Origin of the sequence: Filobacillus milosensis, assembly GCF_004402015.1 — a bacterium.
GTDB lineage: Bacteria > Bacillota > Bacilli > Bacillales > Alkalibacillaceae > Filobacillus > Filobacillus milosensis.
Genome location: NZ_SOPW01000019.1, coordinates 1 through 57,671 on the forward strand (window position 1 = coordinate 1; position 57,671 = coordinate 57,671).

The window sequence follows — 57,671 nt, forward strand, 5'->3', positions numbered from 1 at the left end:
CATAGGAACGAATGAATTGAATTAGTTGGAACGCCGTATGCGGTGAAAGTCGCACGTACGGTGTGAACGAGGGGAAAAGGGGGCGATAACTTCAAACCCTTACCTATTCGTATGAAGAAGGGACATAAAAATTAAATATTATATTTGGTTCGGTTCTTTATGGACTGAACCATTTTTTTATACAAAAAGCACCGAATTTTGCGGTGCAATTTAATAAACATTTTTACTTGTAATTTACTATGCAAAATAGAGTTTTCCGATAGGTAACGGAACCCGTTATTAAATGCCTATTCTTTTTTGTTTTTCCATGGGAAATGTCTTTTTGAATTAATAAATAGCACTAAGTAACATGGAAATCAATTATAAAATTATGAAGAAGAAGTGTACTTAAACTCCCTCGGCAGATTCGTTCTTCTTTCAAATGTTCACTTAATCGCAGACTTTCAATCCGCTTGTCAAAACATTTTTGGGGAATAGTGTGGTTTTATTATCACTTAAACTTATTTAAGGCATATTTAATTAGCGGTGATTCTATTTCATAGATAATAAAACATATAAATAGAATATTTGAATATTTTAATTATTTATTTTATTTAGACAATAGGGTTTAAATTTGGGGTTATTTGTTATATAATGTTTAAAATGGTATAAAAAGGAAGTGAATTGAACCTTCTAGATAGGAGCTACTAAGTTTTACGCTTAAAGAAAAGGAGAGGTATGGTATGAAGAAAAACTTTATTCTTTTTTGTTTGATTACTATTTTAGTTGCATTTATGTTGAGTGCCTGTAATAATTCTGAATCTGAAAATACTAAAAATGAAAAAGTGGGTAATATCAATTCTTTTTTGGAAGTTCTACCATTTTCGGAATCGATAGAAAAGGCGGATTTAATTGCTAACATAACTGTGATTGAAAAGATTGGTGAAAGAAATGAGCCCTCACCAAAAACAACTTTTAAAGTAAGTATTAATGACGTTATTAAAGGCGATGATAGTTTACTTAATAATTATATACGAATTGATCAACAAGGTAATAGTAAATTTTCTTTTAATAATAACGCTTTGTTCAAAAAAGGTGAAAACTATATTTTATTACTTAGAGAAACTGTAGGCACTGATAAGAGTGATTATTGGATTCAAGGCGAGGAAGCTGGCATGTATAAAGAGATAAATAATAATATTGTAGTCAAATTAGCTTATAACTATAATGCATTAAACTCCATAAAGGCCACCGAACTATCAAATAAAGCGCTAGAAAAAACAGAAGACTTTAGACCTTCTCAAATTCTAGATAAGAGACTACTAATGAAAGAAATTAAAAGTAAAGTCAATGCTGGACCGAAAGGAGAATAATATGAAAACAGTAATGAAATATTTTGTTCCTTTTTTACTATTAGTTACAATGATACTATTTACATTTAATATATCTTCGTTTGCTCACGGGAGTAAGTATTGCAACGGCGGAAGTGAAACGATGGGGTGGAAAGTATATTGTAGTAACTATACCGATGGTCATGCAGGCACAAGTTCTATTACTTATAAATACTCTACTGATTTGGAAGATAAATATAAAAATTATTCTCAAACAGCGGCTGGTAGATGGAATATGACAGGTGTAGTTGATATATCATATTCAAGCTCTTCTCCAAATATTATAAAGCAATATAATGACCCAAATACTAGTTCTGTAGCTAGTGTATATACATCCTCAACTAACAATAATCACAAAGAAGTATGGACTATGTATTATAATGAATATCATATGAATAATTATGAATTTACTGAAAGAAACGGCATTGCTACTCATGAAATGGGTCATACTATAGGACTTGTTGATTTGGAGAATTATATGAATATAGATAAAATAATGTTCGGTAGTGACGGCGTACAAGTAAAGTATCCTCAATTTGAAGATATAGAAGGTGCAAAAGAAGCAGTGAAATAATAAATTATGATAAAGTTGATTAGTTTATAATCTTTACATTAGTAAATCTTTGAAAGTTTAGTGATTAACACAATTCAGTAGCATTTGAGTGATACAGTAAAAGTAATCCTATCGTCTCTTAGAGATGATAGGATTCTTGTATTTAAAATAGTGGGAGATTATCTATTGAAGATTAGATAAACGAATTCAAACCTACATTTCTTGGAAATATTTTTATGCTCCATGATCAATGTTTTCATAAGATAAAAAATTAAATTCTATATTAATGTGCCCACCATTCATATGAAAGTGAATTCCATCGTTAGCCTTAACACAAGATAATACAGTAATTGAGAAAGAGTAAGTTAGTTGAAGTTTTGAATAACATTTTAATAGCTTAATGTTGTGTCCAGCTTTAGGCTATGAACCAAAAGACTAAAAAACCTAATACATCAATTTGCTCAAAAATATGGAGGAATTTAACAATAAATGTCGAATGGTGTATAGTGTGGGTGAAATCACTAGGAAGATGGGTATGTTTCATGGATTTGTCCTTAAAAGTACTGCACCTTCATTTGGCAAATACCTATAATATCGATTATGGGAACATAAGGAGGTTTATAATTGAAACAAGATGAAAAAGGTAAAATAATAAATAAATTCCAAAAACTAACCCCAATTAAGAATGCTAAATTAAAAATGTATGATGATGCACTAAATTTTGTATTTGAAAATAATGATATTAAAAATGTAGCAATATCTGGTCCATATAGTGCGGGAAAAAGCAGTATAATCGAGTCTTACAAGCTTAAATCTACTGATAAACGATATTTACATATTTCACTTGCACATTTTCCTGAAACACAATCGGAAAACTCATCAATTGAAGAAACTACCCAAATATATTCAAATAACTCTTCAAAGGATAACGCTATCTTAGAAGGGAAAATACTAAACCAGTTAATTCATCAGATTAAACAAAATAAAATTCCTCAGACTAAATTTAAAGTTAAACAAAAAATTAAACCAAAGAAGATTGCTTTTAGCTCTATAATTTTTACCATATTTCTAATGCTTGTTTATTATATATACTCTTTTAATAGATGGTCTTCATTTGTTCCTACGTTAAAAGAAACATGGCTAAAAAACACATTAATGTGGACGACAAGTAATATTACATTACTATTTAGTGGATTAGTTTGTTTTTTAATCGTTGGATTAGCAACACATTTTTTAATCATACTTCAAAAAAACAAAAATATTTTAAAAAGACTCAAATTACAAGGAAATGAGATTGAGATATTTGAAGAAAAGGATGATTCTTTTTTTGACAAATATCTTAATGAAGTATTATATCTTTTTGAACATTCTAACGCAGATGTAATTGTTTTCGAAGATATCGATAGATTTAATGCGAATGAAATATTTGAGAAGTTAAGGGAAATAAATACACTTGTTAATAATAAAAAATTTGAAGGTAATAAACCTCCCATTAGATTCTTTTATCTATTAAGGGATGATATTTTCACTTCAAAAGATCGCACAAAGTTTTTTGATTTCATTCTTCCAATTATTCCAGTTATTGATGGGTCTAATTCATACGACCAGCTAATTGATCATTTTAAAGAAGGTGGAATATTCGACTGATTCGATGAAAAATTCCTTAGCGAACTTTCATTATATATTGATGACATGAGAATTTTAAAAAACATTTATAACGAATTTATTATTTACCATGATCGTATCTTGTCTAAGGAGAATGAATCACAAACAGAGCAGCAAAACAAAGTACAATCAGATTCAGCATTACTAAATTTAGACATTAATAAACTCTTGGGTATTGTCGTCTATAAAAATATATTTCCAAAAGATTTTAGTGATTTGCACCTAAGAAAGGGCTTTATGTTTACCTTATTTAATACAAAATCTTCACTCATCGAGCAAGAAGTAAAAAGGTTAAATCTTAAAATTGGTGAAATAGAAGAAATGATTCTTTCATCAGAAGATGAAATGCTTGAATCTATAAATGAACTGGATGCTATATATTTTAAATTTCATCCACAAATAACTTCCGTGGGGAACAAGTCTATTTCCGAATTTAATAACCAAACACAATTGATCAAAGAAATGAAGGATAATCCTACAAATATAAATGTACGTGTTAATAATGGATATAATGTATCGACTTTAAATATAACATCTGAATTGGAGAAGTTAGAACAAAATCCAGAATATATTAAGCGTAAGCGTGCTATTGAAAGAAAAAGTAGCAATCAAATTGAAAAACTAAAGTCTACATTGCAAGAGTTAATAAAACAAAAGAGCACTTTACAAAATAGAAAATTAAAGGAATTTATTAGCAAAGATAATATAAATAACATTTTTAGCATTTCTTATACGAATGAAATTGGTGATGAAAATCAGTTTAATGAAATTAAAGGAAGTAATTATTTTCCTTTGATTAAATACTTGGTGCGGTACGGTTACATCGATGAGAGCTATTCAGATTATATGACATATTTCTACGAAAATAGCCTAAATCGAGTCGATAAGAATTTTTTATTAAGTGTTACAGATCAAATACCAAAAGACTATTCATACTCACTCAATGATCCTGATAAGGTAATTTCTAGATTGAGGCTTAGTCATTTTTATCATGCTGAAATCCTTAATTTTGATTTATTGAACCACTTATTAATAACAAAATCTATTAATGCTAAGTATCTAAGTAGTTTCCTTGAGCAGTTAAAGGAAACAAAAAATTTTCAATTTATTGGTGGATTTTTAGATCTTGGCAAAGATAAAGAATTGAAGTTATTTATCGAAGAGATAAATAAAATGTGGCCGACCATTTTTCAAAGTATTATAGATGAGAGTGATTTTAGTCATAATCAAAAAAAACAATACTCTGTTTATAGTTTGTATTATTCTTCAGATGTAGTTATAGAACATCTAAATAAGAGGAATAATCTAACAAATTTTATATCCAATAGCCATGATTTCCTTGATATTGAATCACCAGATATTGAAAAGTTGATTGCTGGTTTTTCTTTACTAGGAGTTAAATTTGAGTGGATTAATTATGCAGAATCAAACATTAGATTATTTCAAGAAGTATATCATAACAATTTGTACAAACTGACATTTAACAACATTTGTTTAATGCTAGAAAAAGCTTATGGATTGGTTAAAAGCGAAGATTTTAAAAATAAAAATTTTACATTGGTTATTTCTGAGCAGGACGAACCATTAGCTCAATATGTCAATAGCAATTTTAATCATTATATTAAAGAAATTTTGGAGAATTGTAATGAGCGTATTACAGACGAAGAATCTGTCGCATTGTCAATAATTAATCATACTGAGGTTGATACAAAAGATAAAAGTGCTTATATTCGCTATTTAGATACAGTCATACAACATATCGATAGTGTCAAAGATATTGATATTTGGGCCTTACTATTACAAGAACAGGTAGTTGAATATTCTGAGAACAATATTTTAAATTATTTTTTCCATCACGAATTAGATTCGTATTTGATTGACTTTGTAAACGAATCTGATTGTCAATTAGAGTTTGAATCGAAATCTATCGACAATACATTTGGAGAAAACTCCGCATCTAAGTTCTTTAAAGCATTAGTGAATAATAATGAACTAACAAATGAAAGATACGAATCGATACTAAAAACTTTTGACCGACATTATAATGCGTTTTCTAATACTGAGATTGAAGAAGACAAAATGCAAATCCTCATAAAAATTAATACATTGCGTATGACAGAGGAAAACCTTATTTTTATGAGAGAGAGCTACAGAAGTCTGTTATTGTTTTTCATTAAACATAATATTCGTCAATACACGGAAGATGTGATTAACGAAGAGAACTTTGAAATGGATGAAGTACTCTCTTTATTGGATAAAAATGTAGAGGATAAATATAAAATCAGTCTGCTTAAATTCTCATCCGATGTAATCACATTAAAGGAGAAGGATTACTCTGACTCAGTTAAATTACACATTTTAGAAAATAATCTTAATGGAGAAGATATTCCACTTTTGCTAGATAACTACCCTCATGAAAGAAATAAAACTATTGTGGATGCTATAAAAACCATCTCAATCCAAAGTATTGAAGATATTATAACTGAACAATATTCAGTACCTTTTGAATTACTCGTAGAACTGTTTTTGGAAGGACAACTCGAAATGAAAACTAAAAAGGAACTGTTTGCACAGCATTTACCGAACATGAGCAAAAAACAAGTAGTAAAATCACTTAGAACCCTTCAAATGGAAGATTTTCTGAGCTTATTTGAAAGAAAAAGACCTACATTCGAAATAAACGATGTTAACGAGACCATTTTAGATAATTTCAAAGAAAGGAAATGGATAACAACTTTTTATACTGATGAAAATAACACAGAGCTTTTTCGTGCAATAGGTCGTGATAGGTCAGATATTTTAGCATCAATATAATTGTACAGGAATTCAGATGATGCTTGCTCATGGGTATTTTGGATATTCAAAAAGCGTTGCTTCTTGGATATCCTTTTCTATAAAGAAAACTACTTAATTCTAAAAAATATCTATAGGACTTCTTTTAAATTGTATGGTTTTTACTTGTGATTGTCTTAGTATGTTATATAAAAGCAGGTAGTAGTAAATATGGAGGATATTTTTAGAAAAAGTTATTCTTAATATAAAGATGGAATTAATTTTGTGGAGGGGGAATCATATTGAGTTCTGGTTTTAGTTTAGTTACATTTGTTACTACAGTTCTTGCTGGTGTATGTGTATTCATCATAGGACAATTTATATTAAAATTTATATTTGATCCAATTTCTCAATTAAAGCTTGAAATAGCTGATATCGCTCATAAAATGGTTTTCTATGCTAATAGATATTCTAATCCAGTAGTAATTAGTAAAGAAAACATCGAAAATGAAGAAATGAAAGCGGATATGATAGAAGTAAGTATGGAATTGAGAACAAGCGCTAGTAGGTTATCATCTAAAGTACAAGCCGTACCTTTTTATAACTTTTTTGCTTTTTTTAGAATTGTACCAAAACTGTATGATTTAAATAAAGTACAAAGTAATATTATTGGACTATCAAATTCCTTATGGATTGGAAAAGATCATGACTATAAGATCTACGAAAAAATCGAGGAGAGAAGAAATGAAATTAAACATTATTTAAAGATTAGACTTTAAAAATTACTAAACATTAAGTTAAATAAATGAATTGTTCTTATAATACCCATTATGTTGTTTTAATTTTATCTCCATAATTCTGTTGCTATTACTTAGTATAGTGGTTTTTTGAAGTTATTAAACCCTCTCCTATTCTAAAAAAGATAGAGCGGGTATTTTTTGAACTTAATTATTTATTTCATAACCTATAACGAAATTTTTGGATAATATATTTTTGGAGGATTTTTACAAATAATGTCGAAGTATGCAATAGAGCATTATTTTACTATTACATCAATACGACTGATGATGGTCAAATTGAAATAATAAATACTTTATAATTAAAAAACGGTAAATACAGATCTTTCGCTAACAATAATATAGATGCAGTTAGAAGGAGGCTTTATCATTTTGGTAGACTTGAAATACCCTTTAGCAACAGATAATACTCATAATATTGTTCTAGCAAATGAAGCTACACCACGTCAAGACTATTATTGTATTGGTTGTGGCAGTGTTATGAGGAGAAGAAAAGGAAAAAAAAGAGCTCATTTCTTTCATAAATCTGATGAATCAAATTGTTCCTCGGAATCAGCACTACATATAGGATTTAAGAAGCTATTATATAACCGAATTGATGAGTCACTAACGGGATCGAAAGAGTTAATTATACATTGGAATTGTGATATTTGTGGAGAGTTACATCAACGCAACGTATTAAATAAAACAAAGCGAGTAGAAATAGAGAAGTCATTCGGCCCGTGTAGACCGGATATTTCATTACTAGACGAGAATGATAAATTAATTATTGCAATTGAAATTATAGTTACTCATGAACCGGAAGAAAGTACGTTAAACTATTACATTGAAAATAAAGTAGCGCTTATAAGATTTAAGCTTACAGACGTTTCCGATTTTGACATTCTTCAAAATGAAGTTTTAAAACCAACTTCTGTAGATGTTTGTTTGAGCCCAAAATGTAATCGTTGTGGCGACCATGCTATTAAGTCTTATCTCTACATTATTCAAGGAGAATGTTGGCGATGTGAGAGCAAGATGAATATCTCTTCCATTGTTGATAATTTTGAAAGAATATACACTCCAGATGAATATTCAAAGGAACAAATCGCACTTTAATTGAGAAATTGGATCAAATATAAATTTTAATATAAATTGTCCTATGATGAATACACTTACACCAGCAAGAACTGTAGTAACAAATGTTACTAAACTAAAACCAGAACTCAATATGATTCCCCCTTTACACAATAATTCCCTCTATAAATTAAGATTAATTTTTTCTAAAAAAATTAATAGATTCAAATAGCTGATATCGCTCATAAAATTGTTTTTTATACTGATAGATATCTTAACCCAGTAGTTTATACTAAAGAGAACATCGAAAATGAAGAAGTAAAAACTGATTTAATTGAAGTAAGCAAGGAATTAAGAACCAGTGCAGTTTATATCAATAGAAAACTTATCCGATAAATATTTTAGACCTTGGATTGGTGCTCGTGAGTTAGTAAATGGTTTTCAGCGTTTTTGCTTGTATTTAGCGAATTGTCCACCAAAAGAATTGCGAAAAATGCCCAATGTCATGAAACGAGTAGAAGCTGTGAGGGAAATAAGACTGGAAAGTAAAAAAGCAGCTACACGTAAATGGGCTGACTTTCCAACTCGATTAACCGAGGGTAGAACAACGGATAGTGACATCTTAATAATCCCAAGGGTAACATCAGAAAACCGCAAGTTTATACCAATCGGGTATTATGAATATCCAACTATTTGCAGTGATTCAGCCTACCAGATTGAAGATGCTGATGAGTACATATTCGGAATATTAAAATCTACCATGCACATGGCTTGAGTGAGTACGGTAGCTGGTCGATTATAGGGAGACTATCGTTACTCGAACACATTGGTGTATAACAACTTTGTTTTTCCGAATCCATCGGAAAAACAAAAGCAGGCTATTGAAAAGATGGCGCAAAAAATTCTTGATATACGAACAAGTTATCCTGAGAGCTCACTTGCCGATCTCTATGATCCTATTGCTACTCCTTCAGATTTATTAAAAGCTCATCAGGATTAGATAGAGCAGTGGAAAAAGCCTATGGAAAAACGTTTAAAACTGATAATGATCGAGTGGCCTTTTTATTCGAAAAATACAAAGAAGCAACCATTGATATACCATAAAAGTGAGGTTTTACTTTATCCGTTTAATCCCGTGTATTAACCCTTTTATTCACCTTAGGCTTTATCATTTCAGTATTACTATCATTAAGTGATTATAGTGTGATGTAATAATTTAAAAAAATAGACAAACTTGGTTGTTTAAGGTTAGTTTTCGATGTTGTGCTATTTGGTGAGAGAGGAGTTGATTGGTGTTTGGATAAAACTTAAAATTTAATTTATAACTACTATATGGTGTTACAGACGATTGAGGACATTATTTATTTAATAATTGAACAAAAAGATGCTAGTAATACCTATTAGATTAATAAAAGAAATTTATTATACTTTGTTTAAAGGCTCTCATAGTTATCATTATGTTTATAAAAAAGTGTCTAATCAAAAAGAAACACCGTTATTCTTGCTTATAACAATAACGGTGTTTCTTTTTTATAAACTATTCCTTATCCTCATGATCTTGGTTATCATCATTCATCAAGCTCTCTTGATATTCAGTATATTGTGGAGTCATTTTTAAGTACCTTAGAGTTGTAGCAAGTCTTTTATGCCTTAATTGTCGCTGGATCATCTTTAAATTAAAGCCACTTTCAAGTAAAATCATAGCCGTTGTGTATCGAAGGGTATGGGGTGTTACATTCTTTTGTATATTTGATGATAAGGCAATTTGTTTGATTAATTTGGTGAATTTATTTATGTTGTATGGTTTCATTGTTTCTGAATCAAAAAACAGCACTTTATTTTCTCCGGATGCCCATTCTTGCCAAAATGGATGTAACACATATTGCTTCAATTCTTTAGTAAGTAAACGTGTCATATGAACACTCGCAAATTCGCCCTTAGAATCTTCAATTACAATTAATTTTTTTTCAAAATCAACTTGAGATATTTTAAGTTTCCTTAAATCACTATTCCTTAAACCAGTAGTTAAAAGAAGTAAAATCATAACATAATACATTTTGTGAAACTTATCCATTTGTAATGCTGCATCTAAAAGCTTGCGTGACTCGTTAATTGATATCGATCGGTCTTTAAGTTTACGTTCATAATATGGATTTCTGTAATACTTCAATGGATTATGTTTAATCATATCCATTGTTTCTAAAAAGTTAAAATAATTTCTTATAGCAGTAATCGTGTCATATAGCTTTTGCGTGTTCGCACCATTATCAATTAGATAATCAATGAATTCATCAATAAATGTTTTATCAATAGGGGCGTACTCATTAATTTGGCTATCATAGAAAAAGCGATCAAAATCTAATTCGCCTTTAAAGCCACAATATTGTAAAAACTTATCAAATTTTTTTAATCCTGTTGTGTATTTCTTTATGGATGCCTCTGAGACATCACAATTTTCTTTCCAAAAATTATATTCTTCTGTTCTCAACAGAATATTATTTGACATGACTTCAATACCTCCTTTTTATTTATTGACAGTGTTTTGTAACTTTATAAATTCTTTGTTTGCAAATGGATGGTTTTCAATTGCACTTTTTAGCTGATGATCAAGTAAATCTAAATATTTTTCTGTTGAACTTAGGGAAGCGTGATTCAATAATCGAGAAATAGTATAGATATCTACCCCAGATTCCAACGCATACACCGCAAAAGAGTGCCTTATGGAATGTGGACCAAAGTGATTGGAACCTCGTTTTTTGGAGCGTTTTTCTTTCTTAATATATTCTGGAATGGATTTTGCTTTAAGTACTAAATTTTTCACTACAATTTGAACGGCTCTTGCTGATAAGGGAGAAACTCCTCCATCTTTTGAGAAAACATATAAGTTATTGTATTCTTCTTTAGGCATATCGAATTGAGCATATTCATATGTGAAATCAAGATATTCTTTTAAAATCATTAGCGCTAATTTATTAATTTTTGCTATTATTTCTTCATCTTCATCATAGCCTTTGGCAATAATTCGAAGGGATTGTTTTTTGAAATTAATATCACCTATTTTCAAATGGATAAGCGACGAAATTCGAATTCCGCTACCAAATAACACCCATAAAATGGCATGGTTCCTCATCCCATTTGGTCCAAGCTTTGATAATGCGATTAATTCTGCTAGTTGAATTTTGCTAAAGGCTTTTGGTGCTGATGACTTTTTAAAACTTACTTTTAAGGCTCTTTTTAAATGAGCTTTTTTTTCTTCATAATACTCCGGGTAGACTGTCTGCAAAAAGCTTCGAAGAAAGGCACATTTTCGAGCTTTTGTATAAGAATTGTTAAATTGACCTACATATTCTTTTAAATAACGTGGTGCAAAAACGTCAAGTATCGAGATAGTAGATATCGATTTCTTTTTGAGGCGAGTCTTAGCATTCTCCAAAAAGTGATTCAAGTCCGATTGGTAAGTTTTTTGAGAAGTCTCTTTTAGCATAAAAAAAGTATCACTCTTCAAATAAATGGTCTTTCCATCTGCTAACGATAACTCATTTTTTGGATTTTCTTCTTTTTTTTCGGATAAGGTGATTTTTTGTTCAATAATCGATTGAACGTTATCCAATCCATATTCAAATATTAGCGATTCGATTCCTTCTGAGATTTTCTTAGTTTTAGATTCTCTTTCTATAGTCACATGAATCCTTCCTCTCTAATTAAAAATTTAAATCGAGTTTATTAACTTCATCGATCAACCTTTCTTCTGAACGGTGAAAGTAGTAGCTTAATGTTTCTAAGTTCTCAACATCTGCAAGTTCTTTTAAAGCTTGAGGTGAACAATTGTTTTCCGTTAGATAGGTAATAAATATATGTCGAAAAATATGAACGTTATTTGGAAAAGTCCACCCTGCTAATTTTGCATAAACCATGTAATGTTCGCGAATTTTTTTCTTAAAACTTTCTGGTTTCTCACTAAAGACAAAGGTGTAATCCTTCCTCATTTCAAAAAGTTGTTTTAATTTTGTACGCAGAATAGAAGGAATATAGATGACACACGATTTATTGCCTTTTCGTTTTAAAGATATGGTGTTTCTTTCTAGGTTGACATTTTCCCATTGAAGGTTAGCCATTTCACTAACACGAAGCCCATTGTTATAAAGAAATCCAAATGCTAAGCCATCTGTTAGTGGGTCTTCGGCATATAACTCAACAGTATTAAAAAATTGCATTAATTCTTCTTTGTTAGGAAGGTCTCGATAATGATATTTTTTTTGTTTAATGGCTCCGATTTGTTGAGTAATATCCTGTAAAACCTGTTTATTTTGATACAAATGTTGAAAGAAATCCTTAATAACATATAGGTCATCACTAGCCTTATTTAATGAGCGATTGCCATGCTTTACTTGAATTAACAAATAGCGCTTGTAATCTTGTAAGTGTTCTCTCTTAATTTTATAAATTGGAACGTCGTTCATATTGTAAGATTTAAATTCTTCCAAAATGGTTGTTAACCAAATGAAGAACCGTTTCAAAATACCCTGATAGGATCTTTCGGTTTGAGGTAAGATTCTATTTCTAAGTAAATATTTTATATATCTTTTGTAAGTTGGATGTTGAAAGTCTTGTACAGTCCTTTTTTTTCTTTCCCATAAGACGACGTTATCTTCTTTATAAAATGGATCAATAGCCAACTTATGAAACTGAAGCAATACATCTTTTACATAATTCGGTTGAGTGGAGTTACTAATGATGTAAGTATATAAACTTAAATCTTTAAAATCCTCTTTTGTCGCCTCCTCATTTTGATATTTCAGGTGATGATAATTACTTAGTTCGGTCATGACTTCAACTATCTTAAGGAAAGAGTAAGGGGCTAAATGTTTTTTACATTCAATGAATCTTAAGATTGGTAATGCGTTAATCGACCTTTTAATTTCTAGGTTCCAAATTTCATCATTTATTGCATCTGGACCTATATAACCTTGGATTGAACAATCATCAATTGAAAGATTTTCTAACAATGTTTCCGCATTCCCTTCGTATAGACATCGGCTCTTATTTGTAATAGACTTACCAAGTAAGAGTGTTTCTATACTTTTAAGTGAAAAGGATTTCGTTAAAGAAGCATTTAACGAATCATCTTTCGCTTCCTCATTTAACCTTGATATATCAGGGAGGAGGCCACCCCTATTTGGGGTATTTCTTGCCATATGCAATCATCCTTTCAAACCAAAAAAAGAAGCACGTCGAAAGACTGAAATGGAGTAGAGTCTACTCCTCTTCACATCCCTCGAAGTGCTTCTTCGTAGGTTTCGTTAATTATTATATAATTTCTTAATTTAATCGTATCACTTGATCATCGTAATAGCAATTAGAAGTAAAAAATTTTAAAGCCCTTTCTATTATAGCCAAAAGAATGTCCTGTCTGTCAGAATCTAGATAGGATTTAGTATAAATGGCAATTATTCTAAAATGACATAGTAATTAACTCAGAGGTTAAGAAAAACATATTTAGTCAGTTTTTGAAATTCTGTTGACAGGGTATATGAAATATGATTTAATTTCCGTACAGAACAAATAAATTTGATTACAATTTTTTAATAATATTTTACATAATAGAATATTACAAAACGGAAGCACCGTATGTAGGCCTGTAAGAAAAGCAGGTCTCATTCGGTGTATTTTTTTGATATAAAATAGGAGGGATGAAGATGACAAATTTCAGCGTTTCACCAGCTAAGCTAGATCGAAAGTTATTAAAAGATATTGCGAAAAACAAAGTAGAACTTTCAAAGACTTCTATTCACTTAATCATTTTCTTAACCCCTTATATAGACCATGATGGTCGTATACATTTCGATAGAGAAGATATTAAGAACAGGATAAAGTGTCAGCGCCGTACTTTGGACAGAGCTATTAATGAGTTACTTCGAACAACATACAACAATAAGAAACTATTAACCTATGAAAATGGATGTTTTGTTTCTCATTTTCATGTCTCATCTAAAGGGGAAACTGCATATACAAAGAATTTACCGATTTTAACTAGTAGTAAATTTTTAAACTTAACTTTAAATCAGCTACGCTTATTCTTATATATCCTTACTTCAAATGTTAACAACACACCTAATAAAGTATTAGTTGAAAACTTATATAAAAGTGAACTCCAGGATAAACTTTATAAATTTCATAAACAGCACGAAACGGGCCTTCAAAACCATCTCAGTTATACTCAACTGCGCAATGACTTGTTCGCCTTAATTGATTTAGGACTAATTAGTGTCCGGATTCCAAGGGAGCAGTATGGCTTCTTAGAGGTTGAAAAAAATAACAACGAACACAAAGAACTTTTCGATAAGTATTGCGGTTTTATTAATAATAGAAAAAAACGCACAAGTAAACATCACGCTTCTAATCATGCAATTAGTCTAAGTTTAACTAAGGAAGTCTTTAATGAAGATGTAGTACCTAATATTGCTAACGAAACTGAATTGCGCCAGTTAGCTAATGATAATAATATGTTCCATCAAGATATCAAAATCGATACGTATTATTATATGATTAAAGAGAAAAATGATTTAATAGAAGAATTTGGCCAAGCTGGTCTAGCGGTATACCGTCAATCGATTAAAAAATATTTTCAGGAGAAAAAATCAGATATTTTATATTACGATATCCTAGATAAAGTAGCAAACTACCTAAAAGATTTCTATATTTTAGAAGAAATTAAGAAGGTATTATTAGGTGCGCTGAAATCCACAATAGGGGAGAGAGGGTCAATTGCGGCAATTGGTTATAAGTTTATTAAAACCCATATTCCTAGATTAATAGAGTATTACATTTCTAAATCAGGAGAGGAACACAAAATACTTATTGACCAAGATATCCAACTGATTCAACAAGCTTATGACTCGATAAAAATTGAAGATACCTATTCAAAAGAACCTTGGTTAAGTCTACAACAATCTGTTCAAGGTATATACGAAGCACACCGAAAAGAAATTAAAATTAAATACATAGAAGAAAGCGAAAAGAACGGCCTAAGCCCTTCGGTGATGTATTTTTCACAAGATAAAATGGACGAATTGATTGTAGATTTAGCTAAAAAATCGGTAATTTCTAAGAAAAAAAGAATTGAACATACGACAAAAGTTATCAAAAAAGTAGTTACTTTCATAAGCAAAAAGAAGAAACGATTAAACAGAGAACAATACCAAGAAGTAAACACAGAAGAAAAAATTGCCAGGAGGAAACATTTCGAGGAGATTTACTATGACTGGTTAGCAAATTAAGCTGTTGTCTTTAAAAACAAAAGACTAACGGCTTATTCGTGCTGTGATTAACAATACCGAGTCCCTAAATAAGAGACCAATCACTTTATCAATACCCCTAATACCTGAGTAGAATTTAGGACCATTTCAACCAGGTATATTTTTTTGCGCTTCTATTTACATTTTTATACATATCGAAACAATTAACTCTGTAATAATAAAATAAAAAGGGTAGTAGTTCAAATTAACTGAGGCTATAAATCTTCCAACTAAGCAGGGTAGCTATATTTAGAAAATAACGAAAATGTTGGATCTCTTTGTTTCCAAGGGTTACAACTAAAAAAAAGAATGAAAATGCTTTTTACAATGTTATTTGTGATATAGTTTTGAAATTATATTTGTAACTGTCTTTGGTATATTTTAATAGTGCACACATTAATTTTTAATATTATAAGAACAAAATTCCTAGTCGTTCTATATCTTCATATGGAATGCTCATTTTTTAATTCTAATATTCTATTTAACGTCATAAAAGGGTATGTGAATTCAATTTTCTTTGTTTTTAATTAACGTAATCCATAAGAATAAATACTAGTACTTAATTTAATTTTAAAATTTTGCGGCTGTTTATTCCTTCCCATATAAAGGGTAAAGGATTATTAAGAAGGGAATTAAAAAATGAAAAGGAGTGATAGAATGAAAATGTATGTAAGGTTTGCAGCAATGGTTATAACCTCTACAATCGTAATGTTTATCTTTAAGTATCTAAGTACTTTTAAATTTGATCATGTCTTTTTTAGTGAGACAAGAACATATATGGCATTACTTATGGGGGCCACAATGGCTGTCATTATGCTTGGATTCATGAGAAATATGTTGAAGAATCGTAAGGCGAACATTGGAATACTTATAGGGAGCATTATTGTTTTCTCTGTTTCGTTGTATTTAATGCGCAGCCAGGCGCCGGTTGATGATGTTGATTACATGGAAGCAATGATTCCACATCATTCAATTGCAATCTTAACAAGTGAACGTGCAAATATTACAGATCCGCGTGTCGAGAAACTGTCAGAAGAAATTATAAAAGCTCAGCGAAAAGAAATTGCTGAAATGAAGAAATTAATTGAAGATATAGAAGAGAATGGCGAAGAAGAAAAAGAAGAAGAGGAGAAAGAATAGCTCTACTTTAAGTAAAACCAGAATACAGTTAATATAACATTATAAAAATCAAGAGAATTCCCCATTATCCAAGTAAGCATACAAATTAAAGGTATTTAAAGGTAGTGGTGAATTTGAGTAAGGAAGGCTTTAATATATTGTAACTGAAATGAGGTGTTTAGTTTGACACAACAAAGACACTTCTACATTTATAGAACCAGCAATTACCTCATCTTTTACTTGCTTTTCAACTGGTACTGATTCCCCCGTTAACATCGATTCATCGATTGTCGAGTATCCTTTAATAATAGAACCATCAACTGGTACCTTTTCTCCAGGTTTAATGAGTACATGATTACCTTTTTTTAACTGCGAAATTGGGACATCAATTGTTTCACCATTCTCATCAACTAAATGCGCTTCTGATGGCATCATTTTAACAAGTTCTTCTAACGCATTTGATGCTCCCATAACGGATTTCATTTCAATCCAGTGTCCTAACAGCATAATAACGATTAAAGTAGCAAGTTCCCAGAAAAAGTTGTTCCCAGAAAGGCCAAAGACTGTGAAAGAACTATAAATATAGGCTACTAGGACAGCTAGAGCTATTAATGTCATCATTCCTGGATTCTTTTGTTTGAGTTCATCTATTGAACCTTTAAGAAATGGCATACCACCATAAAGGAAGACAAAAGTCGCTAAAATAATATAGATACGTAAAAACGTCGTTTGAAATCATCCATCATATGGTGATGGTCATGTCCGTGACCGCCATGTTCCTCATGAGGACGGTGATTGTTATGTTCATGATGTCTTTGGCTATGATGCTTATGCTCGTGATGTGTTTGATTTTGTTTACATTTATTGAGACAAAGGGTTTTAGCATTATACAGTTTGATATAGAGAGTTATAAGAACTAACACAAATTTAAACCTACGTGATATTACTCTTTAGTTTTCACTTTCTTTTGGCAAAATTTCTTTGAAATATGATTCAAGGCGATTAAGAGTTATTGCTCCCTTAACAACTCTTTCTATTGTCCCATCTGGATTAATAAAATATGATGTTGGTAATGGGACGACTTGATATAATTCCATGACTGTACCTTTTTTGTCATGTACTAATGGAAACGACAGATTATATCGATTATAAAAATTTTCTATAACCATTTTGTTTTTATCAACACTAACAGCAACAATCTCTATTCCTTTATCTTTATATACTTTATAAAGTTTCTCCATATATGGCATCTCTTCCTTACAAGGTTCACAATAAGTAGCCCAAAAATTAACCATGACACCCTTTCCTTTAAGCTGATCTATTTGAATAGATTCGTTACTATCCAAACGTTCCAACATAAAGTTTGGTGCAACATCCCCAGCTTCAAGGATAGGGTTCTTATTTTGTGCATTAATATAAAGAGCAAGTATAGTTGCAACTACTAAAATAGAGAGTATAACAGTTCGAAAGACAAGCCTTTTATTTTTATTTTTATTCATAAAATCATTCCTCTTTAGTAATATAAAACAATTTTCTTTAAATCATTACCCTGCTTAATTTTCTTATACCTCTAATTAAACCCTAAAAATGTGTGGTTTTTATGAAGAATATATTTATTCTAATCACTTTACTAAAAAATGCTTGAACATTTTAAGAACAAATCAATCTTTAAGTCTTCCTCACAATTTCTCCACATTTAAATAATAAAATAAAAAAGTAAATATAATATCTCAAAAAGTAGAGGGAGAAGTTCTATGTACCAATTCTTTAGTGATATAAGTAATTTTCTAAGTGAACCCTTTTTTAAGTTAATGAATCAGTGGGAAGGTATCCCAATATTATCAGCATTTATCCTTGGACTAATTGGAGCCTTAGCCCCTTGTCAATTTACAGGGAACTTAGGCGCCATTACGATTTATGGAACTCGTTCATTTCAAAACAACATTCCTTGGGTTCATATATTACTATTTATATTAGGTAAGATAGTAGTTTTCTCAGGGTTAGGTCTGGTTGTTTGGTTGATGGGCAATGAATTTCAATCAAATCTAACATTAGTGATCCCTTACATAAGAAAAGCTATTGGCCCAATGTTAATTCTGATAGGTCTATTTATGATCGATTTAATAAAGGTGCGCTGGACATTCAACATGGGGAAAATTCCAGAACGATATTTGAAAGATAGTAAACTTGGTAGTTTTTTAATGGGGGTCAGTTTTACCTTGGCTTTTTGTCCAACTATGTTCATACTATTTTTTATGACGTTAATGCCAGTCGTTCTGTCTACATCTTATGGTGCAGTATTACCTTCTGTTTTTGGGATAGGGACATCAATACCATTATTGATTGCTATTTTTCTAATTTGGTATTTTGAATTAGGTGGAGCATTAGTGAAGAGAGGTAGAAAAGTTGGTCATGTTGTTCAACGGGTGGCAGGTTGGCTACTACTTATTTTAGGTATATTAGATACTCTAACGTATTGGTAATTTAAAAGATTAGGCTTATAAATTAATATAAGTGCCTAAATATATTAATAATTGAGGGATAATATGGAAGATATTAGTTTGATTTTAGCTTTTGGCGCAGGTTTTTTGTCCTTTATTTCACCTTGTTGTTTACCTTTGTATCCAGCATTTTTGTCATATATTACAGGGATGTCTGTGGATGAAATTAAAACTGGTAAAGGATTACTACAAAAACGTGCACTGTTACACACCACTTTCTTTTTAATTGGGTTTTCAATAATTTTCATAGCATTAGGTTTCTCAACCTCATTTTTGGGTGAGCTTTTTATAATATATGACGACTTAGTAAGACAACTAGGTGCTATATTAATAGTTCTCATAGGACTAATTATTTTAGGAGTTTTTCAACCTTCATTTTTGATGAAAGAAAAAAGAATGACATTTAAGGATCGACCAAGTGGCTACCTTGGTTCAAGTGTTATTGGCTTTGCCTTTGCAGCAGGTTGGACACCTTGTACAGGACCTATCTTGGCTGGAGTTATTGCTTTAAGTGTAACAAATCCTGATCAAGCAATGCTTTACATGATTGCCTATGTACTTGGGTTTTCAATACCATTCTTTGTCATGTCATTTTTCATAGGGAAAATGAAGTGGATTAAAAAGAATAATCGACTGATTATGAAAATTGGTGGAGCATCTATGATTGTAATGGGGATACTCTTATTTTTTGATTGGATGACTTTAATCATTTCTTACCTGTCTGAATACTTGTTTAATGGTTTTACAGGTTTCTAGTTAGAAAAAACATATTTTCTACAAAATTTTAATTTATTATAATTACTAATTTACAAATAACTAATTTAGGAGAATAAATAAGATGCGAAAAATAACCTTAATATCTATTGTAAACTTTGTGTTGTTTATGATTCCGTTTAAAGTATTTGCTCATAGCACTGAAGAGACTACCAGTGAAAGTGTAATGAATTACTGGTCTATTGGATTTTTAGCTTCGTTAATAATACTGATTATTTTTATAATAATGTTATTTTTAAATAAAATTGCATTAAAAAAGCTTGATCTTAAAAATAAAAAAAGTCGTAAAAAGGCACAGGTTATGTTAAAAAGAAATAAAATCTATATAACTGTCTCTGCCATTACTTCCTTATTAACCTTGTTCTTTTTAATAATGCTAAATTTAGGTGGTGATGAAAAAGTTACTTTTACACACATTCATGGTCTTGGATACACAAGTAGTGGTGAAGAACTTTATGTCCCATCACATGATGGATTAATTGTATTTAAAAATGGACATTGGACTGCTCCAGAAGATACTAATAAACACGATTATATGGGATTCTCAATGTATGAAGATGGTTTTTATAGTAGTGGACACCCCTCACCAAATTCTAATTTAAAAAATCCGTTAGGAATAATCAAAAGTACAGATCAAGGTCAAACCATCGAAAAGCTTGACTTGTATGGAGAAATTGATTTTCATGGAATGACAGTAGGTTATGAAACAGAAGATATTTATGTCTTTAATCCAACACAAAATTCTCGAATGAATCAACCAGGATTATATTATTCATCAGATAAGACAAAAACATGGGGTAAAAGTGAAATGACTGGAGTAAGTGGACAAGCTACTTCACTTGCAGCTCATCCAATAAAAAAAGGTGTTATGGTAATAGGAACAAACCAAGGTCTTTTCTTATCGGAGGACTATGGAGACAATTTTGAAAAACTTTCAGTTACAGGAAAAGTTACTGCTGTATCATTTGGCCATCAAAATCAATTACTAGTATCAACACAGAATGAAAAGGTTAACCTTTTACAATTTAATTTAGATACTAACGAATTTAAAAAATTAAATATACCTAATTTAAGTAATGATGCTATAACTTATATTCAACAGAACCCTGCAAATAAAAAAGAACTCGTATTTACTACAAACTCCAAAAACATCTATATTTCTTATGATGATGGGGAAACATGGGAGAAGAGTGTAGATAAGGGCGAAGTTGAATCACATTAATAGTTAATTAAGAGAGGGCTATATATGGGTAATAGAATCCTAATTGTCGATGATGAATGGAACATGAGGAATTTAATTAAAATTTATTTATCTAGAGAAGCATTTCAGCTAAATGAAGCAAAAGATGGCTATGAAGCGATTGAAATGGCTGATCAATATGCATTTGATTTAGTGGTCTTAGATGTTATGTTACCAGACATTGACGGTTGGGAGGTTTGTTCTACCATACGTAAGACGAGTGAAATACCTATTTTGATGTTAACAGCACGTGATGATGTCAAAGATAGAGTCCTTGGACTGAATATTGGTGCTGATGATTACCTCATAAAACCATTCGCACCTGAAGAATTAGTTGCTAGAGTTAAGGCTTTGCTACGACGTCGCAAAAAGGACAATCGCGAAATTGACAAATTATTAATAACTTTTAATGATTTGTCCATTGATTATGATAGTCGAGAGACCTGGGTAAAAGGTACTCGAGTAGAATTGACACCTAAAGAATTTGATATTTTGTATACTGTAGCGCATAATCCCAAAACGGTCTTTACTCGTGATATTTTATTAGATAAAATTTGGTATTCAGAAGAGTTTAGAGATTTACGTGCAGTGGATACACATGTCAAAAACCTTCGTGAAAAAGTCCGTAAAGCAGGTTTATCTTTTAATCCAGTTAAAACGGTTTGGGGTGTTGGCTACAAATTTAATAGACCAGAGGACCAATATTGACATGAATAGAATTGTTCTTAAACTTGGCGGGACGATTATGGTGTTATTTTTAATTGTGTTGTTACCGTTAGGATATGTTGCCAATCAAATATTGACGAACTTTTACTATAGTCAAGTTGAGGATGAAATTGTAGAGTTATCAGAAAAATATGCTCAAACAATTCCATCATTACAAGATGAAAATATACTAAATATGTATAGAAATTTGGCTGAACTGACGAATAAAGAAATATATATATTAGACGAATCTGGAGATATCGTAATTAATTCTGGCGTAGTAATAAATAACCTATCTGAAGAAGATTTCTCTATGATGTCCAAAGGTCAAGATCTTCAGAAAATGTTTGTAGATGACCAAACAGATATTAGTTATCTAGGTTCAGGTTATCCAATTATTCAATCTGGTCAATTTGCAGGAGGCTTTTTCGTATTAGCTCCCATAGATGAAATTCAAGAACCTATTAGAAAAATAAGAGATTTACTCATTTTATCTGCGGTGGGGGCCATTTTATTAGCACTTGGTTTTACATTTTTGTTGTCTAAAAGGATGTCAAGACCACTATTAGAAATGGAACAAGCAACTCGTGAAATAGCTAAAGGGAATTTAAATATAAGTGTTAATATCCCTTCCAATGATGAAATCGGCTCTCTGGGTAAAACCATTAATAATCTTGCAGTAGAAACTAATAGGTATCGTTCAAATAGGAGAGAGTTTTTAGCTAATATTTCACACGAATTAAGAACCCCATTATCCTATATCAATGGGTATTCTCAAGTATTAAAACAAGGGCTTTATCAAACAGAAGAAGAACGAATTCATTATTTAACCATTATAGAAAATGAGTCTGAACGAATAACTAGACTAATTAGCGATTTGTTTGACTTATCTAAAATGGAAGAAGGACAATTCGATTTTTTCATGGAAACAATCAATCTTTCAAAAGTATTAGAAAATGCTATTTCTAAAATTAAAATGGCGGCTACAAATAAAGGCTTAGTAATAAAGAAACATGTCGATGAGAATAGACATCTTATTCAAGCTGATAAAGATCGCTTAGAACAGATATTTATTAATTTGTTAGCCAATGCAGTTCGATATACTGAAAAAGGAGCGGTTTCTGTAAAAGTGTGGCAGGAAGATAATAAAGTCCATGTCATCATTGAGGATACAGGTATTGGAATCCCTAAAGGTGAACTTCCATATATTTTTGAACGGTTTCATCGAGTTGAAAAATCGCGTTCAAGAGAGCTGGGCGGTACAGGTTTAGGGTTAGCAATTGTAAAACAATTGGTGGAATTACAAAATGGAACTATTTCGGTAAATAGTGAAATAGGAAAAGGAACGAGCTTTCAAGTTAGTTTCCCTAATGCTGAATAAGGAGGGACTATGAAAAAGACAGAATGGATCATATTCGCACTGCTAATATTAATGGGGTTGTGTTGCCTCACAGTATCAGGAACTGCAATGTGGGGGCCTGGATCAATACAGGCTTATTTTAAAACATTTCTACATCTTTGCATGTGGATGGGATTACCAATTATATTTTTAGGTATTGTATATTTAGTGATTGTTATGAAACGACAAGGAAAATAATTTAGTGAAAAATAATTCACATGAGAGTTCTAACTTGAATTCTCATGTGTTTTTAGTGTGTTTTAGATAAACTTTTTTAACGTGATCATTAATGGTTATTGAAACAAAGACAAAAAGTATGTCAATGTTATAGACTTCCACAATGTTTCTTCACATTTGAAGTCTATAATTATTAATGAAGAGATTTTCAAGTTTAAATGCCTTTAATTTTATCAAACAAAAATTTTTAATAAGGAGATGAAAGTATGATGTGGGATGACTGTAACATAATGGAAGGACCAATGATGATTGGTGGCGGATTAATGATGTTATTATTTTGGGCATTAATCATTGGGTTAGGAATCTATCTATTTAAAAATATATCCAAAAATAACAATTCAAAGCCTTCCAATAGTGCGGTAAATATACTAAATGAACGTTTTGCAAGAGGGGAGATAAACAAAGAAGAGTATAGAGAGAGATTAAATGCACTGTCTGAACAAAATTAATAACGATATTCTTCCGTTAGGTATTCACCAGCTTGTTCTAACTATTTAGCCTTTTATTATTTTTACTAGATTCAATTAGATTGAAAAACAAAAATCAATAGAATAAGTTGTTAGTATATTTAAAGATACTTTTTGACAAATATCCTTTTTGTGAACAATCAACAAGTTTTTCTTACTGATTTTTTTTTACAAAGTTGCATTGCAGCTTTAATAACTTCAAGATATGATGTCACCCCGTGAAGTTGAAGGGGCAACAATTGTATTAATAAATATTAGCGGAGGAAAAAATATTTTATCCCCCTTAATAGCCTACTGTATTTTTTCTTTATATAATAGACCACATACTTACTAATAAAACTGAAATAGTATTTTAGTAACTTATCATCATCACTTGATTATCCTAAAATCTAATTAATGCTTTTATTTTGAGCAAATCCTCAGTAATAAAGTGTAGAGCAGTTAGAATCTCCTGTGCTCAATTATTCAACTCATAATAATTGCACTCATTGGGATTGGATTTGCCCAACCTGAATTCTTGTGAACAGACGTTCACAAGAATTCAGGTTTGCTTGATGAAAAAATAAAATAACTTTTGTACTTTTTGTTTCCATGTCTAATTTTAGTTGGTAAAATACAATTGGAAAATAATTAAGACGAGTGAGTAGTTCTCTGTTATTAAGAACTTTATGTAGTAGTTAATGGAATAAGAAAAATAAAAATAGTTTGTACTTATGATTGCCACTTGTTTTTAATCATAATAAACTATAAGCGAATAATAAAAAAATTGCTTGCAAAACAAATGCATTTGGGCAAGAAGCACTTGACAGATGGATTAGTGATCCCACTATCCGTGTGTCTTTTTTTATTGCTTTTTAGCCACTCTTGCGACAATAAGGGAGATGATTATAAGTATTAAATAAGAAGCAGAGTTCAAATATTCACAGAAGTAGAAGTTAGTTTACATATAGGATTAATTACAATCACTTATTCCGAGGACTTAAAATTCAGGTCAATACAATCTTGAGTATTTAAAATGTAACAACTTATGTAAATAGGAGGAGAACACGATGAAATATAAAAAAATGGAAGATTTACCTATGTATCTTACTGCAACAGAAATTTCGGACTTATTGCAGATTTCTAAACCAACTGCTTACGAGATGATGAAAAAAGACGATTTTCCTCTAGCGAAGTTTGGAAAGATTATGCGTGTAAACCGTGATCAATTCTTTAAATGGTTGTCCAATCAGGAAAGACAAATATAGTAGATAGAAAGGATTTGGATGTTATGCACTATAACAAGATTATAAAGAAGAAAGTCAAAGGGTACTATTTTCGAACTGAAGTTGGAGAGATCATGCAAGTAAACCGTGATCAGTTCCTTAGATGGTTGTTTCCAAGGGAGACCAATATAGTAGATAGAAAGGATGTGGAGATAATGCACTACAAGAAGATTATTAAAAGAAGGTAAAAGGGTACTACTTTCAAACTGAAGTTGGAAAGGTTATGCAAGAAAATCGTGGTTAATTCTTTAAGTGGTATCAAACCAAGAAAGACAAATTTAGTAGATAGAAGGGATTTGGATGTAATGGACTACAAGAAGATTATTAAAAAGAAGGCAAAAGGGTATTATTTTCGAATTGATGTCGGCCAAAATGGTAAGAGAAAGCAGAAAAGCTTTGGGCCATACCGGAATTTTACCGAAGCAAAAAACGATTTGATACTGATAAAAAGTGAAGTATTAAGTGGTGAATACTTTAACCCCTCAAACACTGGCTTTGAATCGTTTATTAATAAGTGGTTTGATACAGTGTATAGCATTGATGGAAATACACCAGCTACAGTAAAGTCTAGAAGAGATTTTGTAGATGCTCATCTTATTCCTTATTTTGGTCCCATGGAAATTTCAAAGATTAATGTAGAGACTATAAGAGAATTTTTTCAATTCACAAAAGAAAACGGTAGAAAAGTAAAAAGTAAAAAAGATAAAGAGAGAGAAGAAAATGGAGAGAAAATAGAAAGAAAGCCTTTAAGTAATGCGTACTTAAAACAAATGTATCATTTAATGAATGCAGCATTTAAAGAGGCTGTCAAATGGGAGTTAATCAAGAGAAATCCGATGGAATTTATTGATCCTCCAAAGGTTAAAGATAATAAAAATAAAATAAGTAAAGCCTGGACGAAAGAGGAACTAAACATATTCCTAGAGGCAGCATCGGTAGAAAAAATATTGGTTCAAACAGTCACTTTAGTTATCACCGGTACAAGAAGAGGTGAAGCATTAGGGTTACGATGGAAAGATATCGATTTAGAAGAAGGGATTATTACTATTAATGGTACTCTGACATATTCAGAGGAACAAAAACTTTATTACAAACCAAATACCAAATCTGAAGCTTCAGATAATCGAGAAATTCCAATCCCACAATTTCTTATTGATATTTTAAAGAAACATAAACAAGCTGAATATAATAAAACTACACAGTTATTAGGGAAGAAATTCAGTGAGGATTGCTATGTATTTACCAATGATGGTGGAGATTTCTATCGATTAGATACTTTGACAAAAAAGTTTAGAAGGGTTGTTGAGACTCTGCCGGTGAAAAATATAACGTTACACGGATTGAGGCACACTTTCTCTACATTAATGATGAAATTAGGAGTAAATGCAAAGGTTGTAAAGGATTTACTAGGTCATTCACGTGTTCAAGTTACCTTAGATTTTTATTCTCATACAGATATGGAGGATAAACGAAAGTCTGTTGAAAAATTAGGGGAATTTTTAAATGCATAAGTTGATAGCGTATTTAGAAGTCCTGATTTTGATTATGGTCAGCGGAATCCACACTAGGTAGCATTTGATTTAACTTGAATATTTCCTTATTTAAATGAATTCAAGCTTTAAAGAAATTATATCATTTGGAGGCCGAAAAAGGCAAAAGGCTAATAGGAGGATATAAACACATGAACATACAAGAGAAAATGGATTTAAAGTGGAATGAGATCACTGCCACGAAAAAGGAACGGGAAGAGCTGTTTTCGGATTTTGAAAACAATAAAGGGAAGATTAGTGAACTATATTACGAGACAGAGATTAAACAACTGGAATATATGTTTTTAAAGCGTGAACAGTTGGAACAGTTGAGAAAAACTACATACCATAATGAAAATGTAGATCGAGTTGAGAGGATACTAGAGACTTGTATTACACAAGTTCGAGAACGCCTCATAAAAAAAGGGTTAAAAGAAAGACTACAGGCTGAGAAATTGATTTGATTAATTGGACTTAGAAAATATTCTAAGTCCTTTTTAGTGGTGTTTAGTGTAAACTGAATATCTCACAACTGAATCCGTTTCAAGAGTTCTCTGACTATTTTTTATATAATCTTAAAAAACTATATAAAATTGATAACATTTTTGTTACAATTATACTGATGAGTATTATTGTAACTTCTAGGAGGGAATTAATGCGTGAAAAATTGTTAAAAACAATTTACAAACTATTAAATGACCGACCATTAACTCAAATTACCATCGAAGAGATTGCTGAAGAAGCTGGTGTTAGCAGACAAACGATTTATAGGCATCTAGGTAATAAATCAAATATTGAACAATTAATAAATGGCGATAAACATAACAAGTTAGATACTCGAAGTGAAATTTTAGCGTCAGCCTATAGAATATTTTCACGTTTCGGTTTTAGTCAATCATCTTTAGAACAAGTTGCACATGAAGCGGGTTTTTCAAAAGGAGCTGTATATGGAAATTTTAAGAGTAAGGAAGAATTATTTATTGAATTAATTGATCTTCGACTACAACAACAAGTAACTTTTTTATCTGGTGAAATGGAGAATATTATGATATTAGATAATCCAGAAGAGGGTCTGGCAAATTTCTTTGAAATACAACTTAAGTACTGTGAATCTGATCCTAGTTGGCCAAAAATAGTACTTGAATTTATGGTACATAGTCGTAATCAAGAAGTTCTAAGTAAACTAATCCTTGCTCAAAATCAAACAAAATCACAAATTGTAGGTTTACTTCAGCAAATGAGAACTGAAGGTAAAATAGCCGATGATATTAATTTATCAGTTCTTACAATCATGACAACAGCATTATTAGACGGATTAATAATGGCTTGGAATTTAAACCCAAACAAAATACTTACAACATATGCCCAAGATATAGCTTATATACTTTGGCATGGAATATCGCCTAGAAAATGATTGAATTAATAAAAAGATAACTATTTATAAACTAAAAAGTTTAGGGGGACACATTTTATATGGTAATAGAAAATGGAACATTTATATTAAAAGAAGGGCGAACTATTGGTTTTTCTCAATATGGAGCTGACCAAGGGTATCCTGTATTATTTTTTCATGGAACACCAAATTCACGTAAAACTAGTTTTCCTGACTTATCTATTCTCGAAAAATTAAATGTGAGGTTAATTACTTTAGAACGCCCAGGTTACGGATTGTCTGATGTTTTGGATGGTAGAACAGTTATAGATTGGGCTGATGATGTATGTGAATTCGTAGAATATCATGGTTTTAAGCAATTTAGTGTAGCTGGTGTTTCAGGAGGTGGACCATATGCCTTAAGTTGTGCTTATAAAATGCCTGATAAAGTTAGAAGTTGTGGTATAATCAGTGGGTTTGCACCGATAAATAACAATAAAGAATTAAGAAAAAAAATGTCTATATCCCATAGAATTGCTTTTGGGATGGCTTTGAAATCTCCAAGGCTATTAAAAACATTCTTAAAGCCCGTTGCAAAAGCAGCAATTAAAAATCCAGAAAAATCTTTGGATAAATTTATGACAAGTTTTGCGAAAAGTGATCAACAACTTGTAAAAAGTCCTAAAGTTCGACAATTATTTATTAATGATATGAAGGAAGCCTATAGACAAGGAATTGGAGGGCACTATGGTGATTTAGTAACTTTAGTCAAACCATGGGGATTTTCTTTAAATGAAATCGATTCTAAAGTATATATATGGCAAGGTCAGGAAGATAAAAATGTCCCTTTAGTTATGGGGGAATACTTAGATGAGGGACTTAACAATAGTGAAACTACTATTTATAAAAAAGAGGGGCATTTATTGTTTTTCAAACGTTGGAATAATATCATTACAGCATTAGTACCGGATGGTAATCTTCATAAATCATAGATTAGCTTAAAAAGACGATCAAACTTGTAGGTCGTTTTTTTGCATTTAGGAATGTTTTTTGGAATACTGTGATAAAATTAACTTGTTAGGTATTTGGAAGGTTTGTTGAAACAAGAAATCTGAACAATAAGAATAATATATTAAAGGGGTAAGCCATGAAGATACTTATTTATGTATATGATGGAATGACGATGCTAGATGCTATTGGTCCATATGAAGCTTTAAGGTATATGACTAATACTGAAGTAATATTTGTTGCAGAAGAAATAGGCGGAGTAAAGGCGGACTCTGGATTCATTGATATAAATGTTAAATATAGTATTGAAGATATTAATTATGCAGATATATTAATTATTCCAGGTTCACCAGTGGGGTTTATGAAAGAAATGAATAAAGAGCATGTATTAAATTGGATTAAGGAAGTAGATAAAGTTACAAAATGGACTACATCTGTATGCGCAGGATCGATTATTTTAGCTGCAACTGGCTTATTATCTGGATTAAAAGCAACTTCGCATTGGAAACCAATAAAATTATTGAGTGAATTTAATGTCATCCCTACACGGGAAAGAGTAGTGGAACAAGGTAAATATATAACTGCAGCGGGGGTATCTGCAGGTATTGACATGGCTTTATATTTATCGCATAAAATTGTCGGAGAAATTGAGACGAAGGCTATCCAACTAACCATTGAATATGACACTCAACCAATGTATAATTCGGGTAATTATTCATCCGCTGGTGATGACGTATTAAAGATTGCAGACAGGAAATTAAGTAAAGATGCAAAAAAAGAACTTGGTTTACTTGGTATGCTAAAAAACTCAAAAAACATTCTTAAAATGATTAGATAGTCAAAATAATGAAGGCTTTAGTTGAACAAAATTTTAATTATAGATTGCAGAGATTTAGACATATCTAAAGTGTACGATTCATTTAATATCAACTGCTTTACTAGACAAACCTATTTATAATGATTAGTGTATATAGACATTTTTCGTTTTAATTTGTAGGCATTTTAAAGAGGTTAAATTATATATTATTAAATATTAAATATTAACTAAGAAGTATGGATTGAAAGACTGTGCTTAAACTAGAAGGGGATTTTCGGTTGAAAAAGTAGGAAGTATTGAACTCTAAATTAAGGGGCCGAAATACGTGAAGTTAACAAAGGTACTACCATTATTTTTACTTATTATTTTGCTGGTTGCTTGCGATGACAAGCAGCATCTAACATTTGAAACCAGTGAAGAAGCAGAACGGGAAATTGGTGCAATAAAAACACCTGTAATGCCAGAGAATTATACAACTAAAAAAATCACGTATGAAAATGACAGTTTCACACACCCAGTAACAAAAGTGTTTTACGAAAAGGGTAGAAAAGAAATTACATTTATGAATTGCGTCATCATGGTTTTCTAATAATCCATCAGAAAAGGTTGAAAACACTAAAATAGACGATATGGTATGGATTTCTATGAATAAAGGATATGTATTAAAGTGGAGAGAATCTAAGCAGCAAAGTTATAAATACCTCTTTACAAATAATGAAAAAGATCGGAAATGGTTAATTTCCATTGCGGAAAATTATTAAAACTATATATAAAATAATAGTTTGATCAAAAAGCTCTGTAAATGTACATAAATTTTATATATATTTAATTTACCACTGCCTTTTATTGTCACTTATTTTTATTTTAAACTTTGATATAATATTTTTAACCACATACTACACTTTATTTCAAATGGAATGAGGTGTGTATTTTGAATTTTGATAAGATAATTAAAAAGAAAAAGAAAGGCTATTATTTTAGGATAGATGTTGGCCAGAATCCGAATACAGGCAAAAGAAAACAACAAAGTTTTGGTCCGTTTAAAACAAAAGGGATAGCGTCAAAAGAACTAATTAAAGTTAAAAATCAGATTGATGAAGGTTCTTACTTTAGAGAAAGTAATGATAATTTTGGGGACTTTGTAGAAAAGTGGTTTGAAACTTCTTACACGCGCTCTGTTGAGGAAACAACTGCGGAGAGCAGGAGATATTTACTAAATAATCATATCTTGACTCATTTTAGGCACAAATCAATTAATGAGATAACGACTTTTGATATCGATTGTTTTTATGCAGACAAGCTTGATGAGGACTACTCGCCCTCATACATTAGACAAATGCATAATATGTTAAATAAATCATTTGATCAGGCTGTTAGGTGGAGTTTAATTAAGATTAATCCTGTAATGAATGCTAATCCTCCTAAAATAATTACTAAAGAAAAATTAACGTGGTCAGTCGAACAAGTTAACTTGTTTAGAAGTTTAATTATAAACTTAAATTTTGAAATGGCTTATATTTTAACAATATTTACGGGTATGCGTAGAGGTGAGGTTTTAGGGCTGAAGTGGGAGGACGTCGATTTGACTAAAGGCAAAATTTCTATAAAAAGAAGTCTAAGTTTTGTTAAAGGGAAGGGCTTAATTTTTAAAGCTCCAAAAACTGCTAAGTCTAAACGACAGATATCTATCTCTGATTATTTAATTAGTCTCTTAAAAAAACAAAAATATAAACAGGAACGTCAAATAAAGAAAGACAGTAGTTATAATGAAAATAACTTAGTGGTGTGTTCAGAAATTGGGAAACCGGTTGATCCGAGTAATCTCCTTCGTCAATTTAGTCGCCTAATAAAAAAAGCTGAATTACCTAAAATTTCATTTCATGATTTAAGACATACTCATGCGACTATTTTAATGCAGCAAGGTGAAAATCCTAAGGTAGTAAGTGAGAGATTAGGCCACTCTCGAGTTGGAATTACTTTGGACTTGTATTCCCATGTAAATGATGACTTACAGGAGAGAGCTGCACAAAAGTTTGAAGAGAGTTTGTTTAAGGACAAAAATAATAATTAAAATCTCATGTGCAGATTTTGTGCAAGTTTTGATTTTGGATAGAATCTGTGATGAAAAAAATATAATATAAAAAGACCCCCAGTCGCTTGTGCAAGAAGGGATCTTTGGGGTTTGGCACCCTATGACTCCGAGTGGGCTCGAACCACCGGCCTCCACCCTGTCAAGGTGGCGCTCTCCCAGCTGAGCTACGGAGTCGTATTGTTGAAAAGTTTTCAATGATAAATAATCGACAAATATAAATATAATGGCTTATACTAATAATGTCAATACTTTTTTAGTCGGAGGTCTCATTATGTTGGCAAGAATTCTGACGTATTTATTTATCGGTGGATTATTGATCGCAGCGGTGGCTGTGTCGGCTCCACAATATTTAACTTATCTTTGGATGGCATTTGGTGTCCTATTTATTATTGGGTTAGGATATCTTGCTGTTGTTTATGCAAAGCGAGTCTTTATGATGTTAAAAAATATGAAACATGAATAAATCAATCCCTGAACCGCACATTCAATGTGTGGTTTTTTAATTCTCTCATAAATATAAGTTTATTAAATAAACTGTATTGATATGACTTTTTTGATAGGGGATGTATGTAAATGTCTGCTTCTGAATTAGAATTTAAGAGTCAGATTGAGCTTGATTCATTGTTTAATGTCTTTGGGAAGTTCTATGACGTGAAGATTGGTAATCATACCTTCAAATGCAGAAGTCAGGCAATCATTGAAAGAGAAGGGACCAATCAGAATCAATATGATGCGCTGTTCGTGTTGATGAATCCAGGGAGCTGCGAGCCGGTGAGTGAAGTGGCTGTTCCAAGTATTCATTCAGAAAGTGAAATTATGAATCTTAATCCAACACCTGCTAAATGTGATCCGACACAATATCAAATCATGAGGTTAATGGAGTTAAGAGGTTGGAACAAAACAGTTATCATCAATTTAAGTGATCTTAGAAGTGGTAATGCTGACAAGTTTTATCTTGATTTACTTCGGGCAGATGATTATGCCTTTCGTTTCCATAGTATTTTTAGTGATCTTCGTAAAAGTGAACGTGAAAAAGTTATTGAAGACTGCATGGGTCCCATTATCTTAGGGTGGGGAGTTAAGAACAAGATCAAACATTTAGCATTTGAAGCATTATCTAAACTATTTCCTTATACATATTTCGGTATAAAGAAACAAGATGAAGGTTGTCTTTATTATCATCCGAACCCTCAGATATTTAATGACAAAAAAATTTGGCTACATACAATGAATCTAATACTTTCGGAAAATCAAAAAGAGTAGGGGAGCCCTACTCTTTCATTTCGTTCAATACTAGTTTTGCAACACCTGTTACCCTAACTTTTTGTCCTTCTTCTAATGTAATCTTAGATTTAGTAGGGGAGTATTTGTTTCCGATGATTTCATAGACTTGACTCTCTTGTTCAGGGTCAAAGATCGTTAAGTATCCCATACCATTTTGTGCTGTTACTTCATACTCTCCTGCTGGTACGTCTAAGCCAACTTCCCAAATGCCTGAAGTTAGTTCAGTTTGCATCTTTGTATCTGTTGGTTCAACAAATAAATCGTAGAAGCCATCGACCTTCACGGTAAAATCTTCTTTAAGATCAACCGTTAATGAAGGGGCGAACCCACGACCAACATAATCACCGACTAGTAAGTTATCATTGGCATCGTAAACCTCGACATTTCCGCCACCTTGGCCATAAATTCTATATCGACCTTCAGGTAGATTTAAATAATCTTGACGATCAGGTATGACGGTTGAGGTAGCTTCAGCTGTTTGGTTGCTTCGGTCACTTGTGAAAAATATCTCATCACTGACATCCAGTAATTCATTTTTTTCTTCTTCATCAATCACTTCATGGTTCTCACTATAAGCCATTGCGGCATCAGTTGGTTCATAAGATTGGCAGCCCGTTATGATTAGTAAGCTTCCAATCACCCCTGTAAAAAGTAAAACATTTTTCATACCATTAACTCCTACTTGTTGCTTTTAATTGATTTAGTTCTTGGAAATATTTTTCGTAATATTCAAGTGTACCGAGTGGACCTATCGCAAGCTCTTCATCGTATTCTAACAAGGTTTCAATCATCTCAATTTGTTCATTAAATGAAAGATGACTAAAAGGGATACAGAGTAATTGTGAAATGTATTCGTGATCTTCGCCCAGGATATATTTTTCTTTGATTACTTTGTATTCTTCTTCAGTGACATTAATTTTGATATAGGCTTTTTCATGGCGATTCGGTTTGTGTTCATGGATGAATTTACCGCCCTTTAAGAATAAAACACGGTCGGCGTATAAATCCAGGTTTTCCAGCAAGTGTGAAGCGATAAAGATTAATTTGTCTTCCCGTTTCATTTCCATTAACTTATTTGAGATGAGTGAAACGTTAGATACATCTAAACCGTTCATTACCTCATCCATTAACATGATTGGTGAGTCTGCCGCAACCATCATGGCGAAACAAAGACGCTGTCTCATTCCGAGTGAATAGGTTTTAACTTTGTTTCTGACATAGTGGTCCATGTTTAATTCATTGACGATAGTTTGAATATTCTTTTTGCCTCGCCACATGTTTTTGTATAGTTTCATATGGTCTAACCCTGATAATTCTTCAAATAGATCACTTTGGTTCGGGAAGGTCGCTAATTGTTCATGAATCTTGATTTGGTCTTTCTCCGTTTTATAGGTGTACTTCCCGTTAAATTTGACTTTACCTGAATCGGGTTTCGTATAATTCGCCATCACGTTGAAAAGCGTCGTTTTACCTGTTCCGTTTGGTGCGGCTAGTCCAATAATTTCACCTTTATTTGCGGTGAGTGAGACTTTGTCCAACACGATGTTATCTCCGTAAGCAATCGATAGATCTTTAATTTCAATCATCTGTAAAGCTCCTTTACACTTTATTTCTAGAAAGTGGTCGCAATAATGTTTTTACATTGTAGAAATTCAATTTTCGTATGAAGTAAATGATTATTAACAAGCCAAATGATAGACCAACAAACCAAAGAATCGCGTTCCAGTAATCTAACTGAGGCTGATTAAGTTGGGTCGAAAATTCACCTGTAAAGATGTCGTCTAAGTGAATGTAAGTCAATGGTTGTAAAAATGGTAATTCGATAAGTTTTGATGCAAATAGTTCTGGTAGTAATAGAATGCTTAATCCGATTAATAGATTCGCAAAAGCATGGTTGAATAATAGGTTTAGTACAACAGAGAACACGAGTAATAATAAGGTTAATGCTGCAAGCCCTAAGAACATCAATAGTAAAAACTGATAGTTAGGGATGGCTTCATAGCTTCCGTTATTGTAATAAATGATTGGGTAGTTGAAATAGCCTAAACCATTTTTTACGTAAGCTATGAGACCACCGACACCAATTCCGAGGGTTAATGCCAACATAATATAAGAACAGTGAATCGAGATTTTTACGAGTATTTTCTTGAAGAAATCAATTGGCAGCCCGCTCATGACGGTGGAGTGTTCTTTTTCAAATGTAAGTATTTCATTACCACTGATGAGTATGGCCACACTGAATAGTAAGCCTGCCAAAGTACTTAAAGCGGTGACTAGAAATGCGCTGGTTGTTTGGTTCTTTTGTTCAACAGGCAAGCCATTTTGGTCGATATACTCAAGACGTTTATAATCTTTGGTAATTTCACTTTTGGGAAATATAAAGTGTTCTGGAATGTTTTCATTGTCCAGCTCATGCACGAAACGTTTTTCTTCAATGAGTTTATAACCTTCTTCGATATAGGCTTCACGGTCTCTGTTAATATACCAAATCTGCATGCCTACATGGCGTAATTGCCTCAGGACACTTTCATGGACCTGCCTGCCTTTCTCAGTGTCTTCCTCCATGTCTGGCAGTTGGTTAATAATTGAATCGTAAATGCCTCTCATTTCGTATTTTTCTTCCTTGAGTGTTTCTGTAAGTGTTGTACTTTGCTGGATGAAAAATAAGGGAAAAAACAGAACGAGAATCAGAGCGATAAATAAATGTTTCTTGTTGGTCATTAGAACTTTGAGTTCGAATAGCATGTATTTCCAAAGCATATGTGATAGTCCTTCCTTATATCTAAGATTGGAAAAATGATCTTTGGTTGATAAATCTTGTGGTGATCCATAACAATAGTTCAACGACTACTAGCGTAATTAATAAGACTATTAATCCTTGCGAGAAAGTTATGGTGTCAGTATTAATCAAGTAGTTTTTCTCTAATGTGACGACTTGTCCGATATCAAAATACGTCTGTGGGAAGTAGCTTAAATCTATTCCAAACAACTCTCTCGTTGAACGATCGAAATATAATCGTTCTGAAAAGAGAAGAGCGGTCCCTATAAATAGTACTGCCCAGGTGTTTCTGATTAACAGACTGACTAAAACGTTAAATCTGATAAACAAGTAAACCACGATTGGGATTAAAGCTAGTGATTTTAATAAGAATTCTTTCATGCCCATATAATCATAAGCTTCAAAGTAAAATAGGCGATAGTCTTTTTTATAAGGTATTTGCATGTCTAAATAGCCTGGTCCATAAGTCAATGACAAAAGGATTAATCCTAAACCTACGACACCGGTTACGATGAGTAAAGTATAAGCAAATGCTGCTAGACTCTTAACATTTAATAATGAGTACCATTGTGTTGGAAAACCTTGTAAGAGTGTTTGGTGTGTTCGGTCTCTAATCAATACATCACTACTGAAGTATATGGCTGCGAATATGATTAAGTAGATCATACTACTCGTTAAGAACTGGTGTAACTTTTGAAGAGCGGTGCGTTCTTGAATCATTGGGTATGTAATAGGTTCATCATCGTTCAGATAGCTATGAAAACGTAAAATATTTTTATGGTAAAGGTGGTATTTATCTTTACCAGGCAAAGGTTCTTGATAGAATAAGTCACTCTCGCGATAGTCTCTATATCCACCGTTCAATAGATAGTTGGTTCTAATGTGAAGATATCTATTATAATTTTCATTCTCAAATGCCGTAACCATTTTCTCGTGTTGTTCTAAGTAACTTTGTTGAGAAGCGAAATAAGCGCCTGTCATCGGATAAATCCCTGTGTAACCCATTTCGAGACGCCATTCTTGTGTTGAACTAATATCTTGTAATTTGTGTTCGACCTCTTCCTTTTGAAAGGATTCGATATTAAATTCATTTGGTAGAATCATAAATACATAGCTGAATAGCAATACGAGTAAAAAGGACGTAAATAAGATGTTCTTTTTACTGAAGAATGTCAGTTTAAATTCGTGTTTAAATAACGATCGTTTCATAGTCTAGCTCCTTAATTTTGTAATTAGTTGTTATCGAATGAATGAAGTGAGACCGTGTCGAAACCACTTATTAATTGTCGGAATGTAATCGAAATTACCTATAAATGTATATCATAAGTTAATAATTGTAAAGTTGTGAATTTTAGTAAATTTGATAAGATTCTGTGTGTGAGTAGGATTTTGTTTAAATTAAAAAATTTATAACTTTTTTGGAGATTAAGTTACCAATCGTATCAATTGAAAGGCGAGAAGAGGCGTGTTAAGTTTTAGTTGTGGTAAGTTTGTGAAATAGTTCACAAAATTATCATTCCTTCGTAACAAAGCCTTAACGATTTACTTATTTGTAAAAGGTGAGTTTAGGGTATTATACAAATGAAGGGGAGATGCACATGTATAAAAAGCATGAAAAGTGGTTAATAATCCTCAGTTTTAGTGTAGCTATTATTATGTTGATTTCGATTTTAGGAAGACTTTTTTAATATATGAGGGGGTAGGTTGTGATGTGGGAATATGATCCAGTCATGTTTAGTCGAACCTTAACGGGTTTGACGTTAGCGTTTCATATTATATACGCAACCATTGGTGTGGGGATTCCTTTAATGATTGCCATCGCCCAGTGGATTGGGATTAAGAAAAATGACGAGCATTATATTTTGCTGGCTCGACGTTGGACCCGCGGGTTTGTTATCACAGTAGCCGTTGGTGTTGTAACGGGGACGGCAATAGGTCTTCAACTGTCACTATTGTGGCCAAACTTTATGGAGTTAGCCGGTCACGTCATTAGTTTACCGTTATTTATGGAGACTTTTGCCTTTTTCTTTGAGGCGATTTTCCTAGGTATTTACTTATATACTTGGGATCGTTTTGAGAATCAGAAAAAGCACATGCTTCTATTAATACCTGTTGCGATTGGGGCTTCATTTTCAGCATTTTTCATTACGATGGTGAATGCGTTTATGAATACTCCAGAAGGGTTTGACATTGTGAATGGGGCCTTAGTGAATGTTGATCCGATTGCAGCGATGTTTAATCCGGCGACACCGACAAAAGTCGCGCACGTTTTGACAACTGCATACATGACTTCGGCTTTTGTGTTGGGCTCAATCGCCGCCTTTCATTTATTTAGAGGTCGAAATCACGTTTATCATAAAAAGTCGTTATATTTAATGATGAAAGTCGGACTCATCTTCTCAATCGCAACTGTGATTGTAGGTGACTTCTCAGGTAAATTCTTAGCTGAATATCAACCAGAGAAGCTTGCAGCAGCGGAATGGCATTTTGAAACAGAAGAAAAAGCACCACTCATGATGTTTGGTTGGATTGATGATAATGGGGAAGTTCAGGGTGCGATCGAGATTCCTTACGCATTAAGCATCTTAGCTCATAGTGACCCGACAGCAGAGGTTACGGGTTTAAATGAGTTCCCTGAAGATGAACGCCCACCATTAATCGTTCACTATTTCTTTGACTTGATGGTGTCGATTGGGATCTTTTTAACGTTAATTTCTCTATTTTATTGGTTCGGGATCGGACGGGGCTGGAAGATTGTTGAGAAGAAATTTTTCAACTTCTTATTAGTTCTGTCAGGTCCGCTAGCTATAGTAGCGATTGAGATGGGCTGGTTCTATGCTGAGTTCGGACGTCAGCCTTGGATTTTACGAGGTTTTATGAAGACGCCTGAAGGGGCGACATCAGCGGCTTATGTTGATACGATGCTATTCTTATTTGTTGGCTTGTATGCCGTTCTTGGTACAGCGAGTGCGATTGTTTTAACGAAAATGTTTAAGAACAATCCTGTTGAAAAAGAGTTGGAAGAGCATGCCTTAGAAAGAGGTGATCGATAATGGATCTCGCAATTGTAGGAATATCAGTTCTATGGTTATTCTTATTTGGTTACATTATCATTGCCTCAATCGATTTTGGCGCAGGGTTCTTCAGCGCCTATAGTGAACTGGCGAACACGAAGCATATACTGCATCACATTATCCAGCGCTATTTATCGCCAGTTTGGGAAGTTACGAATGTATTCCTGGTGTTCTTCTTTGTAGGAATGGTTGGTTTTTTCCCAAGTGCCGCGTTTTACTACGGAACGATTTTGTTAGTTCCGGTTAGTATTTCGAATGTGCTGTTAGCGATTCGTGGTTCTTATTATGCTTTCCAGACCTATGGCGTAAAAGATAGTAAGATTTATACCTTTTTATATGGTGTAGCTGGTCTGTTAATCCCGGCTTCACTGTCGATTGTTTTGACAATCTCTGAAGGTGGATTTGTAGAGATGGTAGATGGAAATCCAGTACTGCTCTACGAAAAATTGTTTTTCAGTCCACTTACTTGGAGTATTGTCATCTTAAGTGTTGTGAGTGTGCTTTATATATCAGCGACGTTTTTAACGGCTTATGCGGATATCGCGAAAGACTTTGATGCACGCCGGTTATTAAGAAAGTACGCGCTTGCTTGGAGTGGGCCGACGATTCTCTCGGCAACACTGATCATCTGGCAGCTTCGTCAGCATAATTTCTCGCACTTTGAAAAGATCATGGATATCTGGTGGATCTTTGCCTTGTCAGGTGTGTTCTTTGTCATTACCGTCGCTTTACTATGGATGAAAAAATATTATAGCTTAGCTTTTTGGAGTTTGATTATACAGTTTTCATTAGCGTTTTTCGGATATGGAATTTCACATTATCCTTATTTACTGTATCCGTATTTAACGATTTACGATGGATTCACAAATGATGCGATGGCGACGGCGTTAATCATTGCGTTTATTGCCGGTTTTGCGCTACTCATTCCATCGATCTGGTTACTCGCAAGATTATTCTTATTCAACAAAAGTTATGTTCGAGGCGAAAAAGGAAAGGGAGGTTATTAATATGGATCACTTCTTAATCACCTACGCACCGTTTATTGTTGTTATTTTATCAATTATTGCAGCTTTCTGGTCAGGTTTAAAAGACGACCGAGTGAATAGATAATAAGTGGAATCCCTGAGACTAAGCTCGGGGATTTTTATTTTTATCGGCCACTAAATTGATGGAATTGGCCACTCATTAAGTCGTATCAGCTACTAATATGAATTATCGGACACTAAAATTTCAGTATCGGCCACTAAATGTGAAACGAACTTCTATTATTACAGACTTTGTGATATATTTTTAAAAACTGGTTCTGTAGGTGGGGTTATGAAGCAAAATCAAATTATTAGTGTAGTTATTTTAACGGCGTTAAGCTGTTCACTATTATTTGTGATTGAACAGGTATTTGATGCACACTACTTAGTGAAGACAGGAAGTAAAATTGTTTTATTTTTAATCGTTCCTTTATTGTACATACGTTTTGTGCTCGGTGAACGCATTTGGGAATCGCTCCGTTTTAACCAAATCGATAAACCAGGTTTGATTTATGGGGCAGGGTTAGGCATTTTATCGATGATTATCGTAGTTACTGCTTTCTTTTTACTGCAGGACGTTTTACAACCTGAATTGATCATATCGGATTTGCGAGATCGGTTAGGGATTACCTTTGAGACTTATGTTTATATTGCGATTTATATTGTTGTTGTGAATTCGTTATTAGAGGAGTTTTACTTTAGAGGATTTATCTTTTTGAAGTTTTATCAATCAGGCTATCAGTGGTTAGGTTATTTGTTTTCTTCGGGATTGTTTGCTGTATATCATATGGCCATTTTTGCGACTTGGTTTGATACAGGATTAACCTTGTTAGCGTTAGCTGGATTGTTTGTGGTTGGGCTCGTGTTTTGTTGGTTAGATACGAAATCCAATAACTTCTTAAACTCGTGGATTTTACATATATGTGCGGACATCGCTGTAGTGGCTATTGGATTTTATTTATTTTCGACGCTTTAATCTCTCACATTTTTGTGAGGGATTTTTTTATTTGGGTGGGGCGGCACTTGCCATTTAGGGGTCTCGCACTCGCCACTAAAGGGAGTGTGACTCGCCGGAATGGAATCTGACTCGCCGTTTTCCATATTGACTAATCACTTTCACAAAATCACTCGCCAAATTTTAAATGTTGAATAATCTAATTCAATCGCATAGAATTAAAAGTGAGTACTCACTCACTTAAAAGGGGAGAGGTGATTCTTTGAGTTTTATAAACGTAAAACATGTTTCTCATGCTTTTGGTAAAGAGAAAGTCCTCGAAGATATTAACTTAACAATAGAAGAAGGAAAGATATTTGGATTATTAGGTCCATCAGGGGCTGGAAAAACGACCTTAGTTAACATGATGGTTGGCATTCTTTCACCGGATCAAGGCGAGATTACGATTGATTCTACCAAGGTTCCATCGTTTGATTTGATGAACATCACTGGCTATATGGCTCAATCGGATGCCTTATATCAGGAGTTATCAGCGAAAGAGAATCTTGAGTTTATGGGGTCTATTTATGGCTTGAAGAAGTCAGAGCTTAAAGAGCGAATTCAGCATGTCATGAAGACCGTAAATTTATTACCACACTTGGATAAGCCGGTAGAACAATATTCAGGTGGGATGAAAAGACGATTATCATTAGCTGCAGCGTTATTACATCAGCCTAAATTGTTAATTTTAGATGAACCGACAGTAGGGATTGATCCAGTTTTAAGAAAAGAAATTTGGGAGGAGTTTCGAGAACTTCAACAACAAGGCATTACTATAATTGTAACGACTCATGTCATGGATGAAGCAGATAAATGTGATGAACTTGGATTATTAAGAGATGGTCAATTGATGGCGAAGGGTTCGCCTGGTGAACTAAAAGAACAGCATCATGCATCATCAATCGAAGAAGTTTTCCTAACAGTTGGGGGTGTGGAATCATGAGGGTAGCAGCAGTAGTTAAACGAATCGCGAAACAATTTAAAAGAGATAGACGCTCATTAGCTCTAATGATGATTGCGCCATTATTTGTGCTAACGCTTGTATGGCTTGTATTAGATGGCGACGATTATGAACCGAAAATGGGTTACAGCGAAATGCCTCAGCCTGTTATTGAACTTTTAGATGAAGAGACTCAGCACCTTGAACAATATAAAAAGGAAGAAGCCATTGATTTAATGAAGGATGGAGAGTTAGACGCTTTTATTTCTATAGAGGGTATGACACCTACAACCTTGCTTGAAGGTAGTGAACCTTCCGTTAACTCTGCGGTGATGAGAGTCATTCAGGAATCATTAAAGTCATTAAAAACAAATACTCAGATTGAAGAGCCAACCATTAATTATTTGTATGGCTCTGGAGATATGAATCTGTTTGACAGGGTGGGGCCTGTATTAATCGGATTTTTTGTATTTTTCTTCGTATTTATTTTAGGCGGGATTTCTTTCTTAAGAGAGCGAACTCAAGGTACCCTTGCGAAATTACTATCGACACCTATTAAACGCTGGGAATTAGTGACTGGGTATGTGGCTGGATTCGGTTTATTTACAATCATTCAGTCGGTTGTCATTGTTGCGTTTTCAATTTATGTACTCGACATGTACATGGTCGGTAATTTTGTAGAGTTATTAGTCGTGACAATTCTTTTAGCTATAACAGCCTTATCTTTAGCAACACTGCTATCATCATTTGCGAAAAATGAATTTCAGATCATGCAATTTATTCCGATTGTGATTATTCCACAAGTGTTCTTTGCCGGTATTTTTAACTTAGAAACATTAGACCGATGGATTCAAATTCTAAGTCAATTTATGCCTTTAACTTACGGGGCTGAAGCGTTACAACAAATGATGATTAAAGGGGCCCATATTTATGATGTGTGGTTTGAAATTATGATATTATTTGGGTTTGCGTTAGTTTTCTTTATACTTAATATAAGAGTATTAAAGAAGCACCGTTCACTATAAATAAGAGGTGTCCATTATGAATGAAAAAGATTTACTAGAAGAGTTAATTAAGGTCAGCGAAGAAGATTCATCATTAACGCCTAAACAAGCTAAAATACTACAAGCAGCGATTGAGACCTTTGCTGAAAAAGGGTATGCTTCAACGTCTACCAGCGAAATCGCAAATAAAGCAGGTGTGGCGGAAGGAACGATTTTCCGTCACTATAAAACGAAAAAGGACCTACTATTATCGATTGTATCTCCAGTTGTTACTAAGTTTGCGATACCGTTTTTTGCTGATCGATTTGTGCAAGATGTTTTTGAAAATAAAACTAACGAATCGTATGAAGAGCTGTTAAGAACATTATTAATGAATCGATTTGAATTTGTTAATCGAAATACAACGTTATTAAGAATATTACTTCAAGAGGTTAGCCTTCATAAAGAAATTCAAGAGTTATTTCAAAAGAATTTTCTTGAAAAAGTTTATCCAAAGTTTGTTGAAGTCATTGAAGAGTATCAAAACAAAGGTGAGATTTCAAAAGACATTCGAGTTGATACAGCGATACGGTTAATGATGACCACTTTAATTGGATTTATCATCACACGTTTTATCATCATGCCAGATGTAGAGTGGGATGATGAATATGAAATTGAACAGACCATCACATTTATACGTAAAGGGTTGCGTTAAGCCACTTTTTAGGAATGAAGACCATAATATATCATATGATTTGGTGTAGGTATAAAAATTCCTGGAAGGGTGGTCACTGATCAAGTTGAAAGGGTTTAATTTAAATGAGTTAAAGTGTTTAGAAGCATGGCATGAAGAGGACACACATGCTCGCTGGACAGTCAACATGGCCACGGCAGAAAACTTCCCTTTTTGGTCAGGCGTTAAATCTGATGATTTCTCGGTCGTTTATTTTGAATTGAATCAAGGAAATTACTTAGGTGAACATACAGACAGCGCTGAAGAAGTTGTACTTATTTTAGAAGGTGAAGCAGAAGTATCTATTGGCGAGGAACAAGTTGAAGCTAAGGCTGGCCAGGTTATTATCATTCCTGAAATGGTACCACATAAAATAAAAAACATTGGTACGGGGAAAGTGCGGTGCGTGGGAGTGTTTTCTAAAGATGATGTCACAAGTACGTTTACACACACGGTTTTACCGTTAAATGAGAGACAATTTTCATAATGATATTTAACCACATTTGATGAGAATGTGGTTGTTTTTTTGGAATCCCACTTTTATTGGACACTAATTAGTCTGTATTGGACACATCTTAAGAATATCGGTCACTAAAATTTCTGTATTGGCCACTAAAAATTAACTATCGGCCACTAATCTATAAAATCTTAGTAATTTTTCCTATCGGCATTATTTTCAATTACGTTATAATAAACATAGTAATCGGAGGGTGAAGCTATGGACAAATATTTAGTTTTTGTATATGGAACCTTAAGAAAAAATGAACGAAATCATCATTTATTAAAGGATGCTATGTTAATAGCTGAACATGGCTGGATTGATGGTAGATTAATAGACACGGGCAAGGATTTTCCTGCCTTAGTCATGGATTCTGATGAAAAGGTGTATGGAGAATGTTATGAAGTAGATTTTAGTACGCTTGCTAAAATTGATGAGCTTGAAGGGTATGTAGGTGACCCCAAACTTAATCACTATGATCGAGTTGAGGTTCAAGTCCAGACTGATTGTGGTGAGTATAAAGCATATACATATTTTTACCCTGAAGCGGCTTCCAATCCCGTGATCCCTTTTGGTGATTGGCGATTAAAAAAATTACTAGAACATGAAAATCTATTATATTTTGCATATGGATCGTGCATGGATCATGAACGTATTGAATTAGCTGGTATGCTTGATCAATTCGAAGCTGCTGGTTTAGGGATATTACCTGATCATGAATTGCGCTTCACAATCAGTGTAGAAGACGGTGGAAGAGCCGATATAGTAGAGTGTCACGGACATCAAGTCGAAGGTGTCGTCTACAAAATATCGGAACAAGCTTTAAATTACCTCTATCAACGAGAAGGTGCTCATACTGGTATGTACCGGCCAGCTGTCGTTGATGTGGAGATGGATGGCGAAACGGTACCGATGTTAACGTTTATCGTGATAGCTAAAATGGTAGAAGCGGCACCACCTGATCATTACATTAATGAGATCCTAAGAGGTGGAAGCGTATTTTTGACGAAAAAATATTTAACTTCACTGGATGAAAGAGTTAAACGGTTAAGGGCGGAGGAATAATGTTTTATACCTATATGTTAAGGTGTAACGATGGATCTTTATATACTGGATATGCAGTTAACCTGGAGCAAAGACTTTCGAAACACCAAGACGGAGTTGCATCAAAATACACACGCTGCAGGCTTCCGGTTAAGCTTGTTTATTATGAAACGTTTGAAACAAAATCGGAAGCGATGAAACGAGAAATTGCGATAAAAAAGTTAAGTAAAAAATTAAAAGAAGAATTAATCCTAACGACTGACTAAAGTAATTAGTACTTTAGTCAGTTTTTTATTTTTTTTAGTAATATATGGGTATTAACTTATAAAAATCGGGTAATTGTACACTAAATATATATATAAGGAGTTGAATTGCAGTAATGGATGCTATTGAAAAGTCTATTAATGATCTCATTGTACTATTTAATGATTATCTTTGGGGTTATATTTTAATTATTTTATTAATTTTTGCGGGTTTTTATTTTACTTTTTTTAGTAAGTTCTTGCAGTTTCGTTTATTTGGCGAAATGTTTAAAGTAATTGGAGAAGAAGCAGTTGAACAGAGTGGAAAAAGAGGGACGAACGCGTTTCAGGCGTTTAGTATAAGTATTGCTTCGCGTGTAGGAACAGGTAACCTTGCCGGGGTAGCGCTGGCAGTTGCAATCGGTGGCCCAGGTGCAGTCTTTTGGATGTGGATGATTGCCCTGATCGGTATGGCGACAGCTTTTATTGAAAGTACATTAGCTCAAGTTTATAAAGTGCCAGACCGGAATGGCTTCCGTGGTGGTCCAGCTTACTATATGGAACGCGCTCTTGGACAACGTTGGATGGGAGTTTTATTTTCCATATTAATTACGGTCACTTTCGGTTTAGTGTTTAATGCCGTACAAGCCAATACGATTTCAGGAGCCGTTGAGAAAGCGTTTAATATTAGTGACTGGATCACAGGTGTGGTACTGGTTCTTTTAGCTGCCATTATCATTTTTGGAGGTATCAAACGAATTGCAGTCGTATCAGGTACAATTGTACCGATTATGGCTACAATCTACATTGTCGTTGCACTTATTGTTGTCATTATGAATTTCTCAGCAGTCCCAGAGGTTTTCGGCTTAATCTTTAGTGAAGCATTTAACAGTTTAAATCAGTTATTCGGTGGTGCAATTGGTGCAGCCTTAATGCAGGGGATTAAACGTGGTCTATTCTCTAACGAAGCTGGTATGGGTAGTGCACCGAACGCGGCTGCAACAGCAGGGGTGAGTCACCCAGCCAAACAAGGTCTAGTACAATCATTAGCAGTGTTTTTCGACACGATTGTCATCTGTAGTTTAACAGCTTTTATTATAATACTGTATGGAGATTATTCGAGTAACACAGAAGAAGGTATTCAGCTGACACAATCAGCACTTAGTGCACAGCTTGGCGATTGGGCAACGATTTTCTTAGCTGTAACGATCTTCTTATTTGCCTTTAGCTCAGTCATTGGTAACTACTATTATGGCGAATCCAATATTGACTTTTTAAAGAACAATAAAACTTGGCGAATGGTTTATCGCATTGCTGTACTAGGTATGGTATTATTCGGTTCATTGGCTAAAATTGATGTCGTATGGAATATGGCTGACTTATTTATGGCACTGATGGCCATTGTGAACTTAATAGCCATATTATTATTAAGTAAAATTGCATTTGCTATATTAAATGACTACACCAGACAGAAGAAAGAAGGCAAAGACCCAACCTTCCACGTTGACAACTTCTCATGGTTGAAAAATGTTGAGTGGTGGGGCGCGCAGGATAAAAAGAAATAATAAATGCCAGAACCTGATCAATTTATTTGGTCAGGTTTTTTGATTTTATTAAAATTTAGGCAGTTTATTAAAAATTCTAAAAATTATATGGATAATTATGTTAAAATGGTATAGAATTATAAAGTTGGAGGGCATTAAAGTGACCAATGCAGTGAAAATGATCATTATAGGTGTGGTTGGGCTAAGTTTAGCGCTTATATTCCTAATCGCATGGTTTTATCCTCATACAAATATAAGTGTTGGGGATACCCAACCTGAATCTGTGAAAAGTGTCAGTTTACATTTAAATGATCTAAGAATTTTTAAAGATAAAATAGAACAGGACATGAAAGAAGCTGAAGATAATAACATCGTCTTCAAACTTGACCGAACTGATTATGTACTTGAACTGATAGATGAAAAACTATTAGCTCTTAAACCTGTACATATAAAGATAGACGATTTAGATAATATTTCATTTGAAGCAAGAATTGCAAGAAGGGTACTACAAAGCCTTGTTATGTATGAAGATTATACAAGTGAAGAGAGAAAATATTTAATGAGTAGTATAGAAAGTTTAGAGTTACTAGAGGACATTATTTATAATATTAAACTCGAAAGGTTAGAGTAAATTCATTTGTACATAAATAAAAACTTATAATACGGAAGGATTATACGAGAATGAGGTTATCCTTAATATTTATTTTCATATTTTTGTTATTAATCGGATGTGACTTAACAACTAATCACTCTAAAGAACCTAATAAACTAGGTGAGTTGTATGTCACAACAATAACGGATGCGAGCGACTGGAGCACAAAACCAAAGTTTTTAGCCATTACCAGAAGTAGTTTCGATGAGGTGGATGAGACTACTAAAGAATGGGTCCTTGCTAAACTTAATAACGAGTATGAAAATGTACATATTCTTGAGGAAGTCAAAGATGATGAAGATAAATTCGAATTTAAAAAAATACGCGGTAAAGAAGTAATAGTTAAGGTCAATAATGGCATGATTATTGATGTTGAAATAGAACAATATAGCGAAAGCGAAGCACGAGTTAGAGTGGCAGCAAAACGAGGGATCAATGTAGGAATTATTCCTGAATATGAAGCGGTGTATAATGACGGCGAGTGGCAGCTAGATAAAAAAGTTCAGGCTGAAATATAAATTTAAGAGTATAAGAGGTGTTTTTATGATTAGTTTAATAATCTTGCTTCCATTAGTATCCGCTTTGATTGGTTTATATTTTATTACTTTGGGGCTTTGGGATTTAAGAGAAGGTGTTAATCGCAATCAATATATAAAATACATGTTCACGGGTTTGTTTTTATTGATTATACTAACGCCAATGCTTTGGTTTTTTGGTAGTACCCTATTTGTAAGTATGTAATTATGTTTCGTACATTTAATAAGTAAAAAGGAAGAGTCCTATGCAGAAAAAACTATCCGTCTTATTAATAATCTTCTTACTAGCAGGTTGTATAGGTAACAAAACTTACACCTGGGAAATTGATGGTGTAAAAGATCATGTGATTTACGTGAATTGCTCAAAGGAGCTGAATAAGACTGACAATGATTTTGGAGTGGAGTGTCCTATTGAAGTTACTGATAGTACTAACTTGATTGACGAAAATGGAAATGAGTTTACCATTAAAGATCTAAATAAAGGAAATAAAGTGAAAGTAACATTAACTTCTTCGTTAGAGATTAAAACTAAAGGAAATTATAAAGCAACCAAGATCATCCTATTAAAATAATATTTTGGTGGTTTTGATAAAATAAAGTAGTATTACTGCGCACATCACACTACATTTATGTGCATTAATTAAGGAGTGTAAAATGAATACTTTTAGGGGTCTTATTTCTACTGTTATCATCTTAATGTTTGTTTCTATTTATCTACCAAATACAAGTTATGCTTGCACCTGCGAAGAACCTGGTACAGTTCAGGAAGAAATGAATCAAAGTTCTGCTGTTTTCTCTGGAAAAGTAATTGAAAAATATGATGAGAATAAAGATAAAAAAACTATATCTTCCAATGATCCTATTGCTTTTGTTTTTGAAGTTAAAGAATCTTGGAAGGGAATTAATCAAACACAGGTGGTTGTAAGTACTGCAAGATATTCAGGGAGCTGTGGGTATGAGTTTGCTTTAAACAACAATTACTTAGTTTATGCACAAGAGCGAAATGGTGAGCTTGAAGTTAATTTATGCTCCAGGACGACGGTTTTACCGTATGCTGACCAAGATCTTGAGGAACTGGGAAAAGGTAAAAAGCCCACAGAACAGGTAACTATCAATTTAAAAGGTGAGACACCATCAGAACCGGAAACAACCAAACTAAAAGGCACATCAAAAACAGATAATCATCAGGTAACTATATACATAATAAGTGCTTTACTGGTTTTGGGATTAGTTTATCTAACTTTAATAAGACTTAAGAAATAATAAAATTCTTGCTAATGAACGGAGAAATTTAAAATGATCTTCGACAAACAAAACAAAGCTATAACTACGGAAAGACTAGTACTCAGATTGTTCCAAAAGTCCGATGCAGAAGAAGTGACCAGGCTTTGTAACAACTATAACATTTATAAAAATACATTGTACCTTCCATTTCCATATACAATCAATGATGCTTTATCTTGGATTGATACTCATCTTGATAATTTTGATAACAATAAGTTATATGAATTTGCTATTACTGATAAGAAAAATGGTACATTACTTGGAGCGATCGCGTTATCTAATAAACAACAATTTGATCATGGTGAAATCGCTTATTGGGTTGGTGAAGAGTTTTGGGGCAATGGATATGCGACAGAGGCAGCTCAAGCCATAATAAAATTCGCATTTGAAGAAAAGAAATACCATAAAGTATTTGCTCGATATTTCAATTCAAATCCTGCTTCAGGGAGAGTTTTACAAAAGATAGGGATGAAGCAGGAAGGATTAATGATTGACCATGTGAAGAAAGAGGATAACTATGAAGATCTAGTATATTATGGAGTTATTAATCAATTAAAATAATCCAAAAATTAAAGCACCGCGCATTGCGGTGCTTTTGTCGTTTATAAGCTTAAACTACTGTTTGGTCGTCAGTTTCAATCCACTTATCTGACCATGATTGAATTTGTTTCAGAATAGGTTCAAGTGCTTTACCTTTCTCTGTTAAGGTATATTCAATTCTTACTGGTGTCTCATCAAAAACGGTCCGCTTGACGATTCCTTCTTTCTCTAAGTCCTTTAGTCTCTCAGATAATACACGTCCACTGATTCCAATCCCTGATTCAATATTGCAAAAACGTTGTGAACCATTTAAAAGTTGAAAAACAATTAAAGCAGTCCAACGTTTATTTAGTATAGATAATGCTTTTTCAAATTTTGGGCAAATATTAGTATCCACCATGCGATTCACCTCTTTGATTACATTATAACTAATAATTCATCAATTTAAAACAAAAAATTACTTGACGTAATTAAATAATAATTATATACTTACTTACATAAAGTAAGTTAATTATTTTTAAGGAGGAATTTAAATTATGGCAAACGTACAATTAGATAAAGTCCATAGTGCAATTAATTTTACAGTGAAACACATGATGGTTTCGAAGGCGAAAGGTGAATTCCAAGACTTTGACGTGGATTTCCAAGGAGATATCAATAATCTTGAAGATTCAAAAGTAAAAGTTACTGTTGATGTGAATTCAATCGAAACAAATAATGAAGACCGAAATGGTCATTTAAAATCTGGAGATTTCTTTGATGCAGAGAATCATCCACATATTGTTTTTGAAAGTACCTCGGTTAGAAAATTAAGCGAATCTTCTTTTGAAGTAACAGGTGATTTAACAATTCGCGGAACAACAAACCAGGAAACTTTCAAAGTTGAATTTAATGGTATGGCGAAGGATCCAATGGGCGGTAACATGGTCGCTGGTTTTGATGTGGAAGGCAGTTTGAATCGTGAAGATTACGGCTTAACATGGAACGCAGCACTTGAAACTGGCGGCGTATTAATTGGTAAAGAGGTTAATTTAACTGCTGGATTAGAGTTTGTTGTAGAAGAATAAAAGAAAAATGAAAAAAACTATTAAATAGTTCAGTTTTGGAGTACAAGAGTTAAAATTGTACCCTTAACTGGACTATTTTTTATTTAGAAAAATTAATATAAATCAACGAGTTCAAAGAATAATTAGTATTTTATGGTAAAATAAAACAAATTGCAGTTTTATGAAATAGTGAATATATAATTGTGAATTTTAGTTGTATTGGGGAATTTTATGAAAATGAAATTTATTTTATCTATGGTGTTTGTTTTTGTTTTTAGTTTCATGGGGTGTGAACAATATAAAGATAATGACAAAAAATTAACATTACAAGAAGAAATAAGAGAAGTTATGACTAAGAATGATGCTGATATAAATCAAATAATTGAATATACCATAGAAGGCAATTACATGTTTGTCATATATGAAGATATCAACTTAGGTCTAAATATAGTGTTGTTAGAGTACACAAAAGATGGATTTAAATGGATTGATGGAATGGGAGCGCAAGGACCGTCCTTTGCATATGGGGGTCAAGGCTATCCTATTCTCAAGTATGTTAATCCTTATGAGAATGATGTGAAGCAAGTTAAAATTTTTGGTAAGTCTGCAAAGAAAGTGACTTATTATTACAAGTCGATTGATGGCATCTCAATAGACAAGAGTTTTTGGTTTTTAACTATCTCGCCGGAATCAGAACATTATTCTGATGCTCTAGGAGGAGTGGAAATTATTAAAGAGGATTAGTTCTTTTAATTTCGTTAATTCACTGAGGTGGCTTTATTCGATAAAATATATTTGTTTTGAAACTTAAAGGGTGGAAATATGAAGAAAACAATTTTAACTATCGTGCTTTCAACATTAATTCTTACACTGACAGGGTGTAAATATATAGAAGAAAAACAAGCAGAAGGTATTATTGAAGACTATTATCAAGCTATTATAGATGAAAATTATGAAAAAGCGTTTAAACAATTGCACCTTTATGATTATGATGCTGAAACAGAACAGAGGAAAGTAAGTTAGCTCAAGGAACAACATTATCCGGTGAAGAAGCAAAAGAGTTTTATTTAAAGAAGGTAGCAGTCCTGAAAAAACAAAATTATAAATTAAAAGACTTTGAGATTGGTGAAGTGGAATATGCAGATGGACATACATTCTGGCATCATATAAATCTTCAAGTAGAACTGAATGGGCAAGTATTTGAATGGACTGAAACTACTGAGCTTTATAAAGATAAATTATTAATAGGTGGAAGAGACGACAAATATTTGAAGTTTCGGGATGGAAAAATGAACTTTAATCTTGCTAAAGAAGAAAAGGACATATCATGTAATCCTCCAGAGACGGAAAAAGGCGATTTCATAATAGATAAAGGAATCAATTATAATCCTCAAATTTTAGTAGCGAATGATATTATTAGAGAAGATGTAGACTCAAAAACACCGATTGAATTTATAAAAGAGGATGCAGACTTAATGTGGTATACATTGGAAGATAAAGATCTGTATGAGGATCTTACCATTGGAGAAAAAGTTATTGTGAAAATGAAGACTTTTAAAGAGGATGGAGAAAAAGTGGGCTATATTAGTCAATCTGATCCACCACAGGCAAATGCAAGCAAAGTTATAAGGTGCGACAAATAGTCTAGGTATAAGATGAATTATTCCTAAAAGTGGTTAATGAAATTTCTGTGAAATATGTTACACTTACCCTCAGAATTGATTTTTAAATAATCGTATTCTGGTATTATGAATCTATCAAAATTACATAGAATAGGTATACAACAAAGGTTAGGGGTAATTTCAATGGCTTATCTGTATTTTCTATACTTAACAGTCGGAGTTATATTAGGAACATTGTTATTTGGTCTTCCATTCGGTTCTATCATAGGTGGTTTGATTGGATATCTCGGTGCAGCTACTCAGTCAAATCGTAAGAAAATCGAGGATTTAAATCGCAAAAAGATAGAAGAATTAGAAAAAGAAATTAATGAAATAAAAAGAAATATAAGCTAATCTCATGTTTTAATTTTGGCACATTAGCAAGAAAAGACGATCAATAGAATGGTCGTCTTTTTATTTTTGTGAAAAATGCTTGGAATATTATGTTAATATTAAGGTTAATCACTTAAAATTAATCTTATCACCATATTTAAAAATAAAGGACGGATCCTATGAAGGAACGAATTTTATACTGGATACTTTTCATTTTGCTACTAGTAGTAGTTTCGTATATTTATATGTATTGATTTAAGTACATCCTACCCGCGGGGTGGCAATCAGGTGTCTTCGGTACTATTACGGTTATTTTCATTTACTTACTAGTCCTTATTCCATTAACCGCCTATATATCAGAGAAACTAATCGTATTTTCCGTAAGTAAAGGTTGGATTCTGACTACATTGGTGATTGCTATTCCAGTTATCATGATCTCTCTCAACATATATAACGAATATAGAGAGAAAGGTTTAGGTGAGGTCATTGAATATGACACATCAGATGTTGAAGAATTGGTGTTTTATGAGGGACATCCACCGTACAACTGGAAAACTGATGAAGTGGAGCACGCAGATGCGTTAAAAGAGTTTTTGAGTCAATATCGAGTTAAAAAGATGAGTGATGATGAATGGAATACTAATGTTTCAAAAGAAAAAGGGTTTCAAGTTACAATCTACTTAGAAGATAAAATTATTATGTCTACTATTTATGAAAATCGTTTAATGGTATTAGGAAGCTCCTCTGGGTCTATTTTCAAGGTTACCAATGGACCAATTGATGTTGAGTGGGTCGAAAATTACTTGAAGAAACATCGTAATTAAAATGTACATACTGTTTTGGTGAACTAGTGGGGTGTTATTTTGAAAATCTTTTTTAAGTTTCTTTCTTCATTATTCTTAGGTTTAGCACTAGTACTGTTTATTAGTCCTATTGTGTTATATTGGTTTATTCGCGGGGATCACGCCAGGTATATGTGGATTATCAATGGACCCTATCCTTTTAGTCATTTTGGAAGTGGACCGTTTCAACTTTGGATGGGGATAGGTTTAATATTTAGTAGTGTTATATGTGCCGTATTTTCATTCGTGTTTTATATCATTTCTAAAAAAATTAGTGGACAATAAGCTACTACACTAAAAATAGTTAAGGCTTGAAGCATTCTTCTAAACTAGGAATGCTTTTTTATTTGCGAAAATTTTTGTCGATAAAAAAATAATACTTATCAATAATTATTTATTGTAAAACGATAAAAATATGTTATTATGAAAATACATTAATTAAGTGAGGTGCTTTTAATGAAACGGGGATCAACATTGTTTTTAAAGATAGTTTTGTTTTTAATTGGAATACCGGTTCTTGCTTTTTGCATACTTGTGGTACCTAATATTGCGGAATTTGCTACGGAGTTGTATCCAGATATGGGGCTTATTAATTATTATGTTTTTGCTGTTTTTTATGCCACAGCTATTCCTTTTTACTTTGCTCTGTATCAATCCTTCCAACTTTTAAATTATATTGATAGGAATGAAGCTTTCTCAGAGTTGTCGGTAGAGGCCTTAAAGAAGATAAAATATAGTGCTGGTATATTTAGTATTTTGTATGTGATCGGCATGCCACTTTTTTACCTGGTGGGTGAAAAGGACGACGCTCCTGGAGTCATTTTATTAGGAATGATCTTGGTTTTCGCATCTATGGTAATTGCGGTCTTTGCTGCTGTTTTGGAAAAACTTTTAAAAGAAGCGATAAATATAAAATCAGAAAATGACTTAACGGTCTGAGGTGATAAACATGTCAATCATAATCAATATTGATGTAATGTTGGCTAAGCGTAAAATGAGCGTCACAGAACTTTCGGAGAGGGTTGGCATCACAATGGCAAACTTGTCTATTTTGAAAAATGGAAAAGCAAAAGCGATCCGAATATCAACTTTAAATGAGATCTGTAAGGCTTTAGATTGTCAGCCTGGAGACATTTTAGAATATACAAACGAGGACGAGGAAAATTAATGACTCACTTATATTGAAGTGGATGAATTGAAGGAGACGATCAACTTGTTATTGAAAAATGTTTCTAATTCTTATAACTTATTACTATCTTTAGCAGCTTTTTATACAGGAATAAATATACTAACAGGTACCGGAGTTTTTTCTGAGTTTCCACAAGAATGGGTAGGTAAAATACCTTTTAATAGCTGGGAAAGTATAGCCATATTTGGAATATTAATATTTGGATTTGGGAATGCGATTGCAGCTATTTATGGATTTATAAAGAAAGGTCGAAAAATATTTATAATGACCTTAATTATGGGAGTCTTATTTCTATCATGTATGGTGTTACAAATTATTTTATTGGATGAAGTGTTCTTAGCAACAGTACAATTTATATTAGCTAGTTCACTCCAATTATTTCTTGGGTTAGTTGGTTTAGTTAAAACCAGATTAATTTCTAACTAAATAGAAAAGAAATAGGTGGAAAGGTCATGTTAAAAATAGCATTAACACTAGTATCCATACCATTAATCATCACTCATCTTTTCATTCTTTACTTTTGGATTTTTGATTGGCGACAATTAGTTACTGATGTTGGTTTAATTGTCTGGGTGGGTTCTATTAAATTTGGCATATTGCTTTATCTTGTATTTCGAATATATATTAAAACTGAAAAGATCACTATACTTAATCAAAAACTAATATTCGCTACAACTTTCTTGACTATTTTATTAGCCTTTTTTGCATTAATAATAGAATTTATCACCAGCTCTATGCCCTGAACGGAGGTAATAATGAATATTAATAAGAGACGATCTTCATTTTTCATTTGGCTTTCACTTACCATTATTTTTAGTCCTCTATTAATATATTTGTTTATTCCTAAATTCTTGGGTGATGAGCAACAATATTTCACATTTGAAGATATAGAAGTTGCTGAACAAAAAATTGGCGATATCAAAACGCCAGTAATGCCAGAACGCTATGAGATTAAAAAAATAACTTATGATCATGACGGTTTTACTTACCCAGTCACAAAAATATTTTACGAAAAAGGAAATCATAAAATTACGTTTATGATTGCATCATCATGGTTTAATAATCTTATCTTCCATCTCAAAAACTTGAAAACGATACAATATCTGAAATGTTCTGGATTTCAAAAGATAAGAAGTACATCTTAAAATGGAGAAACTCCAAAAAGGATGCATATAAATATTTGTTTACGCGAAATGAAGAAGATAAAGAATGGTTAATTTCTATCGCAGAGAATTATTAAGTAGATAGAGTGTTAATTAAATAGGGTTAATTGCATATTAAAAGACACTTAGATTTAAAATCCAAGTGCCTATAAGTCCATTAACTCATATCGTGCTTATCGCATGCCTCTTTCTTCTAACAAATTAATCAGTACATCTGGTCGATCTGTAATAATCCCATCAACACCGGCATCAACTAATTCTCTCATTTTGTCAGAATCGTTAATAGTCCAGTAGTGTACATCCATGCCTAAACGATGAGCTCCCTCAATAACATCGTCTTCAAAGAATTGAAAGTACTTGTTTTTAAGTGGCAGTTGAAGGGCATGGCCTGTTGGACGAAACAGGTTTCTCACAAATAATTTATGAGTAATCACAAAGTTAAAAGCTGATTGTTCTCCGGTACCTAAGGCAACTCTACCTTTAGCCAGTTTATTGAATCGATCAATAATTTCCTGGTCGAAGGATGCCACCATCACTTTGTCTTCCATTTCATATTCTCGAATGAGCTCCCATAGTTTTTCGGCAATCATATCATATTTTTCGGGTGGGTTAGAGTGTTTGATTTCTAACATGTATTTCATATTAGGATAACGGTCAAACACTTCTCTTAAGGTTGGTTTATAAACTCCCAGTCCTCTAAATGAATACTCGCCATTAGTATCAAGAAAATGAAAACCTGCATCTAGCATTTGGAATTCTTCCAAAGTAAATTCAGCTACTAATCCTGTGCCATCGGTTGTACGATCGACTGACGGGTCGTGCATGAGCACAAGGTGGTCATCTTTAGTGATATGAATGTCCACTTCAATAATATCAACACCAAGTTCTGCGGACCGTTCAATAGCTGTCATTGTATTTCCAGGCGCAATTAAATCACCGGCACGATGGGCTATGACAAGCGGACCTTCATTCTCATTTTCTAAGAATTCCAGCTGCACCACATTGGGTTGTGGTTTTATATATAATAACCAAAAGAAGAATGTATATATAATGACTATTACGATTAATATTTTGATGATTTTTCGTTTCATCTAGTTCACTCCATGGAGCATAGCTATTTTATTAGATTTATACCTTTTATCACAATGATTATAACATTTTTAGTGTATTTTTTTTCATGTTTCGTGATTTGGTACTTCTTAAATGGTAAGATATATTTTAAAGATTCATTTAAGGAAGGGGCCATGAAGA

General features: G+C 32.7%; 64 protein-coding genes, 1 tRNA gene and 2 pseudogenes (1 of these 67 running past the window's edge). 55 read left to right on the forward strand and 12 right to left on the reverse strand.

All coding sequences use genetic code 11. From position 1 onward, the window contains the following. Nucleotides 1-722: 722 nt before the first annotated feature. From E3U55_RS14305 to E3U55_RS17905, 7 genes and pseudogenes are all read left to right on the forward strand, one after another. A complete protein-coding gene (locus E3U55_RS14305; RefSeq protein WP_134341168.1) occupies nucleotides 723-1,352 on the forward strand; it encodes a hypothetical protein in 630 nt (209 codons plus the stop codon). A gap of 1 nt (nucleotide 1,353) precedes the next feature. Continuing rightward, the gene (locus E3U55_RS14310) at nucleotides 1,354-1,944 is read left to right on the forward strand and encodes a zinc metalloprotease (protein ID WP_134341169.1); all 591 of its coding nucleotides are present in this window, start codon (nucleotides 1,354-1,356) and stop codon (nucleotides 1,942-1,944) included. A gap of 678 nt (nucleotides 1,945-2,622) precedes the next feature. Further along, nucleotides 2,623-6,402: pseudogene (locus E3U55_RS14320) on the forward strand (YobI family P-loop NTPase). Between the two features lie 260 nt (nucleotides 6,403-6,662). Then, on the forward strand, nucleotides 6,663-7,139 hold the full coding sequence (locus E3U55_RS14325; protein WP_134341172.1) for a hypothetical protein: 477 nt from the start codon (nucleotides 6,663-6,665) through the stop codon (nucleotides 7,137-7,139). Nucleotides 7,140-7,529: 390 nt separating this feature from the next. Continuing rightward, nucleotides 7,530-8,255 (forward strand): competence protein CoiA family protein, encoded by a 726-nt coding sequence (locus tag E3U55_RS14330; RefSeq protein WP_134341173.1) that lies wholly within the window; start codon nucleotides 7,530-7,532, stop codon nucleotides 8,253-8,255. Between the two features lie 319 nt (nucleotides 8,256-8,574). Beyond that, a complete protein-coding gene (locus tag E3U55_RS14335) occupies nucleotides 8,575-8,988 on the forward strand; it encodes a type IIL restriction-modification enzyme MmeI (RefSeq protein WP_134341174.1) in 414 nt (137 codons plus the stop codon). Nucleotides 8,989-9,102: 114 nt separating this feature from the next. Continuing rightward, a pseudogene (locus E3U55_RS17905) lies at nucleotides 9,103-9,317 on the forward strand (type IIL restriction-modification enzyme MmeI). 433 nt (nucleotides 9,318-9,750) lie between these two features. On the opposite strand, the gene E3U55_RS14340 reads toward E3U55_RS17905, so the two are convergent. The 3 genes from E3U55_RS14340 to E3U55_RS14350 are packed head-to-tail and all read right to left on the reverse strand — an operon-like array spanning nucleotide 9,751 to nucleotide 13,408. Next, nucleotides 9,751-10,719, reverse strand: coding sequence for a tyrosine-type recombinase/integrase (locus E3U55_RS14340; protein ID WP_134341175.1), 969 nt, complete (start codon nucleotides 10,717-10,719; stop codon nucleotides 9,751-9,753). Nucleotides 10,720-10,737: 18 nt separating this feature from the next. Further along, nucleotides 10,738-11,895, reverse strand: a complete 1,158-nt coding sequence (locus E3U55_RS14345; protein WP_134341176.1) for a tyrosine-type recombinase/integrase — start codon at nucleotides 11,893-11,895, stop codon at nucleotides 10,738-10,740. Between the two features lie 19 nt (nucleotides 11,896-11,914). Next, nucleotides 11,915-13,408 carry a tyrosine-type recombinase/integrase gene (locus E3U55_RS14350; RefSeq protein WP_134341177.1) on the reverse strand — a complete coding sequence of 498 codons (1,494 nt, stop codon included), beginning with the start codon at nucleotides 13,406-13,408 and terminating at the stop codon, nucleotides 11,915-11,917. Between the two features lie 501 nt (nucleotides 13,409-13,909). Here E3U55_RS14350 and E3U55_RS14355 point away from each other — a divergent pair. Both E3U55_RS14355 and E3U55_RS14360 read left to right on the forward strand, forming a co-directional pair. Then, nucleotides 13,910-15,490 carry a hypothetical protein gene (locus tag E3U55_RS14355; protein ID WP_134341178.1) on the forward strand — a complete coding sequence of 527 codons (1,581 nt, stop codon included), beginning with the start codon at nucleotides 13,910-13,912 and terminating at the stop codon, nucleotides 15,488-15,490. Nucleotides 15,491-16,165: 675 nt separating this feature from the next. Further along, on the forward strand, nucleotides 16,166-16,648 hold the full coding sequence (locus E3U55_RS14360; protein WP_194840934.1) for a DUF305 domain-containing protein: 483 nt from the start codon (nucleotides 16,166-16,168) through the stop codon (nucleotides 16,646-16,648). Between the two features lie 129 nt (nucleotides 16,649-16,777). Here the strand turns inward: E3U55_RS14360 and E3U55_RS14365 are convergent, their stop codons facing one another. Both E3U55_RS14365 and resA read right to left on the reverse strand, forming a co-directional pair. Beyond that, a complete protein-coding gene (locus tag E3U55_RS14365; protein WP_323740419.1) occupies nucleotides 16,778-17,299 on the reverse strand; it encodes an HAD-IC family P-type ATPase in 522 nt (173 codons plus the stop codon). Between the two features lie 278 nt (nucleotides 17,300-17,577). Next, the gene (gene resA / locus E3U55_RS14370; protein ID WP_134341179.1) at nucleotides 17,578-18,126 is read right to left on the reverse strand and encodes a thiol-disulfide oxidoreductase ResA; all 549 of its coding nucleotides are present in this window, start codon (nucleotides 18,124-18,126) and stop codon (nucleotides 17,578-17,580) included. Nucleotides 18,127-18,381: 255 nt separating this feature from the next. Between resA and E3U55_RS14375 the strand changes: the two genes are divergently transcribed. The 15 genes from E3U55_RS14375 (at nucleotide 18,382) to E3U55_RS14445 (ending at nucleotide 32,012) form a co-directional block, all read left to right on the forward strand. Next, complete coding sequence (locus E3U55_RS14375; protein ID WP_134341180.1) at nucleotides 18,382-19,110, forward strand: urease accessory protein UreH domain-containing protein; 729 nt, start codon at nucleotides 18,382-18,384, stop codon at nucleotides 19,108-19,110. Between the two features lie 63 nt (nucleotides 19,111-19,173). Continuing rightward, nucleotides 19,174-19,884 (forward strand): cytochrome c biogenesis protein CcdA, encoded by a 711-nt coding sequence (locus tag E3U55_RS14380; protein ID WP_134341181.1) that lies wholly within the window; start codon nucleotides 19,174-19,176, stop codon nucleotides 19,882-19,884. Between the two features lie 82 nt (nucleotides 19,885-19,966). Next, nucleotides 19,967-21,124, forward strand: coding sequence for a F510_1955 family glycosylhydrolase (locus E3U55_RS14385; protein WP_134341182.1), 1,158 nt, complete (start codon nucleotides 19,967-19,969; stop codon nucleotides 21,122-21,124). 24 nt (nucleotides 21,125-21,148) lie between these two features. Continuing rightward, the gene (locus E3U55_RS14390; RefSeq protein WP_134341183.1) at nucleotides 21,149-21,850 is read left to right on the forward strand and encodes a response regulator transcription factor; all 702 of its coding nucleotides are present in this window, start codon (nucleotides 21,149-21,151) and stop codon (nucleotides 21,848-21,850) included. A 1-nt stretch (nucleotide 21,851) separates the two neighbouring features. After that, nucleotides 21,852-23,228: a sensor histidine kinase gene (locus E3U55_RS14395; protein WP_194840935.1), complete on the forward strand. Its 1,377-nt coding sequence runs from the start codon at nucleotides 21,852-21,854 to the stop codon at nucleotides 23,226-23,228. Nucleotides 23,229-23,237: 9 nt separating this feature from the next. Continuing rightward, entirely contained in the window at nucleotides 23,238-23,444 is a 207-nt protein-coding gene (locus tag E3U55_RS14400; protein ID WP_134341185.1) for a hypothetical protein, read from the forward strand. A gap of 245 nt (nucleotides 23,445-23,689) precedes the next feature. Continuing rightward, the gene (locus E3U55_RS14405; RefSeq protein WP_134341186.1) at nucleotides 23,690-23,932 is read left to right on the forward strand and encodes an SHOCT domain-containing protein; all 243 of its coding nucleotides are present in this window, start codon (nucleotides 23,690-23,692) and stop codon (nucleotides 23,930-23,932) included. Between the two features lie 1,067 nt (nucleotides 23,933-24,999). Next, nucleotides 25,000-25,197, forward strand: coding sequence for a helix-turn-helix domain-containing protein (locus E3U55_RS14410; protein WP_134341187.1), 198 nt, complete (start codon nucleotides 25,000-25,002; stop codon nucleotides 25,195-25,197). Nucleotides 25,198-25,451: 254 nt separating this feature from the next. Then, nucleotides 25,452-26,726 carry a tyrosine-type recombinase/integrase gene (locus E3U55_RS14415; protein WP_134341188.1) on the forward strand — a complete coding sequence of 425 codons (1,275 nt, stop codon included), beginning with the start codon at nucleotides 25,452-25,454 and terminating at the stop codon, nucleotides 26,724-26,726. Nucleotides 26,727-26,896: 170 nt separating this feature from the next. Beyond that, nucleotides 26,897-27,208, forward strand: coding sequence for a hypothetical protein (locus tag E3U55_RS14420; protein WP_134341189.1), 312 nt, complete (start codon nucleotides 26,897-26,899; stop codon nucleotides 27,206-27,208). 191 nt (nucleotides 27,209-27,399) lie between these two features. Then, nucleotides 27,400-28,158 carry a TetR/AcrR family transcriptional regulator gene (locus tag E3U55_RS14425; RefSeq protein ID WP_194840936.1) on the forward strand — a complete coding sequence of 253 codons (759 nt, stop codon included), beginning with the start codon at nucleotides 27,400-27,402 and terminating at the stop codon, nucleotides 28,156-28,158. Nucleotides 28,159-28,217: 59 nt separating this feature from the next. Next, entirely contained in the window at nucleotides 28,218-29,108 is an 891-nt protein-coding gene (locus tag E3U55_RS14430) for an alpha/beta fold hydrolase (RefSeq protein WP_134341191.1), read from the forward strand. Between the two features lie 155 nt (nucleotides 29,109-29,263). Beyond that, a complete protein-coding gene (locus E3U55_RS14435; RefSeq protein ID WP_134341192.1) occupies nucleotides 29,264-29,962 on the forward strand; it encodes a DJ-1/PfpI family protein in 699 nt (232 codons plus the stop codon). A 304-nt stretch (nucleotides 29,963-30,266) separates the two neighbouring features. Continuing rightward, nucleotides 30,267-30,530 (forward strand): hypothetical protein, encoded by a 264-nt coding sequence (locus tag E3U55_RS14440; protein WP_134341193.1) that lies wholly within the window; start codon nucleotides 30,267-30,269, stop codon nucleotides 30,528-30,530. Nucleotides 30,531-30,863: 333 nt separating this feature from the next. Next, a complete protein-coding gene (locus tag E3U55_RS14445) occupies nucleotides 30,864-32,012 on the forward strand; it encodes a tyrosine-type recombinase/integrase (protein ID WP_228547583.1) in 1,149 nt (382 codons plus the stop codon). Nucleotides 32,013-32,134: 122 nt separating this feature from the next. Here E3U55_RS14445 and E3U55_RS14450 read toward each other — a convergent pair. Next, nucleotides 32,135-32,207: transfer RNA gene (locus E3U55_RS14450), tRNA-Val, on the reverse strand. Between the two features lie 97 nt (nucleotides 32,208-32,304). Here E3U55_RS14450 and E3U55_RS14455 point away from each other — a divergent pair. Together E3U55_RS14455 and E3U55_RS14460 are read left to right on the forward strand one after the other, a co-directional pair. Beyond that, complete coding sequence (locus E3U55_RS14455) at nucleotides 32,305-32,496, forward strand: hypothetical protein (protein WP_134341194.1); 192 nt, start codon at nucleotides 32,305-32,307, stop codon at nucleotides 32,494-32,496. Nucleotides 32,497-32,606: 110 nt separating this feature from the next. After that, a complete protein-coding gene (locus E3U55_RS14460; RefSeq protein ID WP_134341195.1) occupies nucleotides 32,607-33,296 on the forward strand; it encodes a hypothetical protein in 690 nt (229 codons plus the stop codon). 7 nt (nucleotides 33,297-33,303) lie between these two features. Here E3U55_RS14460 and E3U55_RS14465 read toward each other — a convergent pair whose 3' ends face one another. From E3U55_RS14465 to E3U55_RS14480, 4 genes are read right to left on the reverse strand one after another with little or no spacing between them, the layout of a single operon-like run. Beyond that, nucleotides 33,304-33,984, reverse strand: coding sequence for a hypothetical protein (locus tag E3U55_RS14465; protein ID WP_134341196.1), 681 nt, complete (start codon nucleotides 33,982-33,984; stop codon nucleotides 33,304-33,306). A gap of 4 nt (nucleotides 33,985-33,988) precedes the next feature. Then, complete coding sequence (locus E3U55_RS14470; RefSeq protein WP_134341197.1) at nucleotides 33,989-34,903, reverse strand: ATP-binding cassette domain-containing protein; 915 nt, start codon at nucleotides 34,901-34,903, stop codon at nucleotides 33,989-33,991. A gap of 13 nt (nucleotides 34,904-34,916) precedes the next feature. Further along, a complete protein-coding gene (locus E3U55_RS14475) occupies nucleotides 34,917-36,077 on the reverse strand; it encodes a PEX11 family protein (protein WP_134341198.1) in 1,161 nt (386 codons plus the stop codon). Nucleotides 36,078-36,099: 22 nt separating this feature from the next. After that, nucleotides 36,100-37,305, reverse strand: coding sequence for a hypothetical protein (locus E3U55_RS14480; RefSeq protein ID WP_134341199.1), 1,206 nt, complete (start codon nucleotides 37,303-37,305; stop codon nucleotides 36,100-36,102). A gap of 500 nt (nucleotides 37,306-37,805) precedes the next feature. Between E3U55_RS14480 and E3U55_RS14485 the strand changes: the two genes are divergently transcribed. From E3U55_RS14485 to E3U55_RS14560, 17 genes are all read left to right on the forward strand, one after another. Next, nucleotides 37,806-39,149 (forward strand): cytochrome ubiquinol oxidase subunit I, encoded by a 1,344-nt coding sequence (locus E3U55_RS14485; RefSeq protein WP_134341237.1) that lies wholly within the window; start codon nucleotides 37,806-37,808, stop codon nucleotides 39,147-39,149. Continuing rightward, nucleotides 39,149-40,177: a cytochrome d ubiquinol oxidase subunit II gene (locus E3U55_RS14490; RefSeq protein ID WP_134341200.1), complete on the forward strand. Its 1,029-nt coding sequence runs from the start codon at nucleotides 39,149-39,151 to the stop codon at nucleotides 40,175-40,177. The genes E3U55_RS14485 and E3U55_RS14490 overlap by 1 nt, the downstream gene beginning before the upstream one ends. A 1-nt stretch (nucleotide 40,178) precedes the next feature. Further along, nucleotides 40,179-40,280 carry a cytochrome bd oxidase small subunit CydS gene (cydS, locus tag E3U55_RS17990; protein ID WP_407644120.1) on the forward strand — a complete coding sequence of 34 codons (102 nt, stop codon included), beginning with the start codon at nucleotides 40,179-40,181 and terminating at the stop codon, nucleotides 40,278-40,280. A 207-nt stretch (nucleotides 40,281-40,487) separates the two neighbouring features. Next, nucleotides 40,488-41,171: a CPBP family intramembrane glutamic endopeptidase gene (locus E3U55_RS14495; protein WP_134341201.1), complete on the forward strand. Its 684-nt coding sequence runs from the start codon at nucleotides 40,488-40,490 to the stop codon at nucleotides 41,169-41,171. A 241-nt stretch (nucleotides 41,172-41,412) separates the two neighbouring features. Further along, nucleotides 41,413-42,132 (forward strand): ABC transporter ATP-binding protein, encoded by a 720-nt coding sequence (locus E3U55_RS14500; protein WP_134341202.1) that lies wholly within the window; start codon nucleotides 41,413-41,415, stop codon nucleotides 42,130-42,132. Continuing rightward, nucleotides 42,129-43,154: an ABC transporter permease gene (locus tag E3U55_RS14505; RefSeq protein ID WP_134341203.1), complete on the forward strand. Its 1,026-nt coding sequence runs from the start codon at nucleotides 42,129-42,131 to the stop codon at nucleotides 43,152-43,154. Before E3U55_RS14500 ends, E3U55_RS14505 begins: the two co-directional genes overlap by 4 nt. Before the next feature lie 16 nt (nucleotides 43,155-43,170). Then, nucleotides 43,171-43,827 (forward strand): TetR/AcrR family transcriptional regulator, encoded by a 657-nt coding sequence (locus E3U55_RS14510; RefSeq protein ID WP_134341204.1) that lies wholly within the window; start codon nucleotides 43,171-43,173, stop codon nucleotides 43,825-43,827. Nucleotides 43,828-43,912: 85 nt separating this feature from the next. After that, complete coding sequence (locus E3U55_RS14515) at nucleotides 43,913-44,332, forward strand: cupin domain-containing protein (RefSeq protein WP_134341205.1); 420 nt, start codon at nucleotides 43,913-43,915, stop codon at nucleotides 44,330-44,332. A 231-nt stretch (nucleotides 44,333-44,563) separates the two neighbouring features. Then, entirely contained in the window at nucleotides 44,564-45,409 is an 846-nt protein-coding gene (locus tag E3U55_RS14520; RefSeq protein ID WP_134341206.1) for a gamma-glutamylcyclotransferase, read from the forward strand. Next, on the forward strand, nucleotides 45,409-45,654 hold the full coding sequence (locus E3U55_RS14525) for a GIY-YIG nuclease family protein (RefSeq protein WP_134341207.1): 246 nt from the start codon (nucleotides 45,409-45,411) through the stop codon (nucleotides 45,652-45,654). Before E3U55_RS14520 ends, E3U55_RS14525 begins: the two co-directional genes overlap by 1 nt. 113 nt (nucleotides 45,655-45,767) lie before the next feature. Further along, nucleotides 45,768-47,195, forward strand: coding sequence for an alanine/glycine:cation symporter family protein (locus E3U55_RS14530; protein ID WP_134341208.1), 1,428 nt, complete (start codon nucleotides 45,768-45,770; stop codon nucleotides 47,193-47,195). A 139-nt stretch (nucleotides 47,196-47,334) separates the two neighbouring features. Then, nucleotides 47,335-47,805 carry a hypothetical protein gene (locus E3U55_RS14535; RefSeq protein ID WP_134341209.1) on the forward strand — a complete coding sequence of 157 codons (471 nt, stop codon included), beginning with the start codon at nucleotides 47,335-47,337 and terminating at the stop codon, nucleotides 47,803-47,805. A 50-nt stretch (nucleotides 47,806-47,855) separates the two neighbouring features. Continuing rightward, nucleotides 47,856-48,344 carry a hypothetical protein gene (locus E3U55_RS14540; protein WP_134341210.1) on the forward strand — a complete coding sequence of 163 codons (489 nt, stop codon included), beginning with the start codon at nucleotides 47,856-47,858 and terminating at the stop codon, nucleotides 48,342-48,344. Nucleotides 48,345-48,369: 25 nt separating this feature from the next. Next, nucleotides 48,370-48,567: a hypothetical protein gene (locus E3U55_RS14545; protein WP_134341211.1), complete on the forward strand. Its 198-nt coding sequence runs from the start codon at nucleotides 48,370-48,372 to the stop codon at nucleotides 48,565-48,567. Between the two features lie 40 nt (nucleotides 48,568-48,607). Then, on the forward strand, nucleotides 48,608-48,934 hold the full coding sequence (locus E3U55_RS14550; protein WP_134341212.1) for a hypothetical protein: 327 nt from the start codon (nucleotides 48,608-48,610) through the stop codon (nucleotides 48,932-48,934). A gap of 82 nt (nucleotides 48,935-49,016) precedes the next feature. Next, nucleotides 49,017-49,625, forward strand: coding sequence for a hypothetical protein (locus tag E3U55_RS14555; protein WP_134341213.1), 609 nt, complete (start codon nucleotides 49,017-49,019; stop codon nucleotides 49,623-49,625). Between the two features lie 33 nt (nucleotides 49,626-49,658). Next, nucleotides 49,659-50,207: a GNAT family N-acetyltransferase gene (locus tag E3U55_RS14560; RefSeq protein WP_134341214.1), complete on the forward strand. Its 549-nt coding sequence runs from the start codon at nucleotides 49,659-49,661 to the stop codon at nucleotides 50,205-50,207. A gap of 49 nt (nucleotides 50,208-50,256) precedes the next feature. On the opposite strand, the gene E3U55_RS14565 is transcribed toward E3U55_RS14560, so the two are convergent. After that, nucleotides 50,257-50,586: a winged helix-turn-helix transcriptional regulator gene (locus tag E3U55_RS14565; RefSeq protein ID WP_134341215.1), complete on the reverse strand. Its 330-nt coding sequence runs from the start codon at nucleotides 50,584-50,586 to the stop codon at nucleotides 50,257-50,259. A gap of 136 nt (nucleotides 50,587-50,722) precedes the next feature. Here E3U55_RS14565 and E3U55_RS14570 point away from each other — a divergent pair, with 136 nt between their 5' ends. The 11 genes from E3U55_RS14570 to E3U55_RS14625 all read left to right on the forward strand — a co-directional run bounded on the left by E3U55_RS14570 (nucleotide 50,723) and on the right by E3U55_RS14625 (nucleotide 56,402). Beyond that, on the forward strand, nucleotides 50,723-51,253 hold the full coding sequence (locus E3U55_RS14570; protein WP_134341216.1) for a YceI family protein: 531 nt from the start codon (nucleotides 50,723-50,725) through the stop codon (nucleotides 51,251-51,253). A gap of 210 nt (nucleotides 51,254-51,463) precedes the next feature. Beyond that, nucleotides 51,464-51,976, forward strand: a complete 513-nt coding sequence (locus tag E3U55_RS14575) for a hypothetical protein (RefSeq protein ID WP_134341217.1) — start codon at nucleotides 51,464-51,466, stop codon at nucleotides 51,974-51,976. 78 nt (nucleotides 51,977-52,054) lie between these two features. Then, a complete protein-coding gene (locus E3U55_RS14580) occupies nucleotides 52,055-52,255 on the forward strand; it encodes a hypothetical protein (RefSeq protein ID WP_134341218.1) in 201 nt (66 codons plus the stop codon). Between the two features lie 107 nt (nucleotides 52,256-52,362). Continuing rightward, entirely contained in the window at nucleotides 52,363-52,875 is a 513-nt protein-coding gene (locus tag E3U55_RS14585) for a hypothetical protein (protein ID WP_134341219.1), read from the forward strand. A gap of 162 nt (nucleotides 52,876-53,037) precedes the next feature. After that, a complete protein-coding gene (locus E3U55_RS14590; RefSeq protein WP_134341220.1) occupies nucleotides 53,038-53,247 on the forward strand; it encodes a hypothetical protein in 210 nt (69 codons plus the stop codon). A 386-nt stretch (nucleotides 53,248-53,633) separates the two neighbouring features. Next, complete coding sequence (locus E3U55_RS14595) at nucleotides 53,634-54,050, forward strand: hypothetical protein (protein ID WP_134341221.1); 417 nt, start codon at nucleotides 53,634-53,636, stop codon at nucleotides 54,048-54,050. 474 nt (nucleotides 54,051-54,524) lie between these two features. Beyond that, nucleotides 54,525-55,007 carry a DUF2975 domain-containing protein gene (locus E3U55_RS14605; protein ID WP_134341222.1) on the forward strand — a complete coding sequence of 161 codons (483 nt, stop codon included), beginning with the start codon at nucleotides 54,525-54,527 and terminating at the stop codon, nucleotides 55,005-55,007. Nucleotides 55,008-55,017: 10 nt separating this feature from the next. After that, on the forward strand, nucleotides 55,018-55,236 hold the full coding sequence (locus E3U55_RS14610) for a helix-turn-helix domain-containing protein (RefSeq protein WP_134341223.1): 219 nt from the start codon (nucleotides 55,018-55,020) through the stop codon (nucleotides 55,234-55,236). Between the two features lie 45 nt (nucleotides 55,237-55,281). Beyond that, entirely contained in the window at nucleotides 55,282-55,683 is a 402-nt protein-coding gene (locus E3U55_RS14615; protein ID WP_134341224.1) for a hypothetical protein, read from the forward strand. A gap of 26 nt (nucleotides 55,684-55,709) precedes the next feature. After that, nucleotides 55,710-56,000: a hypothetical protein gene (locus E3U55_RS14620; RefSeq protein ID WP_134341225.1), complete on the forward strand. Its 291-nt coding sequence runs from the start codon at nucleotides 55,710-55,712 to the stop codon at nucleotides 55,998-56,000. A 12-nt stretch (nucleotides 56,001-56,012) separates the two neighbouring features. Further along, on the forward strand, nucleotides 56,013-56,402 hold the full coding sequence (locus tag E3U55_RS14625; RefSeq protein WP_134341226.1) for a hypothetical protein: 390 nt from the start codon (nucleotides 56,013-56,015) through the stop codon (nucleotides 56,400-56,402). Between the two features lie 191 nt (nucleotides 56,403-56,593). On the opposite strand, the gene E3U55_RS14630 is transcribed toward E3U55_RS14625, so the two are convergent. Continuing rightward, nucleotides 56,594-57,511, reverse strand: coding sequence for a glycerophosphodiester phosphodiesterase (locus tag E3U55_RS14630; protein ID WP_134341227.1), 918 nt, complete (start codon nucleotides 57,509-57,511; stop codon nucleotides 56,594-56,596). Between the two features lie 159 nt (nucleotides 57,512-57,670). On the opposite strand from E3U55_RS14630, the gene E3U55_RS14635 reads away from it, so the two are divergent. After that, nucleotide 57,671: a 1-nt sliver of a dipeptidase gene (locus tag E3U55_RS14635; RefSeq protein WP_407644121.1), read on the forward strand. The gene runs 1,373 nt beyond the window's last position; a 1-nt sliver of its 1,374-nt coding sequence is all that appears in the window; only part of the start codon is in view: it crosses the right edge, with 1 base visible at nucleotide 57,671; its stop codon lies beyond the right edge, outside the window.

Excerpts from the sequence above, each read along its gene's own strand:
- E3U55_RS14305 (WP_134341168.1), top strand. The coding sequence starts at position 723 with ATGAAGAAAAACTTTATTCTTTTTTGTTTGATTACTATTTTAGTTGCA.
- E3U55_RS14310 (WP_134341169.1), top strand. The coding sequence starts at position 1,354 with ATGAAAACAGTAATGAAATATTTTGTTCCTTTTTTACTATTAGTTACA.
- E3U55_RS14340 (WP_134341175.1), bottom strand. The coding sequence starts at position 10,719 with ATGTCAAATAATATTCTGTTGAGAACAGAAGAATATAATTTTTGGAAA.
- E3U55_RS14350 (WP_134341177.1), bottom strand. The coding sequence starts at position 13,408 with ATGGCAAGAAATACCCCAAATAGGGGTGGCCTCCTCCCTGATATATCA.
- E3U55_RS14355 (WP_134341178.1), top strand. The coding sequence starts at position 13,910 with ATGACAAATTTCAGCGTTTCACCAGCTAAGCTAGATCGAAAGTTATTA.
- E3U55_RS14360 (WP_194840934.1), top strand. The coding sequence starts at position 16,166 with ATGAAAATGTATGTAAGGTTTGCAGCAATGGTTATAACCTCTACAATC.
- E3U55_RS14365 (WP_323740419.1), bottom strand. The coding sequence starts at position 17,299 with ATGCCATTTCTTAAAGGTTCAATAGATGAACTCAAACAAAAGAATCCA.
- resA (WP_134341179.1), bottom strand. The coding sequence starts at position 18,126 with ATGAATAAAAATAAAAATAAAAGGCTTGTCTTTCGAACTGTTATACTC.
- E3U55_RS14375 (WP_134341180.1), top strand. The coding sequence starts at position 18,382 with ATGTACCAATTCTTTAGTGATATAAGTAATTTTCTAAGTGAACCCTTT.
- E3U55_RS14380 (WP_134341181.1), top strand. The coding sequence starts at position 19,174 with ATGGAAGATATTAGTTTGATTTTAGCTTTTGGCGCAGGTTTTTTGTCC.
- E3U55_RS14385 (WP_134341182.1), top strand. The coding sequence starts at position 19,967 with ATGCGAAAAATAACCTTAATATCTATTGTAAACTTTGTGTTGTTTATG.
- E3U55_RS14390 (WP_134341183.1), top strand. The coding sequence starts at position 21,149 with ATGGGTAATAGAATCCTAATTGTCGATGATGAATGGAACATGAGGAAT.
- E3U55_RS14395 (WP_194840935.1), top strand. The coding sequence starts at position 21,852 with ATGAATAGAATTGTTCTTAAACTTGGCGGGACGATTATGGTGTTATTT.
- E3U55_RS14400 (WP_134341185.1), top strand. The coding sequence starts at position 23,238 with ATGAAAAAGACAGAATGGATCATATTCGCACTGCTAATATTAATGGGG.
- E3U55_RS14405 (WP_134341186.1), top strand. The coding sequence starts at position 23,690 with ATGATGTGGGATGACTGTAACATAATGGAAGGACCAATGATGATTGGT.
- E3U55_RS14410 (WP_134341187.1), top strand. The coding sequence starts at position 25,000 with ATGAAATATAAAAAAATGGAAGATTTACCTATGTATCTTACTGCAACA.
- E3U55_RS14420 (WP_134341189.1), top strand. The coding sequence starts at position 26,897 with ATGAACATACAAGAGAAAATGGATTTAAAGTGGAATGAGATCACTGCC.
- E3U55_RS14425 (WP_194840936.1), top strand. The coding sequence starts at position 27,400 with ATGCGTGAAAAATTGTTAAAAACAATTTACAAACTATTAAATGACCGA.
- E3U55_RS14430 (WP_134341191.1), top strand. The coding sequence starts at position 28,218 with ATGGTAATAGAAAATGGAACATTTATATTAAAAGAAGGGCGAACTATT.
- E3U55_RS14435 (WP_134341192.1), top strand. The coding sequence starts at position 29,264 with ATGAAGATACTTATTTATGTATATGATGGAATGACGATGCTAGATGCT.
- E3U55_RS14455 (WP_134341194.1), top strand. The coding sequence starts at position 32,305 with ATGTTGGCAAGAATTCTGACGTATTTATTTATCGGTGGATTATTGATC.
- E3U55_RS14460 (WP_134341195.1), top strand. The coding sequence starts at position 32,607 with ATGTCTGCTTCTGAATTAGAATTTAAGAGTCAGATTGAGCTTGATTCA.
- E3U55_RS14465 (WP_134341196.1), bottom strand. The coding sequence starts at position 33,984 with ATGAAAAATGTTTTACTTTTTACAGGGGTGATTGGAAGCTTACTAATC.
- E3U55_RS14470 (WP_134341197.1), bottom strand. The coding sequence starts at position 34,903 with ATGATTGAAATTAAAGATCTATCGATTGCTTACGGAGATAACATCGTG.
- E3U55_RS14475 (WP_134341198.1), bottom strand. The coding sequence starts at position 36,077 with ATGCTTTGGAAATACATGCTATTCGAACTCAAAGTTCTAATGACCAAC.
- E3U55_RS14480 (WP_134341199.1), bottom strand. The coding sequence starts at position 37,305 with ATGAAACGATCGTTATTTAAACACGAATTTAAACTGACATTCTTCAGT.
- E3U55_RS14485 (WP_134341237.1), top strand. The coding sequence starts at position 37,806 with ATGTGGGAATATGATCCAGTCATGTTTAGTCGAACCTTAACGGGTTTG.
- E3U55_RS14490 (WP_134341200.1), top strand. The coding sequence starts at position 39,149 with ATGGATCTCGCAATTGTAGGAATATCAGTTCTATGGTTATTCTTATTT.
- cydS (WP_407644120.1), top strand. The coding sequence starts at position 40,179 with ATGGATCACTTCTTAATCACCTACGCACCGTTTATTGTTGTTATTTTA.
- E3U55_RS14495 (WP_134341201.1), top strand. The coding sequence starts at position 40,488 with ATGAAGCAAAATCAAATTATTAGTGTAGTTATTTTAACGGCGTTAAGC.
- E3U55_RS14505 (WP_134341203.1), top strand. The coding sequence starts at position 42,129 with ATGAGGGTAGCAGCAGTAGTTAAACGAATCGCGAAACAATTTAAAAGA.
- E3U55_RS14510 (WP_134341204.1), top strand. The coding sequence starts at position 43,171 with ATGAATGAAAAAGATTTACTAGAAGAGTTAATTAAGGTCAGCGAAGAA.
- E3U55_RS14520 (WP_134341206.1), top strand. The coding sequence starts at position 44,564 with ATGGACAAATATTTAGTTTTTGTATATGGAACCTTAAGAAAAAATGAA.
- E3U55_RS14525 (WP_134341207.1), top strand. The coding sequence starts at position 45,409 with ATGTTTTATACCTATATGTTAAGGTGTAACGATGGATCTTTATATACT.
- E3U55_RS14530 (WP_134341208.1), top strand. The coding sequence starts at position 45,768 with ATGGATGCTATTGAAAAGTCTATTAATGATCTCATTGTACTATTTAAT.
- E3U55_RS14540 (WP_134341210.1), top strand. The coding sequence starts at position 47,856 with ATGAGGTTATCCTTAATATTTATTTTCATATTTTTGTTATTAATCGGA.
- E3U55_RS14545 (WP_134341211.1), top strand. The coding sequence starts at position 48,370 with ATGATTAGTTTAATAATCTTGCTTCCATTAGTATCCGCTTTGATTGGT.
- E3U55_RS14550 (WP_134341212.1), top strand. The coding sequence starts at position 48,608 with ATGCAGAAAAAACTATCCGTCTTATTAATAATCTTCTTACTAGCAGGT.
- E3U55_RS14555 (WP_134341213.1), top strand. The coding sequence starts at position 49,017 with ATGAATACTTTTAGGGGTCTTATTTCTACTGTTATCATCTTAATGTTT.
- E3U55_RS14560 (WP_134341214.1), top strand. The coding sequence starts at position 49,659 with ATGATCTTCGACAAACAAAACAAAGCTATAACTACGGAAAGACTAGTA.
- E3U55_RS14565 (WP_134341215.1), bottom strand. The coding sequence starts at position 50,586 with ATGGTGGATACTAATATTTGCCCAAAATTTGAAAAAGCATTATCTATA.
- E3U55_RS14570 (WP_134341216.1), top strand. The coding sequence starts at position 50,723 with ATGGCAAACGTACAATTAGATAAAGTCCATAGTGCAATTAATTTTACA.
- E3U55_RS14575 (WP_134341217.1), top strand. The coding sequence starts at position 51,464 with ATGAAAATGAAATTTATTTTATCTATGGTGTTTGTTTTTGTTTTTAGT.
- E3U55_RS14580 (WP_134341218.1), top strand. The coding sequence starts at position 52,055 with ATGAAGAAAACAATTTTAACTATCGTGCTTTCAACATTAATTCTTACA.
- E3U55_RS14590 (WP_134341220.1), top strand. The coding sequence starts at position 53,038 with ATGGCTTATCTGTATTTTCTATACTTAACAGTCGGAGTTATATTAGGA.
- E3U55_RS14605 (WP_134341222.1), top strand. The coding sequence starts at position 54,525 with ATGAAACGGGGATCAACATTGTTTTTAAAGATAGTTTTGTTTTTAATT.
- E3U55_RS14610 (WP_134341223.1), top strand. The coding sequence starts at position 55,018 with ATGTCAATCATAATCAATATTGATGTAATGTTGGCTAAGCGTAAAATG.
- E3U55_RS14620 (WP_134341225.1), top strand. The coding sequence starts at position 55,710 with ATGTTAAAAATAGCATTAACACTAGTATCCATACCATTAATCATCACT.
- E3U55_RS14625 (WP_134341226.1), top strand. The coding sequence starts at position 56,013 with ATGAATATTAATAAGAGACGATCTTCATTTTTCATTTGGCTTTCACTT.
- E3U55_RS14630 (WP_134341227.1), bottom strand. The coding sequence starts at position 57,511 with ATGAAACGAAAAATCATCAAAATATTAATCGTAATAGTCATTATATAT.